Below are 56,563 nucleotides of genomic sequence, written 5' to 3'. Positions count from 1 at the left end.
ATTCCGAACTTCCGCCTGCTGATCGCGTTGATCGAACGCTACGCGCCGCACGCCAGCAAAGCCGATGTCGGGGAAACGTAGCCTATCGCCGATTCTCATCCATCGCGCGCATGTTGAGATTGCGCCTGTGGTCGCGATTTTTCGAAAACGACGACCCTCGACGCAATTTCAACGCCACCCGTTGCTTTGCGCCTGCTCGGCGGGTCTGGTTCAGCGCGGCAGGCCCAGCAGCCGTTCGGCGGCCACAGTGAGCAGGATCTGCTCGGTGCCGCCGGCGATGGTCAGACACCGGGTGTTGAGGAAGTCGTGCACGGTCTTGTTGGAGACCACTCCCCCGCCCTCCGACAGCTCCATCCGGAACTCCGACAGCGCCTGCCGGTAGCGGACCCCGATCAGCTTGCGGGCGCTGGATTCCGCGCCGGGGTCGGCACCGCCGACCGCCAGCTGCGCGATGCGCTGATCCAGCAGCGACCCCACCTGGGCGGACAGGATCAGCGCGCCAAGCCGGTCCTGCAACGCCGGGTCCAAGTCGAGGCGAGCGACCGTGCGCAGCAGCTCCTCCATCGGATTGCCCAGCGCGGTGCCGGCCGCCATCGCGACCCGCTCGTTGGACAGCGTGGTACGCGCCAACCGCCAACCGTCGTTCACCCCGCCGACCACCATCTCGTCGGGCACGAACACGTCGTCCAGGAAAACCTCGTTGAACAGGTCATCGCCGGTGATTTCGCGCAGCGGCCGGATTTCGATCCCGGGGGTGGCCATATCGACCAGGAAATACGTGATGCCCTTGTGTTTGGGGGCCTCCGCGTCGGTGCGGGCCAGGCACACCCCCCACTGCGCCTTATGCGCGGCCGAGGTCCACACCTTCTGCCCGGTCAGCCGCCAGCCGCCGTCGGTCCGCACCGCCTTGGTGCGCAGCGACGCCAGATCCGAACCGGCGCCCGGCTCGGAAAACAGTTGGCACCAAAAGATGTCGCCGCTGAGCGTGGCCGGAATGAACCGCTCGATCTGGGCGGGCGTGCCGTGCTCGAGGATGGTCGGCGCGGCCCACCAGCCGATCACCAGGTCCGGGCGCTCGACGCCGGCGGCGGCCAACTCCTGATCGATGAGCAGTTGCTCGGCCGGTGCGGCACCCCGCCCGTAGGGGCGCGGCCAGTGCGGCGCCTGCAGCCCGGCCTCGGCCAGCGCGCGCTGCCGCTTCTCGACGGGCAGCGCGGCCACCTCGGTGACCGCGGCGCTGATCTCGGGTCGCAGGTGCGCGACCGCATCCAAGTCGATGCGCAGCTCGCGCCGTACCCCCTGCTGGGTCAAAGCCGCCACCCGCCGCAGCCAGCGCGGCCGACCGCCGAGGAACTGCCCGATCCCGTAGGCCCGCCGCAGGTACAGGTGGGCGTCGTGCTCCCAGGTGATGCCGATGCCGCCGAGCACCTGGATGCAGTCCTTGACGTTGGCTTTGGCGGCCTCGATGCCGGTGGCGGCGGCCACCGCCGCGGCCACCGACAGCTGCTGGTCGCTGGCCTCGGCGGCGGCGCGGGCGGCGTCGGCCGCGGCGACCGATGCCTGCTCGGCCCGCAACAGCATCTCGGCGCAGATGTGCTTGATCGCCTGGAAGCTGCCGATCGGCTTGCCGAACTGCTCGCGCACCTTGGCGTAGTCGGTGGCGGTCTGCAGCGCCCACCGGGCCAGGCCGGCGGCCTCGGCGGCGGCGACCGTCGCAGCGAGGTCGTGTACCCGTTGGTCGGTCACCGACAGGACGGTGGCCGGCGCCGCATCCAGGGTGACCCGGGCCAGCGGGCGGGAGAAATCCGTCGCGTCCAACGCCTCGACCCTCACACCGTCGTCGGCGGCGTCGATGACCAGCCAGCTCTCGCCGGCCGGCAGCAGCAGCACCCCGGCGGCATCGGCGCCCAGCACGTACTCGGCGGTGCCCGAGACTCGGTCCTGGTTGCGCTGCACGTCGGCGGCCAGCGCAACGCCGGCGGTGCGCTGCCCCGAGGCCAGCGATTCCAGCAGCTCCGGGTCGGTGACCAGCAGGGTGGCCAGCGCCGTCGTCGCCACCGGCCCGGGAATCAACGCGCGGGCGGCCTCGTCGACCATGGCGCACAAATCCTGCACGCCGCCGCCGGCGCCGCCGTGCTCCTCGGCCACGGCCACCCCGAACAGCCCCAACGACGCCAGGCCGTCGAAAACCGGTCGCCACGCTTCGCTCTTGCCCTGCTCAACGTCGCGAATCGCCGCGGTCGCGCCGGCTCCCGCCGCCCAGTCGCGCACCAGCTCGCGCGCCGCGAACTGCTCGTCCGTGATGGTCGTTGGCACCCTGGACACCTCCGGACTCCTACGTTTGACGGGAGAAGGGCACGCACGCCCCACTAGAACGTGTTCTAATAGTGCCAGTGATCGACCGTCAAGTCGACCGCCATCGCAGCAGGACACGCGGGTTTCTCGGCGCTGCGGAGACGAGAAAGTCGCGCTTGCCATGCGTATCGTTGCCCACGGGTACGTAAAAGTTGAAGGAGTTTCCTGCCGCATGTCGTCGCCAGCGCACAGCAACTCAGGCCGGGCTTCGGGCGCGCAGCCACGGGAGGTCTCCAACGTGGCCGCCCTCGCCGAGTCGGAACTCGGGTCGGAGGCGCAGCGGGAGCGCCGCAAGCGCATCTTGGACGCGACGATGGCCATCGCGTCCAAGGGCGGTTACGAGGCGGTCCAGATGCGGGCGGTGGCCGACCGCGCCGACGTGGCGGTCGGCACCCTGTACCGGTACTTCCCGTCCAAGGTGCATCTGCTGGTGTCGGCATTGGGCCGCGAATTCGAACGCATCGACGCCAAAACCGACCGCTCCACGCTGACCGGGGGCACCCCGTATCAGCGGCTGAACGTGATGGTCAGCAAGCTCAACCGGGCCATGCAGCGCAATCCGCTGCTGACCGAGGCGATGACCCGTGCCTACGTGTTCGCCGACGCCTCGGCGGCCGGCGAAGTCGACCACGTCGAGAAGATCATCGATTCGATGTTTGCGCGCTCGATGAGCGACGGCGAGCCGACCGAGGACCAGTACCACATTGCCCGGGTGATCTCCGATGTGTGGTTGTCCAACCTGCTGGCGTGGCTGACCCGGCGGGCGTCGGCGACCGACGTCAGCAAGCGACTGGACCTGGCGGTGCGGTTGCTGATCGGTAACGGGGAGAACACTCCGGCCTGACCGGTCCGCACGCTTTAAGCTGTCGACCGTGACCCGCGTGGATCTCAACGCCGATCTCGGGGAGGGTTTCGGTGTCTGGCGCCTCGGCGACGACGACGCCATGCTGGGCATCGTCACCAGCGCCAACGTCGCGTGCGGATTCCACGCCGGCGATCCGGCCGGGTTGTTGCGGGTGTGTCAGGCGGCCGCCGACCGGGGGGTGCGGATCGGCGCGCAGGTCAGCTACCGGGATTTGGCCGGGTTCGGTCGCCGCTTCATCGACGCCACCGCCGAGGATCTGCTCGCCGACGTCGTCTACCAGATCGGCGCGCTGCAGGCGCTGGCGCGGGCCGCCGGCGCCACGGTCGGGTACGTCAAACCCCATGGCGCGCTGTACAACACCATCGTGACCCACCGCGAGCAGGCCACCGCCGTCGCCGAGGCGGTGCGCGCGGTGGACGCCGGCCTGCCGGTGCTGGGGCTGGCCGGTTCGGTGTTCTTCGAGGAGGCCGAGAAACGCGGCCTGCGCACGGTGGCCGAGGCGTTCGCCGACCGCGCCTACCGCCCCGACGGCCAGCTGGTGTCGCGCCGCGAACCCGGCGCGGTGCTGCACGACCCTGCGATGATCGCCGACCGGGTGGCGAGCATGGTGGGCAGCGGCCGGGTCACCGCGGTCGACGGATCGCCGGTCCAGGTTCACGCGGAATCGGTGTGTGTGCACGGGGATTCACCGGGCGCGGTGCGGATCGCGGCGGCGGTCGCCGACCGGCTGCGCGCCGACGGTGTCGAACTGCGGGCGTTCTGCTGATGCGACTCAAACCCGGCCGCCCCGATCTGGCCCGCTACGCGGACCGATTCCGGGTGCCGGCCGCCGCCGCCGGTGCGCCGCTGTCGGTGACGTGGCTGGGCGTGACGACGTTGCTGATCGACGACGGGTCGTCGGCGCTGCTGACCGACGGCTACTTCTCCCGGCCCAGCCTGCCCCGGGTGGCGGTGGGCAAGGTGGCGCCGTCGGCCGCGCGCATCGACGGCTGCCTGGCCCGCGCCGGGGTGCAGCGGTTGGCGGCGGTCATCCCGGTGCACACCCACATCGACCACGCGCTGGATTCGGCGGTGGTCGCCGAGCGCACCCACGCACTGCTGGTCGGTGGCGCCTCGGCCGCCAACATCGGTTACGGGCAGGGGCTTTCCGCGGAGCGGGTGGTGGTCGCGGCTCCCGGTGAGCCGATCCCCCTGGGCGCCTACCGGGTGACGCTGATCGAATCGCGGCACTGCCCACCCGACCGGTTCCCCGGCGTGATCACCGCGCCGGTCACCCCGCCGGTGAAGGCGTCGGCCTACAAATGCGGGGAGTCGTGGTCGGCGCTGGTGCACCACCGGCCATCGGGGCGGCGGCTGCTGATCCAGGGCAGTGCCGGGTTCGTGCCGGGCGCGCTGGCCGGCCACCGCGCCGAGGTGGTCTATCTCGGGGTCGGCCAGCTCGGTCTGCAGTCACGGCAATACCTGGTCGACTACTGGACCGAGACGGTGCGGGCGGTCGGCGCCTCCACCGTGGTGTTGACCCACTGGGACGACTTCTTTCGCCCGCTGTCAAAACCGTTGCGGGCGCTGCCGTATGCCGGCGACGACCTGGATGTGACGATGCGGGTGCTCGGCGAGTTGGCCGAGGCCGACGGGGTCGCGGTGCACATGCCGACGGTGTGGCGCCGCGAAGACCCGTGGACGGCCGGCTAATCGCGTTTGTTACCAACCGTTTCCGGCATGGCCAGCAGGTACAGGGCGAACCCGGCGGCGGCGATGGCGCCCAGCGCCAGGAACGCCACCCGGTAACCGGCGGTGACCACCACCCATCCGGCGGCGAAGTTGGACAGCGCCGCACCGACACCCCAGGCCGCGGTGATCGCGGCCAGGCTGACGTTGTAGCGCCCGGTTCCGTGCGTGACGTCCTGCACCACCAGCGGGAACAACACCCCGAAGATGCCGGCGCCGACGCCGTCGAGCAACTGCACCCCGACCAGCCACCACGAGTTGTCCGACAGCGTGAACAGGAACCCGCGGACGGCCAACACGGCGAAGCCCACCAGGAAGATCGGCTTGCGGCCCCAGACGTCGGCCTTGGTGCCGGTCAGGTAGGCCACCGGCACCATGACGCCCTGCGCCGCGATGATGCACACCGACATCAGCGCGGTGCCAACGTCTTTGTTGTGCAGCGCCAACAACTGGCCGACCAGCGGCAGCATGGCCGCGTTGGCGAAATGGAACACAATGACGACCGCGGCGAAGACCATCAGTGTCCGGTTATGCCACAGCACCGCGAATCCCGATGGCCGCCGATGCGGCTCGCCCGGCGCGTGGTCCATCCCGCGTGCCACATCGTGGTCGATCGCCGCACCCGGTATCCGCAGGGTGGCCACCACGCTGAGCACGCCCATCGCCGCTAGCACCCAAAACACCACCACCGGGCCGAACAGGTAGGCGAGGGCGCCGCTGAGGGCGGCGGCCGACGCGGTGCCGGCGTGCCGGTACGACTCGTTGCGCCCGATGCGTCGGGAGAACTGTCGGGTCCCCACCACACCCAGCGTGATCGCCGCTAACGCCGGCGCGAACACCGAGCCCGCGATGCCGGTCACGGCCTGCAGCAGCGAGATCGCGTAGAAGCCCGGGCACAGCGGCATCGCCAGCGCCCCCACCCCGACGCCGACGACCCCGCCGATCAGCAGGGCCCGCTTCGCGGTCGTGCGGTCGACCCACGCACCGACCGGCGTTTGGGTGACGATGGCCGCGACACCGCCGACGGCCATGACGAAACCGATCGACGCCTGATCCCAATGATGGGTCAACAGAAGATAGATCGACAGATAGGGGCCCAGGCCGTCGCGGACATCGGCCAGCGAGAAGCTCAGCAGATCCAGCGCACGCCACACCGGCGGCCGGCGCAGCTCAACCCGGTTGACATTCGGGTCCACCACCGGCACCCCCATGTCATACCGCATGCTGGCTGGATCGCTGTAATATTCGCCGAGATGATTCGCTGTGGCCACGATACCGTCGGCGTCATAACGCTGAATCCGCACTCGTGTCGCTGATTCTGGCGCTGCTGCTGCTGGTCGTCGTCCTCGGCTTCGCCGTCGCCCGGCCGCGGGGCTGGCCGGAGGCGTTCGCCGCGATCCCGGCCGCAGGCGTCCTAGTGGCCACCGGCGCGATCTCGCTGCGCGACGCCACCGCGGAGGCGGCCGGGCTGGTGCGGGTGGTGGCGTTTCTGGGCGCGGTGCTGGTGCTGGCCAAGCTGTGCGACGACGAAGGGCTGTTCGACGCGGCGGGCGCCGCGATGGCCCGCGCCGACGTGGGTCCGCCGCACCACCTGCTGCGGCGGGTGTTCGCCATCGCCGCCGGCATCACCGCGGTGCTGAGCCTGGATGCCACCGTGGTGCTGTTGACCCCGGTGGTGTTGGCCATGGTGCGGCGCCGCAGCGCGCCGGTGCGGCCGCACGCGTATGCCACCGCGCACCTGGCCAACACCGCCTCGCTGCTGTTGCCGGTGTCGAACCTGACCAACCTGCTCGCCTTTCACGCCGCGGATCTCTCGTTTTCCCGTTTCACCCTGCTGATGACGCTGCCGTGGCTGGCCGCCAACGGCGCCGTGTACGTGGTGTTCCGGTGGTTTTTCGCCCGGGATCTGCGTGCGGTGCCCGATCACGCCGCGACCGCCGCGCCGCCGCGGGTGCCGATCTTTGTGCTGGTGGTGCTGGCCCTGACGCTGGCCGGGTTTGCTGTCACCGAGGCGCTGGGCGTCGCGCCGGCGTGGGCGGCGCTGGCCGGGGCGGCGGTGTTGGCCGCACGGAGCCTGAGTCGGCGACGCAGCACGGTGATCGGCATCGTGCGGGCGGCCAACCTGCCGTTCCTGCTGTTCGTGTTGGCGTTGGGGGTGGTGGTGCAGGCCGTCGTGATCAACGGGTTGGGCAGCGGCATGCGGGCGGTGCTGCCCAGCGGTTCGGGGCTGGCGGCGCTGCTGGGTATCGCCGCGGTCGCGGCGGTGCTGGCCAACCTGGTCAACAACCTGCCCGCCACCTTGGTGTTGGTGCCGCTGGCCGCCGCGAGCGGGCCGGCGGCGGTGCTGGCGGTGCTGATCGGGGTGAACATCGGCCCGAATTTGACCTACGTCGGGTCGCTGTCGAATCTGCTGTGGCGTCGGGTGTTGCGGCGCTACGACGTTCCGGCCGGCGTCGGCGAATACACCCGGTTGGGATTATGCACGGTCCCGGCGGCGGTGCTGGCGGCGGTGTTGGCGCTGTGGGTCAGCGTGCGGCTGCTGGGCGTTTAATACGACGGCGGCAGCGGCATCCCGAGTTCGGCCAGCACGCTGCGCAGCCGCGCCGGATAGTCGGTGATGAGGCCGTCGACGCCGGCGGCGATCTGGGCCCGCATGGTGTCGGTGTCGTTGACGGTCCACGGGATGACCTTGAGCCCCAACGCGTGTGCCCGGTTGGTGAATTCTGCATCGACGATCCGGTATTCCGGCGAGACGACGTCGGCACCGGCCGCCAGCGCGGCCAGGACCGGGTCGCCGGCCGCGGTGGTGTCATCCCACAACGCCACCAACGGGATGCTCGGCTCGGTGTTGCGCACCATCGGCAGCGTGCGCCAGTCGAAGCTTTCGATGTCGACGCGGTCCACCTTGCCGGCGGCGCGGACCGCGGCCAGGATCACCTCGACGAACTCTTCGGGCGGTGCGGATTCGTCGGGATGTGCGGCGTCCAGCTTGGTTTCGATGTTGTAGCGGAACTGGGCGTCGCGGGAGTCGCTGAGCGCGAACACTTCCGGCAGGGTCGCCAGGGTGTTGCCGGGCACCGGTTCGGCGTCGGGAAAATCGTCGAGCGGCAGACCGCAGTCCAGGGTGCGCAGCTGCGCCAGGGTGAGGTCGTGCACCCGTTTACCGACATACGGGTATTGCGGGTCGTCGACGAACAGCGGCGCGGTGTCGGCGCACTTGTCGGGTTGGATGGTCGGGTCGTGCCAGACCAGCGGTTGCCGGTCTTTGGTGATGACGATGTCGAATTCCAGTGTGCTGACCCCGACTTGGAGTGCTTTGGCGAAGGCGTGCAGCGACGACTCGGTGGTCTCGCCGCGGCCGCCGCGGTGCGCCTGCAGGTCGAAGTCCGGTGGCTGCGCCGCCGCCGTCGGCGCGGCCAGTAACGCCGAGCAGACGCAAAAGACCCCAAATCGTCGGCGTTTCGGGGGATTTTGTGACTGCTCGCGGCGGGTCACCGGCGCTGGCGGGCGATTTCGGCCAGCACCACCCCGGCGGCCACCGAGGCGTTCAGCGATTCGGTCGCCCCGGCCATCGGGATCGACACCACCGCGTCGCAGTGCTCCCGCACCAGCCGCGACAGCCCCTTGCCTTCGGAGCCGACCACCACCACCGTCGGGACGGTGCCGTCCAGCTCGTCGACCACGGTGTCCCCGTCGGCGTCCAACCCGACCACCTGCAGGCCCCGGTCGGCCCAGTCCTTCAACGTCCTGTTGAGGTTGGTGGCCCGCCCCACCGGAATTCGGGCCGCCGCACCGGCGCTGGTGCGCCAGGCCACCGCGGTCACCGACGCCGACCGCCGCTGCGGGATCAGCACACCGTGCCCGCCGAACGCCGCCACCGACCGCACGATCGCGCCCAGGTTGCGGGGGTCGGAAATGTTGTCCAGCGCCACCAGCAGCGCGGGTTTGACGTCGTCGGACGCGGCGGCCAGCAGATCGTCGGGGTGCGCGTACCGATACGGCGGCACCTGCAAGGCGAGGCCCTGATGCAGCCCGTTGGTGGTCATCCGGTCCAGGTCGGTGCGCGGCACCTCCAGGATGGGGATGCCGGAATCGGCGGCGCGGGTGACGGATTCGGTGAGCCGCTCGTCGGCCTCGGCGCCCAGCGCGACGTACAGCGCGGTGGCCGGGACCCCGGCGCGCAGGCATTCCAGCACCGGGTTGCGGCCCAGCACGGTTTCGGTGTCGTCGGTGCGCTTGGCCGGCCGGCCGGCCTGCTGCTTGGCCGCCTTGGCGGCCCGTTTGGCGGCCGGATGATGCGGACGCTTGTGTGCGGGCGGGGTGGCGCCGCGGCCCTCCAGCCCGCGGCGGCGGACACCGCCGGAGCCGACCGTCGGCCCCTTCTTGGTGCCCGGTTTGCGTACCGCCCCGCGCCGGCGCGAATTTCCGGCCATCTACGTGGTGTCCCTGTCCGTCAGCGACCATTGCGGCCCGTCACCGGTGTCGGTGACCTCGATACCGGCCTGTTTGAGCCGGTCCCGGATCTCGTCGGCCAGCGCCCAGTTGCGTTCGGTGCGGGCGGCTTCGCGGCGCTGCAGCTCGGCGTGCACCAGCACGTCGACGGCCGCCAGCGCCGCCGACGTCTCGTCCCGGGATTCCCAGCGTTCGTCGAGCGGATCGCAGCCGAGGATGCCCATCATGGCGCGGATCGCGCCGGCCTGGGCCAGCGCGGCGTCGTGGTCGCCGGCGTCCAGCGCCCGGTTGCCTTCGGCGCGGGCGTGATGCACCTCGGCCAAGGCGATCGGCACCGACAGGTCGTCGTCGAGCGCGTCGGCGAACCGCGGCGTCCAGCACGTGACGTCGACGGCCCCGACCCGGTTGCGCACCCGGTGCAGGAATTCCTCGATGCCCACGTAGGCCTTGACCGCGTCCTGCAGGGCGGTTTCGGAGAATTCCAGCATCGACCGGTAGTGGGCGCTGCCCAGGTAGTAGCGCAGTTCGGCGGGCCGGACCCGCTGCAGCACCGCCGACATGGACAGCACGTTGCCCAGCGACTTGCTCATCTTCTCGCCGCCCAGGGTGACCCAGCCGTTGTGCAGCCAGTACCGGGCGAAGCCGTCGCCGGCGGCCCGGCTCTGCGCGATCTCGTTCTCGTGGTGCGGAAAGACCAGATCCATGCCGCCGCAGTGGATATCGAACTCGGGCCCCAGGTAGGTGTGGGCCATCGCCGAGCATTCCAGGTGCCAGCCGGGCCGGCCGGGTCCCCACGGGGTGGGCCACGACGGTTCGCCGGGTTTGGCGGCCTTCCACAGGGTGAAGTCGCGTTGGTCGCGTTTACCGGTGGCCACGCCCTCGCCCTGGTGCACGTCGTCGACCCGGTGCCCGGACAGCTGCCCGTAGTCCGGGTAGCTCAGCACGTCGAAGTAGACGTCGCCGCCGCCGGTGTAGGCGTGCCCGGCGTCGATCAGCCGCGCGATCAGCTCGACCATCTGGGTGATGTGCCCGGTGGCGCGCGGTTCGGCCGACGGCGGCAGCACCCCCAGCGCGTCGTAGGCGGCGGTGAACGCGCGCTCGTGGGTGGCGGCCCACTCCCACCAGGGCCGGCCCGCCGCGGCGGCCTTGTTGAGGATCTTGTCGTCGATATCGGTGACGTTGCGGATGAACGCGACGTCGTAGCCGCGCGCGGTCAGCCAGCGGCGCAGCACGTCGAACGCCACCCCGCTGCGGATGTGGCCGATGTGCGGCAGCGCCTGCACGGTGGCGCCGCACAGGTAGATGGAGGCGTGGCCGGGCCGCAACGGGACGAAATCACGCACGGCACCGGTTGCCGTGTCGTGGAGCCGCAGGCGGGCGCTATCGGTCACGACGTGCCAGCTTACCTGGCTGGTGGGGGCGGGCCCGGCACCACCAGCGCGGTGGCGATGGCGGCCAGCCCTTCGCCGCGGCCGGTCAACCCGAGGCCGTCGGTGGTGGTCGCCGACACCGCGACCGGGGCGCCGAGCAACTCGGACAGCAGCTGTTGGGCCTCCGCGCGCCGCGGCCCAACCTTGGGCCGGTTGCCGATCACCTGCACGGCGGCGTTGCCGACGGTAAAACCCTGCGCCGCCAGCAGGTCGCGGACATGGCCAAGCATCGCCGCGCCGGTCACCGCGGCCCAGCGGGGGTCATCGACCCCGAACACCGCCCCCAGGTCGCCGAGCCCGCCGGCCGACAGCAGGGCGTCGCACAGCGCGTGCACGGCGACGTCGCCGTCGGAGTGCCCGGCGCAGCCGTCGGCGTCGGGGAACAGCAGCCCCAGCAGCCAGCAGGGCCGGCCGGTTTCGATCGGATGCACGTCGGTGCCCAGCCCGACCCGCGGCAGCGGGTTCACTCGCCCACCACCGCTTGGGCCAGCAGCAGGTCCAGCCGGTTGGTGATCTTGAAGGCCAGCGGGTCGCCGGCGACCACCTGGACCTGGCCGCCGACGTGCTCAACCATGGACGCGTCGTCGGTGAACTCGCCGTCGCCGCTGCGCTGGTAGGCGCGCAGCAGCAGGTCGGTGGCAAAGCCCTGCGGGGTCTGCACCGCCCGCAGGCCGTCTCGCTCCGGCGTGCCCAGCACCACGCCGTTGGCGTCGACCGCTTTGATGGTGTCGGGCACCGGCAACGCGGGCACCACCGCGGAGTGCCCGGCCCGCAGCGCCTCGACCACCCGGACGATCAAATCGGGCGGTGTCAGCGCACGGGCGGCGTCGTGCACCAGCACAAAATCGGGCTGCTCGGCGGCAGATACCGCGGCCAGCGCCCGGCGGACCGAGTCCACCCGGGTGGCACCGCCGGCCACGACGGTAGCCTCGCCGCCCAGGATCAGCTTGGCTTGGTCGGTGCGTTCGGCGGGTACCGCCACCACCACCCGGTCCACCACCCCGGACTGCAGCAGGCCGGCGACGGCGCGTTCCACCAGGGTGCGCCCCTCGAGATGGAAAAACGCCTTGGGAACACCGACCGCTAACCGTTCACCGGAGCCTGCAGCTGGAACGACGGCGATCGTGCCCGTCACCAAACCCTCCGGAGGTCAGGACGCGGCGGCCAGAACCTCGTCGAGAATGGTCTCCGCCTTGGCGTCGTCGGTGTTCTCCGCCAACGCCAACTCGCCGACCAGGATCTGCCGAGCCTTGGCCAGCATCCGCTTCTCGCCGGCCGACAGGCCACGCTCCTGGTCGCGGCGCCACAAATCGCGCACGACCTCGGCGACCTTGTTGACATCACCGGAGGCGAGCTTCTCCAGGTTGGCCTTGTAGCGGCGCGACCAGTTGGTCGGCTCCTCGGTGTGGGGGGCGCGCAGCACCTGGAAGACCTTGTCCAGGCCCTCCTGCCCAACCACGTCGCGCACGCCGACATACTCGGCATTCTCGGCGGGGACTCGAACGGTGAGGTCGCCCTGCGCCACCTTCAAAACGAGATAGTCTTTTTGTTCGCCTTTGATGGTCCGGGTTTCGATCGCCTCGATTAGTGCGGCACCGTGGTGTGGATAGACGACGGTGTCTCCGACCTTAAAAATCATCTGATTCGAGCCCCTTTCGCCACTCCATGCTAACACGGGCCACCAACACGCGTTGAACAACGGTGCAGGTCAGGGGCACCGCCGGTGAAGAATAGGGGTTGACACGGCGCTAAATCCGTGCAACACACCACACGTCGAGGATTTCGCCGAGCACCGATCCGAGCGCGGCGTGCGGCGCTGGCAGGGGCTGGGCCGCCCTGCGCTACCGCCGGCCGGACCGTCCTACTACAGTGCATAGTCATCAACCGCAGCGTCGGTACCGAGCAGGAGGCATTGAGTGAACCGCATCGACACCCGCCTGCGTACCCGCGTATCCGCGGCCACCGTCGGGCTGGCGCTGTGCGCCACCCTCGGTGCCGGCACCCTCAGCGGCTGCGGCACCGGACAGATCTCGCAGACCGCGAACCAGGCGTCCGCGGTGAACGGCACCGGCGGGGTGCTCAAGCATGTGGCGCTGCGCAATGTGCGCATCCAGTCCGACCAGAGCGGCGACTTCGTCGAACCCGGCAAAACCGTCGACCTGGATTTCGTGGTCAGCAACCAGTCCCCGGACACCCGCGACGAACTGACCGGCATCCACACCGACATCGGCACGGTGACCGTCAACGGCAACAAGACGCTGCCGGCCGGCGGCATGCTGGTGGTCGGCACCCCGGCCGGCCAGGATGCGGCGCCGGCGAAAGCCATGCAGGAACTCCGCAACATCGAGGACGCCAGCGCCGCGGCCGCGACCGTGGCATTGAGCAAGCCGATCAGCAACGGCCTGACCTACAACTTCACCTTCGATTTCAAGGTGGCCGGCAGCATCACCCTGGCGGTGCCCATCTCCGCCGGGACGGCTCCGCAGCAGGTCATGTCCGGAAACGAGTAACGGGCTGTCACACTCGCCCGATACGGTCACCCCGTGACCAAGGCACGTGCGCAGTACCGCTGCTCGGAATGCCAGCACATCACCACCAAATGGGTGGGTCGCTGCCCGGGCTGCGGCACCTGGGGCACCGTCGACGAGGTGGCGTCCCTGGGCGCGGCGTCCGGTGTGGGCCGGCGTGCGGTGATTCCGAGCTCCCCCGCGGTGCCGATCAGCTCCATCCAGCCCGGCCACACCCGGCACTACCCGACCGGCGTCGGTGAGCTGGACCGGGTGCTCGGCGGCGGCGTGGTGCCCGGGTCGGTCACGCTGCTGGCCGGCGATCCCGGGGTGGGCAAGTCGACGCTGCTGCTGGAGGTCGCCCACCGCTGGGCGGAAACCGGTCAGCGGGCGCTGTACGTCTCCGGCGAGGAGTCCAGCGGGCAGATCCGGCTGCGCGCCGAACGCACCGGCTGCAGCCACGACGAGATCTACCTGGCCGCCGAATCGGATCTGCACGCGGTGCTCGGCCACATCGAGGCGGTGCAGCCCACGCTGGTCGTGGTGGACTCGGTGCAGACCATCTCCACCACCGAGGCCGACGGGGTGTCCGGTGGCGTCACCCAGGTGCGCGCGGTGACCACCGCACTGACCACGGTCGCCAAGACCACCGGGGTGGCGCTGGTGCTGGTCGGCCACGTCACCAAGGACGGCGCGATCGCCGGTCCCCGGTCGCTGGAACACCTCGTCGACGTGGTGCTGCATTTCGAAGGTGACCGCAACACCACCTTGCGGATGGTCCGCGGGGTGAAGAACCGGTTCGGCGCCGCCGACGAGGTCGGATGCTTCCTGTTGCACGACAACGGGATTGAAGGGATCGCCGACCCCTCGGGGCTGTTTTTGGAGCAGCGGCCCGCCCCGGTGCCCGGCACCGCGATCACGGTGGCGTTGGACGGCAAACGGCCGCTAGTCGGCGAGGTCCAGGCGTTGCTGGCCACCCCGAACGGCGGGTCACCGCGGCGGGCGGTCAGCGGCATCGACCACGGCCGCGCCGCGATGGTCACCGCGGTGCTGGAAAAACACGCCCGGCTACCCATCGGCGCCTGCGACATCTACCTGTCCACCGTCGGCGGCATGCGGCTCACCGACCCGTCGTGTGACCTGGCCGTGGCGATGGCGCTGGCCTCGGCGACCGCCGAGCTGCCGCTGCCCACCACCGCGGTGGTGATCGGCGAGGTCGGGTTGGCCGGCGACCTGCGGCAGGTCAGCGGGCTGGAACGGCGGCTGAGCGAGGCGGCCCGGCTCGGGTTCACCACCGCGCTGATCCCGCCCGGCGGCGCGGCGGTGCCGGCCGGGATGCGCACCCTGGAGGCGGCGACGATCGGCGCGGCGCTGGGCCACCTGGTCGACATCGCCGACCATCGCACCAGCAAACCGCCGCGGCTGCATAGTCTGGATGGGCCGCCCGACCGGGGCGGCGCAGCGCAGAATGGATGGTCGTGACGACGACGGGCAGAAGGAACACCCACGGCGCGCCGCCGGCGACCCGCCCCACCCTGCGGGAGGCGGTCGGCCGGCTGGCGCCCGGCACACCGCTGCGCGACGGTTTCGAGCGCATCCTGCGCGGCCGGACCGGGGCGCTGGTGGTGCTCGGCCACGACGACAATGTCGAGGCGATCTGCGACGGCGGGTTTTCCCTCGACGTGCGGTACGCGCCGACCCGGCTGCGGGAGCTGGCCAAGATGGACGGCGCGGTGGTGCTCTCCACCGACGCCAGCCGCATCGTGCGGGCCAACGTGCAGCTGGTGCCGGACCCGTCGATCCCCACCGACGAGTCCGGCACCCGGCACCGTTCCGCGGAGCGGGCCGCGATCCAGACCGGGTTCCCGGTGGTCTCGGTCAGCCAGTCGATGAGCATCGTGACCGTCTACGTCGGCGGGGAACGCCACGTGCTGGCCGACTCGGCAACCATCCTGTCCCGGGCCAATCAGGCCATCGCGACGCTGGAACGCTACAAGACCCGGCTCGACGAGGTCAGCCGGGCACTGTCGCGGGCCGAGATCGAGGACTTCGCCACGCTGCGGGACGTGATGACCGTGGTGCAGCGGCTGGAATTGGTCCGCCGCATCGGTTTGGTGATCGACAACGACGTCGTCGAATTGGGCACCGACGGCCGGCAGCTGCGGCTGCAGCTCGATGAGCTGCTGGGCGGCAACGACACCGACCGGGAGCTGATCGTGCGGGACTACCACGCCAACCCGGCGGCGCTGTCCAAGGCGCAGGTGGCCGCCACCCTCGACGAGCTGGACGCGCTGTCGGACAGCGAGCTGCTCGACTTCACCGCGCTGGCCACGGTGTTCGGCTATCCGGCGACCGCGGAGGCGCAGGACTCGGGGGTCAGCGCGCGCGGCTACCGGGCGATGGCCGGGATCCCGCGACTGCAGTTCGCCCACGCCGACCTGCTGGTCCGGGCGTTCGGCACCCTGCAGGGCCTGCTGGCGGCCAGCGCCGGGGATCTGCAGGCGGTGGAGGGCATCGGCGCGATGTGGTCCCGCCACGTGCGGGAGGGGTTGTCGCACCTGGCCGAGTCGACGATCGCCGACCGGCTGGCGTGATCGGTCAGCCCGGCGGAGCCACCGGCGGCGGGCCGGGCATCGGCGGCGGACCCGGCGGCGGCCCTTGTGGGGGCAGCCCGGGCGACACGCCGTCCTGGGGCGGTACCCCGGTGGCCGGGGACGCCTCGGCGAGGATGAACGGCACCGCGGCCGACCGCAGGTTGCCCAGTTGCACGACGAGGTTGTAGGTGCCCGGCCCGATCGGTTGACGCGGCAGCGGACACTGCGGCGCCGATCCCATCCCGGTCCAGGTCACCGCGGTGGTGACCTGCTCGCCCGGCGCGAACGTCTTCACCAGGGTTTCGTTGGACGGTGCGCAGTCCAGGTTGGACCACAACCGCTGGTTGTCCAGCGAGTACACGTAGGCCGCCAGCACGGCCGCCCCGACGTCACGTTTGCAGGACACCAACCCGATGTTGGTGACGACCATGGTGAACTTCGGCTGCTCACCGACGGTGTACCGGGGCTGGTTGGTCAGCCCCTTGACCGCCAGCGTCGAGTCGGGGCAGTCGTCGCCCTCCTTGAGCACCGGCGGCGGCTCCACCGCCGCCGTGGGCGTCGGGGCCGGGGCTTGGTTGGCGGCCGGCGGCACCACCGGCGTCTTGACTTCCGGTTGCGCGGCCGGCGGGGTGTGTCCGCTGGCCGGTTTCTCGGCGGCCGGTTTGGCGCCGGCGCTGCTGCTCACCACGGCGATAATGACCGCGACCACGGCCCCGATCACGACCACCGCGATGCCCAGTGCCAGGGCGCGCCGCCGCCAATAGATCTGCGGTGGCAGCGGGCCATGCGGTTCCAAATCCAGCACGTTCTCACGGTAAGGCCAGGTCACGCCGATCCGTCCGACCCGTGTCGGCGTGTCGTTGCGCGGTTGTGACCTTGCCCGACTATCTGCGGGCTCGTTGCGGTGCCCGGCGCGGCGCGGTGAGCTGGCCCGGCCACCAGAACCAGCGGTCCAGCGTCGCCACCAGCGACGGCAGCACCAGGGTCCGCACGATCAGGGTGTCCAGCAACAAGCCGGCGCAGACCGTCGAGCCGACCTGGGCGATGCTCAGCACGGTGCTGCCCACCAGGGCGAACATGGTGATCCCGAAGATGATGCCGGCGGTGGTCACCACCCCGCCGGTGCCGCCGAAGGCGCGGATCAGCCCGGTGCCGATCCCGGCTTTGGCCTCTTCGCGGATCCGCAGCGCCAACAGCAGGTTGTAGTCGGCGCCGACGGCCACCAACGCGATGAACGCCATCGGCGCGACCGCCCAATGCAGCGGCTGGCCCAGCAGGTGTTGCCAGACCAGCACGCTCAGCCCCAGGGCCGACGCGTAGGACACGATGACGGTGCCAACCACCGCCAGCGCGGCCACCGGGCTGCCGAGCATCACCGCCACGATCGCGAAGATCAGCGCCAGTGTCGCCGCCACCAGCAACACGACGTCCCCGCGGACCAGGGTCTGCAAGTCCCGGGTCGACGGCCCCACCCCGGCCAGCTGCACCGACACCGGGGTCAGGGTGCCCTCCTTGGTTGCCTCGGTGACGGCGACGTCGATCTGGCGGGCGCGCTGCGCGCCGTCGGCGCCCCACTCCTGCCCGGTGCCGTACACCATCAGATAGGTGGCGCGGCCATCCGCTGACATCAGCGCCCGCAGCACCTCCCGGTATCGGGGGTCGGCGAGTGCGCGGGACGGCAGGTAGAAGCCGCCGGCCGCGCTGTCCCGGAAATCGGCGGCGACCCCGCGCAGGTAGTCGGTGAGCTCGTGCAGCTGCGGGGAAAGCGCGTCCACCACGCCGTTCAGCTCACGGGTGGCGCTCTGAGCCTGACTCAGCACCCCCCGCATCGACCGCAGCGTCGCCGGCAGCCCGGCCAGCGCCGCGGTGGCGGTGCCCGAACCCGCGGTGAGTTTGGCGGCGCCACCGGTCAGTGCGGCCGAGCTGGCGACCATGCTGTCGACGGGTTCGACCACCCGCGCGACCACCGCGCAGAGCGGGTTGGCCGGGCAGTCCGGGGTGCTGTCGACGAAGCCGCGCAGCGGGTCCAGGTACCCCGACACCACCCCGACGTTGCTTTGCAGCCCGTCCATGCCGGCGCGCATATCGTCGGCGGCCGAACCGATTTCGCTCATGCCGGTGACGCCGCCGGTCATCGCGCCGTCGAGTTGGTCGATCGTCGCCGACAGCCGGTTGAGCACCGCGTCGAGGTCGCCGACCCCGGTCAGCCGACCGGTGAGCGAGTCGATGCCGCCGCCGAGTTGGGTGCCCAGCAGCCCGGCCTGGTGGCTCAGGGTGGCCTCGTCGGGCACCCTGCCCGCCGGCCGGCTGGCGGACTGCACCATCCGCACCCCCGGGATGGCCATCACCGCCCGGGTGATGCGCTCGACGGCCAGCAGCCCGGCCGGGTTGCGCAGATCGTGATCGGCCTCGACGGTCACCACGTCGGGCAACAGCTGGTTGGCCGGGAAGTGCCGGTCCATCGCCGCGTAGCCGCGGTTGGCCTCGGACCGGGCCGGGGTGGCCGAGGGCTCGTTCCAGCCGGTCCGCAGGCCGGCCAACGGCACGGTCAACACCAGGATCAGCCCGGCGCTGGCCAGGAAAACCGGCCCCGGCCAGCGGGCAACGATCGCGCCGACGCGCCGCCAGCGCCGCGCGGTGACCGCCCGGCGGGGTTCCAGCCAGCCGCGGCGGCCGGCCAGCGCGATCAGCGCCGGTGTCAACGTGAGCGCGGCCAGCATGCCCACCAAAATGCCGATCGCGCAGGGTATTCCGGTGCTGCGGAACATGCTGATGTGGGCCAGGTTCAAACACGCCAACGCCACCGCCATGGTCGACGCCGACCCGACGATGACCGGTGCGACACCGCGGTAGGCGGCGGTCAGGGCGGCGGCGGGGTCGACGCCGTGGCGGCGGCCCTCGTGGTAGCGGCCGATCAGGAAGATGGCGTAGTCGGTGCCCGCGCCGAGGATCATCGCCGCGATCAGCGCGACCGTGAACAGCGACACCTCGATGACGCCGCGCTCGGCGAGCGCGGCCACCAGTGGCCGGGCCACCGCCAGCGCCAGCCCCACCGAGATCAGCGGGATCGCGGTGGCCACCGGCGAGCGGTACACGAGCAGCAGCAGCACCATGATCACCAGCACGGTCGCGGCGGTGATGGCCAGCATCTGGTGATCGATCGCGGCGAACTCGTCGACCAGGGTGGCGCCCGGTCCGGTCAGGTAGACGTGCAGGCCGTCGGGCGGGTGCAGCCGGGTCAGGGTGTGCCGGACCGCGGCGACGGACTCGCTGGCCGCCGAGGCGCCCAACATGCCCGACATCTGCACCATCACATCGACGGCGCGGCGGTCTGGGCTTTGCGCGGCGGCTTCGGTGAGCGGTGCAGTCCACAAATCGGTGACCGAGTAGACGTGGCCGTGGTCGGCGCGCAGCGCGGCCACCAGCGCCTCGTAGTAGCTCCGGTCGGCTGGGCCCAGCGGTTGATCCCGCTCCAGGACAACGTAGTTAAGGTTGTTGCGGGGCGCTTCCTCGGACAGCTCGGCCGATCGCAGTGCCGCTCGCGAGCTGGGCGCGTCGGCGGGCATGAAGGACCGGGAATGCGTCGCCACCACCCGTTCCAGCTGCGGCACCGCCAGATTCGCCAGGCCGGCGGCGACGATCCAACCCAACACGATGACGGCCGCCCAACGTTGGATGAACCGCCCGGCGCGGGCCAGCAGCTCAGGCAATGGTCTGCAGCGAAATCGGCATGCCGTCGAACAGCTCGGCGATCCGCGGCTCGTCATGTTGCAGCGCCCGGACCCGCACCGATCGCTGCATTCCGGCATCCAGTAGGGCGCGCAAGCCGCGCTCCTGGGCGGCCAATTGCGCCCGGGCTTGCGCGGCGGGCACCCCTTCGTGGTGGGCTTGATCGAGCTTGGCGGTCAGCGCGGTCATCCAACGCTGCTGCAGCGCCAGCAGCAGGCCTTCCTCGCTGCCGAACAGCCGCTCGACATCGGGCCGGTTGCCGTTGAAATGCAGTGCCGCCTGGGGATCTTCGGCGGCTTTGGCGATCAGGTCGGCCATGAAGGCCATCCGCTCGTGCAGTTCGGTCCAAGTCATGGCATCGACGCTACGAATCGCCGGCCGGCGCGGCATCGTGCCGCGGTCCGGTTTTGCGTGTCCTACCGGGGTCGGAGTGCTTGTCCGCCCCAAGCACGATGTGCGCGGCGATGATCCCTTCTACGATGAGCCGATGTTGCGTGCGGCAGCCGACTTCGTCGGTGAGCGGTACCGGCGCCGCAGTGCGCTCATCCCGCCCGGCTACTCCTGGTTATTTATCCTGCTGGTCGACGGCGCCATGGTGCTCATCCTGGTCGGTTCGGTGCTGCAACGCCCGCGTGCGGATCTGCCCACGGCGACGGCGGCGGCGCTGCTGGCGCTAGCCCCGTTGGTGCTGTTCTTTGTGGCCGGGGTCAAGTTCATGCCCGGTTTGACGTGGGCGACCTCGTATGCGGCCAGCATGATCCTGCTGTTCGCGACCGCGACCCCGATCGACGGTGATCTCGCCCCGGCGCTGCTGGTGGTGGCGCTGGGGTGCTTCACGGCATTGGCCCCACCGGTTTCCGGGGTACTTGCGCTGGGGGCGGCGCTGGCGCTGCTGGCGGTGGCGTGGGCGACGCACCGGCTCGACGCGCTGCCGCTGTATCTGGGCATAGCCGGGACGGGTTGGTTGATGGGGATTTTGACCCGGATGCAGGCCGGGTTACTGGTCAAACAGCAGGAGTTGCAGGCCGATTTGGCCGAGCACGCGGCGGCCGACGAGCGGCGGCGCATCGCCCGCGAGGTGCACGACGTCATCGCGCATTCGCTGTCCATCACGCTGCTGCATGTCACCGGGGCGCGGCATGCGCTGCAGCAGGACCGCGACGTCGACGACGCGGTCGACGCGCTGACCGACGCCGAGCGGCTGGGCCGCCAGGCGATGGCCGACATCCGGCGCACCGTCGGGCTGCTGGAGGACGGCCCGGCCGGCACCGCGCCGGAACCCGGGATCGCCGACATCGGTGACCTGATCGAGGATTATCTGCAGGCCGGGCTCCAGGTCGTGCTGCACGCCGACGGGTCCGGTGATCAGGTATCGGCGGCCGTGGGGTTGGCGCTGTACCGCATCACCCAAGAGTCGCTGGCCAATATCGCCAAGCATGCGCCGGACTCCAAGGCCACGGTGGAGCTGGTGGTTTCACCACCCAGCGCGCGGCTGGTGATCGTCAACGAGATGCCGGTGGCGGTGGCCGCGGCGTCACGGGGTGGCCGCGGCCTGGCCGGGATGCGCCAGCGGGTCGAGTTGCTCGGCGGCGTCATCGACGCCGGGCCTTGCGCCGAAGGGTGGTCGGTGCGCGCCGAGATCCCGTTGGGCGATCCCAGCCCGTCGCGGCGACGGTGCCCGCTGACATGAGTGGCCCCGAGATCTCCGTGCTGCTGGTCGACGATCAGGACCTGGTCCGCTCCGGGCTGCGCCGGATCCTGCGCCGCAAGGACGGCTTCGTCATCGTCGCCGAATGCGCCGACGGTGACGAGGTGCCCGCGGCGGTCGCCGAGCACCACCCCGATGTGGTGGTGATGGACCTGCGGATGAAGCGGGTCGACGGGATCGAAGCCACCCGCATCCATTGCGCCGCTCCGGATTCGCCGCCGGTGCTGACGCTGACCACGTTCAACGAGGACGAGCTGCTGTCCGGGGCGCTGCGGGCCGGGGCGTCGGGATTCGTGCTCAAGGACTCCTCGGCCGAGGAGCTGATCCGCGCGGTGCGCGCGGTCGCCGCGGGCGACAGCTACCTCGATCCGGCGGTCACCGCACGGGTGCTGTCCACCTACCGGCAGGTCGCCGTGCAGCGCCGCGCCGACACCGTCGCCGAGCTGACCGCCCGTGAACGGGACGTGCTGACGTTGATCGGCCAGGGCCGGTCCAACACCGAAATCGCCGACCAGCTCTGCATTTCGGAGGTGACGGTGAAAAGCCACATCGGGCGCATCTTCGTCAAGCTCGATCTGCGCGACCGGGCGGCCGCCATCGTCTACGCCTACGACCACGGCATCGTCGTACCGCGGCACGGGAATTGAGGTCACGCGACGGGCGCGCCGAGGTCCCGTTGAGCCCGGGAGCTGAGTCAGCTGGCCGGTTCGTCGCCGATGTTGCCGAGGTGGTCGCGCAGCACCGCCCGCCCGTCGGCGAGGTGATAGGTGACCCCGGCGATCGCCAGGGTGCCGTCGGCCACCTTCTCGGCGATCGTCCTGGAGCGGGCCAGCAGCTGCGCACCGGTCTCGGTCACGTGCCGCGCCTCAAACTCATCAACCCGGCTCAGCCCCTCGCGGCGGCCCAGCAAAATCGACGGGGTCACCCGCTCGACCAGGTCGCGCACATAGCCGCCGGGCAGCACCCCGTCGTCGAGCGCGGCCAACGTCGCCTTGACCGCCCCGCAACTGTCGTGGCCGAGCACCACGATCAGCGGCACATTGAGCACCGCCACCGCGAACTCGATCGAGCCCAGCACCGCGGCGTCGATGACGTGGCCGGCGGTGCGGACCACGAACATGTCGCCGAGCCCCTGGTCGAAGATGATCTCGGCGGCCACCCGGGAATCGCCGCAGCCGAACACCACCGCGGTGGGTTTTTGCCCCTCGGCCAGGCTGGCCCGGTGCTCGATGCTCTGGCTGGGATGTTGGGGCGTGCCGGCGACGAAGCGCTCGTTACCCTCCTTGAGTGCCTTCCATGCGGATACCGGGTTCGAATTGGGCATGGCTCACATTCTGCCTTGTGGCCGGCGCGGGCGCCCAATGAGTGTCGGCGCCGAGGAACTGCTGGGCTGGTATGCGGGCGCCCGGCGCGACCTGCCGTGGCGGGATCCCGACGTGACACCGTGGCAGATCCTGGTCAGCGAGTTCATGCTGCAGCAAACACCGGTGGCCCGGGTGCTGCCGGTCTGGTCGGACTGGGTGACGCGCTGGCCGACGCCGTCGGCGACCGCCGCGGCCAGCGCCGCCGACGTGCTGCGCGCCTGGGGCAAGCTGGGTTATCCGCGCCGGGCCAAACGGCTGCACGAGTGCGCGACCGTGATCGCCCGCGACCACGCCGACGTGGTGCCCGACGACGTCGACACGCTGCTGAACCTGCCCGGGGTGGGCGGCTACACCGCGCGGGCGGTGGCCTGTTTTGCCTACCGTCAGCCGGTCCCGGTGGTGGACACCAATGTGCGCCGGGTGGTGGCCCGCGCGGTGCACGGCCGCGCCGAGGCGGGCACACCATCGGCGGTGCGCGACCACGCCGAGGTCGCCGCGCTGCTGCCCGACGACGACACCGCGCCGCAGTTCTCCGCGGCCCTGATGGAGCTGGGCGCCACGGTGTGCACCGCCCGCACGCCGCGCTGCGGGTTGTGCCCGCTGCGGGTGTGCGCCTGGCGGACCGCCGGCTACCCGCCCGCCGCCGGTCCGGCGCGCCCGGCCCAGCGCTACGCCGGCACCGATCGCCAGGTGCGGGGCCGGCTGCTGGACGTGTTGCGGGCCAACGATTCTCCGGTCACCCGCGCCGAACTGGACGTGGCGTGGCTGGTCGACACCGCCCAGCGGGACCGGGCGCTGGATTCGCTGCTGGTCGACGGGCTGGTGGAGCAGACCGCCGACGGCCGGTTCGGGCTGGCCGGCGAGGGCGAGTAATCGTTAGCAGGCCAGGGGAACGTCGAGATTGCGGGTGTGGTCGCGGTTTTCGAAAAACCGCGACCACACCCGCAATCTCAACACGCGAGCCGGTTAGGACAGGAACGCCTCGACCGCGGCGCGGTAGGCGTCCGGCGCCTCGTCGTGAATCAGGTGGCCGGCCTCAGGGACATGCAGATACGTGGTGCGATATCCCGTTTCGTGCATTGCGCGCATCTGGCCCGGCGGGGTGACCGAGTTGCCGGCCTCGATCAGCAGCGCCGGGCAGCGCACCGCCCGCCACTGCGCCCAGTAGTCGCGGGTGCCCCATTCGGCGGCGATCTCGATCCACCGGGCCGGATACCCGTGCAGCCGCCACCCGGTCGCGGTGCGGTCGAAGGCCTCCAGGAAATACTGGCCGGCGATCGGGCCGAACTCGGCCCGCACCTGCTCGGCGGCGCTGAACTCGACCGGCAGCGCATGCACCCACGGCTCCCACGGCCCGGTGGTGCGGCCCCGGAAGTCCGGGGCCATGTCCTCCACCACCAGCGCGGTGACCCACTCGGGGTGCTGCGCCGCCAGGCACCACGAATGCAGGGCGCCCATCGAATGGCCGACCAGCCGCGCCGGTGCGCCCAGCGCGGCCACCGCGTCGGCCAGGTCGGCGACGAAGCGTTCGGTGCTGATCGGGTCGGGGTCGACGGCGTCGCGCCCGCGGTGCCACGGCGCGTCGTAGGTGTACACGCTGCCCAGCCGGGTCAGCCACGGCAGCTGACGCGACCAGGTGCTGCCCCGGCCCATCAGGCCGTGCACCAAAACCAGCGGCTCGCCCCGGCCGCCGCGGTGGGTGAGCAGATCGGTTGGCATAGGTGTTCATCTTGCGTGGCCTGCCGGGTCGACGGGACGGCACGGTAGCCTTAACGCCATGCCAGTGGTGAAGATCAACGCAATCGAGGTGCCCGCGGACGCGGGCCCCGAACTGGAGAAGCGGTTCGCCAATCGCGCCCACACGGTGGAAAAATCTCCCGGCTTCCTCGGCTTTCAACTGTTGCGCCCGGTCAAGGGTGAGGACCGCTACTTCGTGGTGACCCACTGGGAGTCCGACGAGGCCTTCCAGGCGTGGGCCACCGGCCGCGCCGCGCAAGCCCACGCTGGTCAGCAGGCCAATCCGGTGGCAACCGGTGCGTCCCTGCTGGAATTCGAGGTTGTGTTAGACGTTGCCCCAACCGGCGAACAGGCGTAGCCGGATCCGGATGCGACGACGCGCGGTGGCGGTGACGGTCGCCGCCGCGCTGACCGTCGCTCTGGCCGGTGGTTGTAGCCAGTCCCCCGTGCCGTCCGCGAACGCGCGGGACGCCGGGGTGCAGATCGACACCAAAACCCCGCCGGGCCTGCGGGCCAAGCAGACGGTGGACATGCTCAACTCGGACTGGCCGATCGGCCCGGTCGGGGTCCGCACGCTGGCCGCCCCGGACATGGTGGATTCGGTGGTCACCACCATGGAGGGGCTGTGGTGGGACCGCCCGTTTACTTTCGAAAGCGTCGATATCCACGCCGGGGCGGCCACCCTGCACCTGGTGACGTCCTACGGGGCCCGCCAGGACATCGAACTGCACACCGACGACAACGGGCTGGTGGACCGCTTCGATGTCACCACCCAGACCCCGCCGGTCACGTCGTGGCGGGACCTCGACGCCGTGTTGAGCAGGACCGGCGCCCGGTACTCCTATCAGGCCGCCAAGGTCAACGACGGCCATTGTGACCCGGTGGCCGGTACCAACACCAGCGAATCCCTGCCGCTGGCCTCGATTTTCAAGCTGTATGTGTTGTACGCGGTGGCCAACGCGGTCAAGGCCGGGACGGTGTCCTGGGACGATCAGCTGACGATCACCGAACGGGCCAAAGTGGTGGGTTCCTCCGGGTTGGAGAAACTGCCGCCCGGGGCCCACGTTTCGGTGCGCACGGCCGCCGAGAAGATGATCGCCACCAGCGACAACATGGCCACCGACCTGCTGATCGGCAAGGTGGGCACCCACGCCGTCGAGCAGGCCCTGGTGGCGGCCGGCCACCACGACCCGGCCAGCATGACGCCGTTCCCAACCATGTACGAACTGTTTTCGGTCGGTTGGGGCGAACCCGATCTGCGCGAGCGCTGGCAGCACGCCTCCCCGCAGGTGCGCGCCCAGCTGCTGCAACAAGCCAATTCGGTGCCGTACCAGCCAGATCCGACCCGCGCCCACATTCCGGCCTCGATGTACGGCGCGGAATGGTATGGCAGCGCGCAGGACATCTGCCGCATCCACGCCGCGTTGCAAACCGGTGCGGTCGGCAAGGCCGCCCCGGTCAAAGAGATCATGTCCGCCGTCGCCGGCGTCGAGCTGGATCGCACCGAATGGCCCTACATCGGCTCCAAAGCCGGTGGCCTGCCGGGTGATTTGACGTTCAGCTGGTACGCGGTCGACAAATCCGGGCAGCCCTGGGTGGTCAGCTTCCAGCTGAACTGGGCCCGCGACCACGGCCCGCGGGTGGGCAGCTGGATGGTGCAGATCGCCCGGGAGGTGTTCGCGCTGCTCCCCCGGCAACCGTAGCCACCCCGTGCGATGCCGCGGCGCCCACTAACGCTAGCCCGCGGAAAATTGCGCCGACTGTGCGGTTTCATACGCTTTAAGGCGCTTAAGCGTATGAAACCGCACAATCACGAACGCTCTGGTGCTAGCCGTTACTCGGCGGCGTGCGCGCCGCCGGTGCTGTGGGCGCCCGCCTTAGCCAGATCCGCCTCGGCCGGCTCGTCCGGCTTGCGGCGTCCGGTGAAGGTAAACTTCGCGTCCTCACCGGAGGATTCGCCATCCCAGTTGTCCACGTCGACGGTGACGATCTGGCCGGGACCGACCTCCTCGAACAGGATCTTCTCGCTCAGCTGGTCCTCGATCTCGCGCTGGATGGTGCGCCGCAGCGGGCGGGCCCCCAGCACCGGGTCGAAGCCACGCTTGGCCAGCAACGACTTGGCCTTGTCGGTCAGCTCCATCGCCATGTCCTTGGCCTTGAGCTGGGTAGCGACCCGACCGATCATCAGGTCGACCATCCGGATGATCTCGTCGCGGGTCAACTGGTGGAAGACGATGATGTCGTCGATGCGGTTGAGGAACTCCGGCCGGAAGTGCTTCTTGAGCTCGTCGTTGACCTTGAGCTTCATCCGCTCGTAGTTGTTCTCCCCGCCGCCCTGGCTAAACCCGAGGCCGACGGCCTTGGAGATGTCGGAGGTGCCCAGGTTGGAGGTGAAGATCAACACGGTGTTCTTGAAGTCCACCGTGCGGCCCTGACCGTCGGTAAGCCGACCGTCCTCCAGCACCTGCAACAGGCTGTTGTAGATCTCCTGGTGCGCCTTCTCGATCTCGTCGAACAGCACCACCGAGAACGGCTTGCGCCGCACCTTCTCGGTGAGCTGACCGCCCTCCTCGTAGCCGACGTACCCGGGCGGGGCACCGAACAGCCTAGAGGCGGTGAACCGGTCGTGGAACTCGCCCATGTCGATCTGGATCAGCGCGTCGTCGTCGCCGAACAGGAACTCCGCCAGCGCCTTGGACAGCTCGGTCTTCCCGACCCCGGACGGGCCGGCGAAGATGAACGAACCGGACGGGCGCTTGGGGTCCTTCAACCCGGCGCGGGTGCGGCGGATGGCCTTGGAGACCGCCTTGACCGCGTCCTCCTGGCCGATGATCCGCTTGTGCAGCTCATCTTCCATCCGCAGCAGCCGGGTGGTTTCGGCCTCGGTGAGCTTGAACACCGGGATCCCGGTCCAGTTGCCCAGCACTTCGGCGATCTGCTCGTCGTCGACCTCGGCGACCACGTCCAAGTCACCGGAACGCCACTGCTTTTCCCGCTCGGTGCGCTGCGCGACCAGCTGCTTTTCCCGGTCGCGCAGGCTGGCGGCCTTCTCGAAGTCCTGCGCGTCGATCGCGGATTCCTTCTCCCGGCGCGCGTCGGCGATCTTCTCGTCGAACTCACGTAGGTCCGGCGGTGCGGTCATCCGACGGATCCGCATCCGGGCGCCGGCCTCGTCGATCAGGTCGATGGCCTTATCCGGCAGGAACCGGTCGTTGATGTAGCGGTCGGCCAGGGTGGCGGCGGCCGCGATCGCACCGTCGGTGATCGACACCCGGTGGTGGGCCTCGTAGCGGTCCCGCAGGCCCTTGAGGATCTCGATGGTGTGCTCCACCGTGGGCTCGCCGACCTGCACCGGCTGGAAGCGGCGCTCCAGCGCGGCATCCTTCTCGATGTACTTGCGGTACTCGTCGAGTGTGGTGGCGCCGATGGTCTGCAATTCACCACGAGCCAGCTTCGGCTTGAGGATGGACGCGGCGTCGATGGCGCCCTCGGCGGCCCCGGCCCCGACCAGGGTGTGCAGCTCGTCGATGAACAAGATGATGTCGCCGCGGGTGTTGATCTCCTTGAGCACCTTCTTCAGGCGCTCCTCGAAGTCACCGCGGTAACGGCTGCCGGCCACCAGCGAACCCAGGTCCAGGGTGTAGAGCTGCTTGTCCTTCAGCGTCTCGGGGACGTCGCCGTGCACGATGGCCTGCGCCAGGCCCTCGACGACGGCGGTCTTCCCGACACCGGGCTCGCCGATCAACACCGGGTTGTTCTTGGTGCGCCGGGAAAGCACCTGCATGACCCGCTCGATTTCCTTCTCCCGGCCGATGACCGGATCGAGCTTGCCTTCCATCGCGGCGGCGGTGAGGTTGCGGCCGAACTGGTCGAGCACCAGCGACGTCGACGGGTTGCCCGACTCGCCGCCGCGGCCGCCGGTGCCGGCCTCGGCGGTCTCCTTGCCCTGGTAACCGCTCAGCAGCTGGATCACCTGCTGGCGCACCCGGGTCAGCTCCGCGCCCAGTTTCACCAAGACCTGGGCCGCGACGCCCTCGCCCTCACGAATCAGTCCGAGCAGAATGTGCTCGGTGCCGATGTAGTTGTGGCCGAGTTGCAGCGCCTCGCGCAGCGACAGCTCCAGCACCTTCTTGGCGCGCGGGGTGAACGGGATGTGCCCGGACGGCGCCTGCTGGCCCTGGCCGATGATCTCCTCGACCTGGCTGCGGACCCCCTCTAAGGAGATGCCCAACGACTCCAGGGACTTGGCGGCGACCCCCTCACCCTCGTGGATCAGCCCCAAGAGGATGTGCTCGGTCCCGATGTAGTTGTGGTTGAGCATCCGGGCTTCTTCTTGCGCCAGGACGACGACCCGACGTGCTCGGTCGGTAAATCTTTCGAACATCGGTGGTTACCTGCTCTCCCTCACCATCGGTACCTCGGCGTCGCGTACCTGCCATCCACTGTAGTGGGCGGCCTGCCGCGGTGCGCCCTGGCTGGCTAGTACAACCTGCCGCGGACGCTCGCGGACCTGGCACAGACGTAAGAGAGCAACGCGGGAAAATCGGAAAACGTTTCCCGCACCGGGAGATGATCGGTTCGCCCGCAGCGAAACGCGCTCAGGTGGCCGCGTGGAATGCGTCGATGATGTCGGCCGGGATCCGACCCCGGGTGGACACATTGTGCCCGTTACGACGGGCCCATTCCCGGATCGCTGCACTTTGCTCGCGGTCGATCGCCCCCCGGCGGCCGGTGGCCGACCGGCCCCGCCGACGCCCGCTGACCCGACGGCCGGCCTCGACCCATTTCTTCAGGTCGTTGCGAAGTTTCGTGGCATTCTTGCCGGAAAGGTCAATCTCATAGGTCACCCCGTCGAGCCCGAATTCGACCGTCTCATCGGCGGCACCCTGGCCGTCGAAATCATCGATCAAGGTGACGGTCACTTTTCTCGCCATCGGCTCACCCTCGCGTTTCTTGCTATGTACTCACTGTGCACAAGGTGGCATATGAGTCCCCGGATTGCTGCTGCTCAATCTGCCATAGAAACGCGGCGCATTCAACACAAGCGCGGCGGGGCTGTTCAGTTGCCGTGCCGCCGAACAATCGGGAACAAAACCGTGTCCCTAATTGACAGACCGGTCAAGGTCATCAACAAGCGGTCGATACCCATTCCGGTTCCGGTGCATGGCGGCATCGCATGTTCCATGGCGGCCAAGAAATCCTCGTCGAGGGCCATCGCCTCGTCGTCACCGGCGGCCGCTGCTCGGGCTTGTGCGGCGAACCGCTCCCGCTGCACCACCGGATCGACAAGTTCGGAATATCCGGTGGCGAGTTCAACGCCACGCAAATAGAGATCCCACTTTTCGGTGACCCCCGGCACACTGCGGTGCTGCCGGGTCAACGGGGTTGTCTCGACCGGGAAATCCCGGACGAAGGTGGGCGCCGACAGCTGATGGCCGACGGTGTGTTCCCAGAGTTCTTCCACCAGTTTTCCGTGCCCGTAACCACGATCGGTCGGTATCTGCACGTCCAGCCGTTCGGCGATCCCGCGCAAGCGCTCAACCGAGGTGTCCGGGGTGATCTCTTCGCCGAGCGCGGCCGACAGTGATGGATACATTTGTATCGACGCCCATTCTCCGTCGATGTCATAGATGCTGCCGTCGGGCATCGGTAGCTGCCGGGTGCCGATCGCCTCGTCGGCGACCTGGAGAATAAGCTCGCGGGTCACTACCGCGGAATCGTCATAGGTTCCATAGGCCTGGTAGGTCTCCAACATCGAAAATTCCGGAGAATGGGTGGAATCGGCGCCCTCGTTTCGGAACACCCGATTGAGTTCGAAAACCTTGTCGAAACCGCCGACAACGCAGCGTTTCAGGAACAGTTCCGGTGCGATTCGCAGGTACAGATCGGCATCCAGCGCATTGGAGTGGGTGACGAACGGGCGGGCCGCGGCGCCGCCGGCCAAAGTCTGCAGCATCGGGGTCTCCACCTCGAGAAACCCGCGTCGCTCCAGGGCGTTGCGCACAGCTCGAATGACAGCGATCCGCTGGCGGGCCACCGCCCGCGCCTCCGGGCGCACAATCAAGTCGACGTAGCGTTGCCGCACCCGAGATTCTTCGCTCAGGTCCTTGTGCGCGACCGGCAGCGGCCGCAGCGACTTCGACGCCATCTGCCAGGTGTCGGCCAGCACCGACAGTTCCCCGCGCCGGGAGCTGATCACCTCGCCGTGAATAAAGACGATGTCGCCGAGATCCACGTCGCTCTTCCAGGCGTCCAGCGCCTCCGCGCCGACACTGGCCAGGCTGAGCATGGCCTGCAACTGGGTGCCGTCGCCGTCCTGCAGGGTGGCAAAGCACAGCTTGCCCGAGTTGCGGGCGAACACCACCCGGCCGGCGACGCCGACACGCTCGCCCGTGGTGGTGTCGGCGGCCAGATCGGGGTACGCGGCGCGGACCTCTGCCAGGGTGTGGGTGCGGGCCACCGCGACCGGGTAGGGGTCGTGCCCCTCGGCCAGCAGCCGCTCACGCTTGGCCCGGCGGATCCGGTACTGCTCGGGAAGGTCTGCATCGGCGGAGCTCACGACGTGCCAGCTTAGAGGACCCCGCTCGTCACGCGAGAGTGCGCTCACGCAGGGGCTCACTCGCTGTTTTGCTGCGTGAGCGCATTTTCACGGCCGGGGGCTCAGCGGGTACTCACCGCGCCGTTTTGAGCTTGCCGCGCTGGCTGTCGCGGTTACGTTCGAACACCAGCCGCAGGCCGTGCAGGGTCAGGTGCTGGTCGTAGTGGTCGACGGTGTGCAGCTCGGGCAGCAGCAGCGGCGCGGTGTGCCCGGTGGCCACCACCGCCACGTCGGTGCCGGTGAACCCCTCGAGTTCGCGGATGCGGCCGACCAACCCGTCGACCAGCCCGGCGAACCCGAACACCGCGCCGGCCTGCATGCATTCGACGGTGTTTTTGCCGAGCACCGAACGCGGCCGGGTCAGCTCCACCCGGCGCAGCGCCGCCGAGCGCGCCGCCGCGGCGTCCGAGGACACCTGCACCCCGGGCGCGATGGCGCCACCGAGGAATTCGCCCTTGGCCGAGACCACGTCCACGCAGATCGAGGAGCCGAAGTCGATCACGATGGCGGCGGTGCCGAATTTGTGAAACGCGGCCAGGCAGTTGACGATTCGGTCGGCGCCGACCTCTTTGGGGTTGTCGACCAGCAGCGGGATCCCGGTGCGCACACCGGGTTCGATCAGCACGTGCGGCACCGTGGGCCAGTACTGGTCGAGCATCAGCCGCACTTCGTGCTGGACCGACGGGACGGTGGACAGCGCCGCCGCGCCGGTGAGCTGTTCACTGTCCTCGCCGATCAAGCCGTCGATGGTCAGCGCCAATTCGTCGGCGGTGATCTCGGCCTCGGTGCGGATTCGCCAGTGCTGCACCACCGTGGCGTGCTCCCCGGATCCGGAGAGCAGCCCGACGACGGTGTGGGTGTTGCGGACGTCGATTGCCAGCAGCACGGTTACCGCGCGCTCATCCGCGGCGACATGAGGTCCGCAACGTCGTCGGGCACGAAGGCCGGGTCGTGCCCCAAGTCGATCTGCTTGTTGTCGGCGTCGACGAACACGATGCGGGGCTGGTAGCTGCGCGCCTCGGCGTCGTCCATGGTCGCGTACGCGATCAGGATCACCAGATCGCCGGGATGCACCAGATGTGCTGCGGCGCCGTTGATGCCGATCACGCCGCTGCCCCGCTCGCCGGTGATCGCGTAGGTGACCAGCCGGGCGCCGTTGTCGATGTCGACGATGGTCACCTGCTCACCCTCCAGCAGGTCGGCGGCGTCCATCAGGTCGGCGTCGATGGTCACCGAACCGACGTAGTGCAGGTCGGCCTGGGTGACGGTGGCGCGGTGGATCTTCGACTTCAACATGGTCCGTAACATCAGTTAGCTCCGATCTCAATGGCGATGTTGTCGAGCAGCCTGGTGGTGCCGAGCCGGGCCGCGACGAGCAGCCGGGCGGGTCCGTGGGTGGGTGCGGGCCCCAGTGCGTTATCCCGCAACTGCAGATAGTCGACGTCGATAGCGGGTACCGCGGCCAGCACCGCGCGGGCGGCGTCCACGGCGTCGGCCCCGGCCGCCGCGGCGTGCGCGCCGGCCAACAACGCCGCCGACAAGGTGGCGGCCAGGTCGCGCTGCTCCGGGTCCAGGTACCGGTTGCGGGAACTCATTGCCAGCCCGTCGGCTTCCCGCACGATCGGCACCCCGATCACCGTCACGTCGATGTTGAGGTCGGCGACCATCTGCCGGATCAACACCAGTTGCTGATAGTCCTTCTCGCCGAAGAACACCCGGTCGGGTCGCACGATCTGCAGCAGTTTGCACACCACGGTCAGCACCCCGGCGAAGTGGGTGGGTCGGGCGGCGCCCTCGAGGTCGGCGCCCAGCGGCCCCGGCTGCACCGAGGTGCGCGGGCCGTCGGGATACATCGCCGCCGCGCTCGGGGTGAACACCACCTCGACGCCTTCGGCGCGCAGCAACGCCAGGTCCTCGTCGAGGATGCGCGGATAGGCGTCCAGGTCTTCGTCGGCGCCGAACTGCAGCGGGTTGACGAAGATGGACACCGCCACCACCGCGCCCGGGACCCGTTTGGCGGCGCGCACCAGCGCCAGGTGCCCGTCGTGCAGGGCGCCCATGGTGGGCACCAGCATCACCCGGCGCCCGGTGTGCCGCAGCGCGCGGCTGACGTCGGTGACCTGGCTCGGGTTGGCGTACACGTTGAGCTGACCCGCGCTGAACACGGGCGCCTTGCTGGTCACGGTCACCGCCCCAACACCTCGAAGACGTCGGCGGCGGCGTGGGCGCGCTGCGCGGTGCGCAGCGCGTTGCCGCGGTAGGCCTGGGCCAGGCCCGGGTCGACCTCCGCCAGCGCGGCCAGGTGACCGGCCAGCGCGGTCGCGTCGCCGCGGGCGATCGGGCCGGTGAGCGCGGCCTGCCCGCGCTGCAGCGTGTTGTCCAGCGACGCCCGGGCCAGCGGGCCGATCACCCGCTCGGCGAGGCCGCCGGGCTCGTCCCGGACCAGCTCCTGGCCGAGCAGTTCCTGCCCGGACAGCGCGGCCCGTAACCCGTCGAGCGCGTCGGCGAGCACCGTGACGAGGTGGTTGCTGGCGTGGGCCAGGGCGGCGTGATACAGCGGGCGGGCGTCCTCGCGGACCCGGAACGGCTCCCCGCCGATCTCCAGCACCAGGGCCTGGGCGATCGCGTAGCCGACCTCGTCTGCCGCGGTGATCCCGAAGCAAGTGTCGGCCAGCCGCGCGATGTCCTCGTCGGCGCCGGTGAAGGTCATCGCCGGGTGGATGGCCAACGGAGTACATCCTTGGCCGGTCAACGGGGCCAGCACACCGATCCCGTTGGCGCCCGAGGTGTGCGCCACGATGGTGCCGGGCCGCACCGCCGAGCTGGTGGCCAGCCCGGACACCAGGGCCGCCAGTTCGGCGTCCGGGACCGCCAGCAGCAGCAGTTCGGCGTCGCCGGCGACGTCGACGACCGGCGCGATCGGGGTGTCGGGCAGTCGGTGCTGCGCGCGGCGCCGCGACGCGTCGGAGATGGCGCTGCAGGCCACCACAACGTGGTCGGCGCGTTCCAGCGCCACCCCCAGGGCGGTTCCGACCCGGCCAGCCGAGATGACCCCTACTTTGAGCCGGGCTGGGCGCAATCCGTCGACCTGCACCATCGCAGACGGACCCTCGCAAGTTCTCTTGGTTCGTTCCAGTCCCGCGCTGCGGGTACCGGACGGTCCCCGGGATTCTAACGTGGCGGCACGCTGGGTCCCAGGGCTGAACCCTCAGATGTGCGGCAGCTCACTCGTCGCGGCGGCGGCGCCGGCCACCGCTGCTCTGGCCGGCTTGCAGCCGCGCCAACAGGTCGGCGACCGACTGTCCCCCGGTGGGCGGGCCCTCGGGGTCGGCCACCGGATCGATGCTGCGGTGCCGCGCCGCGGAGGTCGGCGGCGGGGGCGGGGGCAGCGTGGGCGCGGCCGGTTCCGCGGCGGCGCTGGGCGTCTCGGACTCCGCGGAATGACGGGCCCGGGCCCGGCGGCCTTCCCCGCCGTACTGCCACGGGCTGGTCGCGGAGGTCTGGCCGCCGGTCGGGTACGTCGTGCCCGGCTCCCGCACCGGGAGCCCGGTCCACTCGCGCGACGCCGCCGGCTGCTCGGGCTCGGCCGGCTGCTCGGGCTCGGGCGTGGGCGCGGCCGCGGCCGGCGTCGGCGGCGTGGCCGCCGACGCTTCGGAGGGCCCGGCGTGGCGGCCGCGGCGCTCGGGCGCCGGCGGCGGTGGCGGCGCGGCCCGGAACGTCGCCGCACCGTTGACGGCCTTGGCCGCCTCGTCGCCGGTGTTGCGGGCGGGTTCTTCGGCGGGCGGTGACACCCAGTTGCTGCCCGGGGATCCCGGCGGCAACCATTGCCCCTCGGCGCTGACCGGCCGCCAGTCGCTGGCCGGTTCAGCGGCCACCGGCTGCGGTTCGGGTGGTGCCGGTTCGGGTTCGGGTGTGGCCACCGGCGGCTCCGGTTTCGGTGGTGCCGGCTCGGGTTTGGGGGCCGCCGGCTCGGGCTGCGGCGGCGGCCACGGTTGGTAGCGCGGCGGCTCGGGCCGCGGCGGCCGGGCCGGCTCGGGCCGGGGGCGCTGCGGCGGCGGATAGGGTTCACGCCGCTCCCGCCGGGACCAGCCGGTGTTCTCCGGGGCCCGGGCCGGCTCTTCGGGCCGCTGCCAGTGCGACCCGCGCGGCGGCCGGGCGTACTCCTCGGCGGGCGCATAGGTCTCGGCGGCCGGGTATCCGGTGTCGTAGCCGTCGCCGGCGTCGGGGACCTCGGGCACATCGATGATCGGGTTCTGGTCGGTGCGTCCGGAGGCGGTTTCGGCGCGCATGGCCGCGACGCGGCTGCTGGTGACCCGGCTGGTCGGGCCGCGCTCGGCGTCGCGGTCCCAGTCGCTGTAGGCGCGCACCGTCGAGCGATCGGTCTCCAACGCCGGGCGCTGCTCGAGGTCGGTGTCGAACAGGATCTCCAGGTTGGTGCGCAGCGCCGCCAGCTCGGCCCGCAGCGCCGCGACCTCATCGGCGGCCTGGGACCGCAGCTCGGAAGCCAGCTCGCGGCGCAGCTGCGACTCCACCGTGAGCTCATATTCCCGCCGGGCCGAGATTTCGCGGTCCAACTGCAGGTCGTAGACCAGTTTGAGGTCACGCGCCCGGGCTTGATCCACATCGCTTTGCCGGCGGTAGATCACCGAGACGAAGGCGGCGACCACCGCAGCCCACAGCGCCAGGATGACGGCGAGCTTCAGTAGCTCGACGCGATTGGTGAAAACCAGTGCGGAACTCGCCGCGATGGCGAGCACCAGCAACGCTGTCAAGAGCACCCAGCCCGGCCTGCGGCCGCCGCGCCGGACCCGGGCGCCGCGGGACAGAACGGAAGTCATCTGCGCCGCTCCTCCTCCTCGCTACGCTCTGCGTCGTCGTCGGCGCGCATTGGCCTGACTGTACCTGCACGAGGTCAGTCCGCGTGTCGCCGCGCTCCGGCGATTCTCGCCCGATCCGCTCAGCTATTGTGTGGCGCCCTCGGCGGGCTCGGACGGTTCGTGCGGGGATTTGCAGCAATGCTGTAGCCACAACGCGGCGATCACCAACGCCAACGCGCTGACGGCGGCCACCACCGCGCCGGGAGTGTCCTGGCCGGGGACGCGCAGCGCGCGTCGCGGCAGCAGGTAGGCCAGCACCGCGATCCACCAGCCCAGCACCGGTGCCCCCACCCACGCCGAGGCCTTGGCGACCACCAGCGCGCGGGCCACCGCCAGCGGATGCAGCCAGCCGGGCCCGTCGCCGACCTGCCCCTCGTCGATCTTCTTGCGGACGTAGCGAGCCCACCCGGCCTCGACGACCGCGACCACCAGCAACGACAGCCCGGTCCACACCGTGATCGGCGGGAACCACCGGTAGGACAGCACCACCAGCGGATAACCCAACACCGCGGCGGCCACCGCCGCGGCCGTCAGGTCACGTTTGCGGGTGGGACCCATCAGCCGTCCGCGCTCGGATCGGCGTGGGTCGCCAACGCCAGCGCGGTCGGCCGCACCCCGTCCCGGTCGGCCGGGTCCAGCTCGGCCAGCAGCGCCGCCACGGACCGCCGCTGTCCGGCCACGGTCAGCTCGGCGTCCGGGTCGACCGCCAACCAGGGCACCAGCACGAACGCCCGCAGGTGGGCCAACGGGTGCGGCAAGGTCAGCCCGTCGTCGCGAGAAAACACCTCGGTGTCGCGGCCGTTGCCGGTGTCGTAGCAACTGACCAGGTCCACGTCCAGGGTGCGCGGACCCCAGCGCTGGCCCCGCACCCGCTCGGCGGCCTGTTCGAGCTCGTGGGCGCGGTGCAGCCAGGCGTGCCCGTCGCGCGCCGGGTCGTCGACGATCAGCACCGCGTTGAGGAATGGCCCCTGATCCACCCCGCCCCACGGATCGGTTTCGTAGACCCCCGACACCGCCTGCACGGCGTCGCCGAGGCCGTCGACCACCGACTGCAGCCGGGCCATCCGGTCGCCCAGGTTGGATCCGATGGACAGCACGGCTCTCATCGGCCACCCCCGGCGGGGACCACCACACCGCGGCCACTGCGGCGGGACCGGCGGGCGACTACCGCCACGTCGGTGAAGGTTTGCGGAATCGGGGCCTGCGGTTTGTGCACGGTGACCTCGACGGCGTGCACGCGGTCGTCGTTCATCACATCCTCGGCGATCTCGGTGGCGACGGTTTCGATCAGGTTGCGGGCCGGCCCGGACACGATCGCGGCGGCGCGCTCGGCCAGCAACCCATAGTCGTAGGTGTCGGCGAGCTGGTCGCTGGCGGCCGCGGCGGCGAAGTCCAGCCACACGGTGATATCGACGACGAAGTCCTGCCCGTTGACGCGTTCGTGGTCGAAGACCCCGTGTCGTCCGCGAACTGTCAAGCCGCGCAACTCGATTCGATCAGACATCGGGTTCAGCCGTCCCTCCCGCGGTCCAGGCTCCGACCACCTTCAACGCGTCGACCGAGGCTTGCACGTCATGCACCCGCACGCCCCAGGCTCCGTGCAGCGCGGCCAGCGCCGAGACCACCGCGGTCGCCGTTTCGCGGCCGTCCGGCGGGCGCACCGCGCCGTCGGGGCCGGCCAGCAGCTTCCCCAGGAACCGTTTACGGGAGGCGCCGACCAGCACCGGCACCCCGGTGGCGACCAGCTTCGGCAGCGCGTGCAGCAAGGCCCAATTGTGTTGGCCGGTCTTGGCGAAGCCCAGCCCGGGATCGATCACCAGCTTGGCCGGGTCAACGCCGGCGGCGACCGCCCGGTCGACGCTGGCCAGCAGCTCCGCGCAAACCTCGGCCACCACGTCACCGTAATACGGAACCCGGTGCGGATCCTCGGTGGACACCGGCCGCCAATGCATCAGCACCCACGGCACCCCGGCCGCCGCGACCAGCGGCGCCATGGCCGGGTCGGCGCGGCCACCGGATACGTCGTTGACGATCTGGGCACCGCTGCGCAGCGCCGCCTCGGCGACACCGGCGTGCATGGTGTCGATGCTGACGGTAACGCCTTGGGAGGCAAGCGCTTTCACCACGGGCAGGACCCGTGCCGTCTCCACCGCCGGGTCGATGCGGACCGCGCCGGGCCGGGTGGATTCGCCGCCTACGTCGACGATCGACGCGCCCTCGGCGGCCAATGCCAGGCCATGGTCGACGGCGCGCTGGACATCCAGATAGCGTCCACCGTCCGAGAACGAGTCATCGGTGACGTTCACCACCCCCATGACCTGCACTCGCGTCGGCTTCACTTCCGCAGAATGAGATCCAGCGCTTCGGACCGCGACCTGGCGTCGGTCTTGAACTGTCCCCGGACCGCTGAGGTGGTGGTGATCGCCCCCGGCTTGCGGACCCCGCGCATCGACATGCACAGGTGTTCGGCCTCGATGACGACGATCACGCCACGCGGGTCGAGTTTGCGCGTCATCGCATCCGCGATCTGACCGGTCAGCCGTTCCTGCACCTGGGGGCGCTTGGCATACAGGTCGACCACCCGAGCGATCTTCGACAGCCCGGTGACCCGACCGTCGTCGCCGGGGATGTAGCCGACGTGCGCCACGCCGTGGAACGCCACCAGATGGTGTTCGCACACCGAGTACAGCGGGATCTCCTTGACCAGCACCAGTTCGTCGTGCTGCTCGTCGAAGGTGGTTTCCAGCACGGCGTCGGGATCGGTGTACAGCCCGCCGAACATCTCGCGGTAGGCCCGGGCCACCCGGGCGGGGGTCTCGGCCAGGCCTTGCCGGTCCGGGTCCTCGCCGACCGCACACAGCAACTCGCGGATCGCCGCCTCGGCGCGGTCCTGGTCGAACGTCGGGCCAGCGGGCGCGACGGGGCGGGAATTCGGCTGAGCCATCCAAGCCTCCGTTTTCTCAGCCGTGGTTCGGCGGGTTGGGCCGACTCGCGTCTTTGTCTTGCTCGTCGGGCGACTCGCCGGCCACCGGCGGGGCCTGCCCCGCCGTGGGCTGCGGCTGGTAGGGCGGATACGGCTGGGCCGGGTAGTGCTGCGCCGGCCGCGGCCAGTGCGCCGGCGGATACCAGTAGCCCGGCGGCTGCTGCGGTGGCCAGCCCGGCGCATGCCAGCCGGCCGGGGCGCCGTAATCGGGCTGGGTGCCGCCCTGCGGCGCGGGTCGATGCCCGGCGGGCACCCCGTAGGAACCGTTGGCGCCGTTGGCGGGCTGCGCGGCCTGAGCCTCCCGGGTGGCTTGCGCGATCGCCGCCTTGAACGCCGGCTCCGGCACCGGCTGCGGCCACGGCTCGCCGCGTTCGATGGCCAGTTCGCCGGGGGTTTTGATCGGCGGCTTGTCCGACGGGATGCGGCCACCGAAGTCGTCGAACATGGTCAGCCGCGGCCGCTTGGTCACATCGGCGAAGATCGCCTCCAACTCGGCGCGGTGCAGGGTCTCCTTCTCCAGCAGCTCACCGGCCAACGTGTCGAGCACGTCGCGGTATTCGGTGAGGATCTCCCACGCCTCGGTGTGGGCGGCCTCGATCAGCTTGCGGACCTCGTCGTCGATGCCGCGGGCGACCTCGTGGCTGTAGTCCGGCTGGGTGCCCATGGTGCGGCCCAGGAACGGGTCGCCGTGCTCGGTGCCGTATTTGACCGCACCGAGTTTGGCGCTCATGCCGTATTCGGTGACCATCGACCGGGCGATCTTGGTGGCCTTCTCGATATCGGACACCGCACCGGTGGTCGGCTCCCGGAACACCAGTTCCTCGGCGGCGCGGCCACCCATCGCGAACACCAGCCGCGCGATCATCTCCGACCGGGTCATCAGGCCCTTGTCGTCCTCGGGCACCGACACCGCGTGCCCGCCGGTGCGGCCCCGAGCCAAGATGGTGACCTTGTAGATCGGCTCGATGTCGGGCATCGCCCAGGCCGCCAGGGTGTGGCCGCCCTCGTGGTAGGCGGTGATCTTCTTCTCCAGCTCACTGATCACCCGGCCCTTGCGGCGCGGGCCGCCGATCACCCGGTCCACCGCCTCTTCCAGCGCCGGACCGGTGATCACGGTGCCGTTCTCCCGCGCGGTCAGCAGCGCCGCCTCGTTGATCACATTGGCCAAATCGGCGCCGGACATGCCCACGGTCCGCTTGGCCAGCCCGTCCAGGTCTGCGTCGGGCGCCATCGGCTTGCCCTTGGAGTGCACCCGCAGCACCGCCTTGCGCCCGGCCAGATCCGGGTTGGACACCGGGATTTGCCGGTCGAAGCGGCCCGGGCGCAGCAGCGCCGGGTCCAAGATGTCGGGCCGGTTGGTGGCCGCGATCAAAATGACCCCGGCGCGCTCCCCGAAGCCGTCCATCTCGACCAGCAGCTGGTTCAGCGTCTGCTCACGTTCGTCGTGGCCGCCGCCCAGCCCGGCGCCGCGCTGCCGGCCGACGGCGTCGATCTCGTCGACGAAGATGATGCACGGGCTGTTCTGCTTGGCCTGTTCGAACAGGTCGCGCACCCGGGAGGCGCCCACCCCGACGAACATCTCGACGAAGTCGGAGCCGGAGATGGTGAAGAACGGGACGCCGGCCTCCCCGGCCACCGCGCGGGCCAGCAGCGTCTTGCCGGTTCCGGGCGGGCCGTAGAGCAGCACCCCCTTGGGGATCTTGGCGCCCAGCGCCTGATACCGCGCCGGGTTGGACAGGAAGTCCTTGATCTCGTACAGCTCCTCGACCGCCTCATCGACCCCGGCCACGTCGGCGAAGGTGGTTTTGGGCATGTCCTTGGAGAGCTGCTTGGCCCGCGATTTACCGAACCCGAAGCCCATCCGGGCGCCGCCCTGCATCCGGGAAAACATCACGAACAACCCGACCAGCAGCAACAGCGGCAGCAGGTAGACCACCAGCGAGCCCAGGATGCTGCCCTGGTTGACGACGGTTTTGATCTGGGCGTGTTTGCCGCTCAACGCGTCGTAAAGCGGCACCGCGTAGCCGGTCGGGTATTTGGTGATGACCTTGTCGGAACCGTCGGTGTCCTTGTTGGAGCTCTTCAACTTCAACCGCAGCTGCTGTTCGCGGTCGTCGATTTGGGCGCTTTCGACATTGCCGGCGTCGATCTGTGCGAGCGCCACCGAGGTGTCCACGGGTTTGTACCCGCGGGTGTCGTCGCTCATATAGAAGAACAGCCAGCCGAGCAGCAGCACGACACCGATCGCGGTGACGGTGCGGATCACGTTTTTCCGGTTCATCGAGCATCGGCCGTAATCGGCCAAGTCCTTCCCATATGCGCAGCTGGACGTATTTCAGGCTACCGCCCGTTAAACGTCCGGCAGTTCCCGGCAGGTCTTTCCGGACCGCCGGCGGCTGTGCTTTGGTGTGATGGTGCTTACATCGACCGAGCGGTTAGTCGACACCAACGGCGTGCAATTGCGGGTGGTCGAGGCCGGTGAGCGTGGCGCGCCGGTGGTGATCCTCGCGCACGGCTTCCCTGAACTGGCGTTTTCTTGGCGACATCAGATCCCGGCGCTCGCCGAGGCCGGCTACCACGTGCTGGCCCCCGACCAGCGCGGCTACGGCGGCTCGTCCCGCCCGGAGCCGATCGAGGCTTACGACATCCACGCGCTGACCGCCGACCTGGTCGGCCTGCTCGACGACGTCGGCGCGGACCGCGCGGTGTGGGTCGGGCACGACTGGGGCGCCCCGGTGGTGTGGAACGCCGCCCTGCTGCACCCCGATCGGGTGGCCGCCGTGGCGGGGCTCAGCGTCCCGCCGACGCCGCGACCCCAGCAGCGACCGACCGAGGCGTGGCGGCAGCTGATCGGGGACAAGTTTTTCTACATCCTGTATTTCCAGCAGCCCGGGATCGCCGACGCCGAACTCGACAGCGACCCGGCCCGCACCATGCGCCGGATGATCGGTGGCCTGCGCTCCCCGGACGACGCGGGCGCGGGGCTGCGGATGATCGCCCCCGGCCCGGAGGGCTTCATCGACCGGCTGCCCGAACCCGACGGGCTGCCGGACTGGATCCGCGCCGACGAACTCGACCACTACATCGCCGAATTCACCCGGACCGGGTTCACCGGCGGGCTGAACTGGTACCGCAACTTCGACCGCAACTGGGAAACCACCCCCGATCTCGCCGGCGCCACCACCGACGTGCCGGCGTTGTTTATCGCCGGCACCGCCGACCCGGTGCTGGGCTTCACCCGCCGCGACCGGGCCGGCGAGGTGGTCACCGGCCCGTATCGCGAGGTGCTGATCGAGGGTGCCGGGCACTGGCTGCAGCAGGAACGCCCCGACGAGGTCAACGCGGCGTTGCTGGACTTCCTGGCCGGCGTGGAGTCGTGATGAGCGCGCGACTGAAATTCGGGGTGTTCATCACCCCGTTTCACCCGATCGGCCAATCCCCCACGGTGGCGCTGGAATACGACCTGGAGCGGGTGGTCGCCCTGGACCGGCTCGGCTTCGACGAGGCCTGGTTCGGCGAACACCATTCCGGCGGCTACGAATTGATCGCCTGCCCGGAGGTGTTCATCGCGGCGGCCGCCGAACGCACCAAACATATCCGGCTGGGCACCGGGGTGGTGTCGCTGCCGTATCACCACCCGCTGATGGTGGCCGACCGCTGGGTGCTGCTGGATCATCTCACCCGGGGTCGGGTGATGTTCGGCACCGGGCCCGGGGCGCTGCCGTCCGACGCCTACATGATGGGCATCGACCCGGTCGAACAACGCCGGATGATGCAGGAATCCCTGGAGGCGATCCTGGCGCTGTTCAGGGCGGCGCCCGAAGAACGCATCGACCGGCACTCGGACTGGTTCACGCTGCGCGACGCCGCCCTGCACATCCGGCCCTACACCCACCCGTATCCGGAAATCTCGACCGCGGCAATGATTTCCCCGTCCGGGCCGCGGCTGGCCGGGGCGCTGGGCACCTCGCTGCTGTCGTTATCGATGTCGGTGCCCGGCGGGTTCGCGGCGTTGGAGACGGCGTGGGAGGTGGTGCGCGAGCAGGCGGCCAAGGCCGGCCGGGACGAACCGGACCGGGCCGACTGGCGAGTGCTGGGCATCATGCACCTGGCCGACACCCGGGAGCAGGCGATCGAGGACTGCACCTACGGGCTGCAGGATTTCGCCGACTATTTCGGCGCGGCGGGGTTCGTCCCGCTGGCCAGCGAGGTGGAAGGCTCCCCGCAGAGCCCACGGGAGTTCGTCGAGGCCTACGCGGCGACCGGCAACTGCTGCATCGGCACCCCCGACGACGCGATCACCTACATCACCGACATGCTGGACCGCTCCGGCGGATTCGGAACCCTGCTGCTGCTCGGCCACGACTGGGCGGCGCCGTCGGCCACCTACCACTCCTATGAGCTGTTCGCCCGCACAGTGATCCCGCATTTCACCGGGCAGCTGACCGCGGCGCGGGCCTCCCATGACTGGGCCAAGGGCATGCGCGACCAGTTGTTCGGCCGGGCCGGGGAGGCGATCATGAAAGCCGTCGGCGAACACACCACCGAACTGGCCAAGGAGCAGCGCTGATGCGGGCCGCGGTGCTGCGCGACGGGCGCATGGTGTGTCGCGACGATGTAGAAGAACCGGTGCCCGGCCCCGGCCAGGTGCTGGTCGGGGTGCGGGCCTGCGGGATCTGCGGCTCGGACCTGCATTTCGCCGCGCACGGCGCGGAGGTGCTGACACTGACCCAGCAGATGGCCGGCATGCCGGCGGATCCCGGTGCCGGTGTCGATCTGGCCGGTGACGTGTTCATGGGCCACGAGTTTGCCGCCGAGGTCCTCGAGGCTGGGCCGGACACCGCCACCCATCCTCCGGGCACCCTGGTGACCTCGCTACCGATCCTGGTGTCGGCGACCGGGATGGAGCCGATCGTCTACTCCAACACCACCATCGGCGGCTACGCCGAGCGGATGCTGCTGTCGGCGCCGCTGCTGTTGGCCATCCCCAACGGTTTGGATCCGCGGCACGCCGCGCTGACCGAGCCGATGGCGGTCGGGCTGCACGCGGTCAACAAGTCGGGCGTCGGCCGCGGCGACACCGCGCTGGTGCTGGGCTGCGGACCGATCGGCATCGCCATCATCGCGGCGCTGCGCAATGCCGGCGTGGAAAACATTGTCGCCGCCGATTTTTCCCCGAAGCGACGGGACCTGGCGGCGACCATGGGGGCGCATCAGGTGCTCGATCCGGCCGCCGGCTCACCGTTCGACACGGTGCGCCCCGCGGTGGTCTTCGAGGCGGTCGGGGTGCCCGGCATCATCGACGACGTGCTGCGCCGCGCCCCGGTGGGCTGCCAGGTGGTGGTCGCCGGCGTGTGCATGCAGCCCGATACCGTGCACCCGTTTTTCGCTATCGCCAAGCAGATCAACCTGCAGTTCGTGCTCGGCTATGACCCAGCCGAATTCGGCGACTCGCTGCGGGCGCTGGCCGACGGCGACATCGACGTCACGCCGCTGATCACCGGGGAGGTGGGCCTGGATCAGGTGGGCGCGGCGTTCGACGACCTGGCCGACCCGGAACGGCACTGCAAGATCCTGGTCACCCCGTAGGGCGCTGCCAGTGGTCGGCCGCGGCCGCCAGGTCGTGCGGGCCCGACGCGGGATAGCCGCCGGCGGCTTGCAGCCGGCGTGACCACCCGCCGATCAGGTCGATCAACTCGCCCAGGTCGTCGCCGAGCGCGTCGACGATCGGTGCGCAGGCGTTGTCGGTGGCCACCTCGATCGCCTCGCGCACGGCCCGCCCGGCATCGGTGAACGCCCCGTCGCGGATCAGCCCGCGGGAGGCCAGCCGGTCCTCGGCCGCGGCCAGGTCGTCGTCGCTCCAGGCCCGGGTGCGGATGTAGCTGCGCAGCGGCATCCCCCAGTACAGTTCGGTGATCAAACCGATCTCGGTGCCGTCGAAACCGGCTGTGCTCCAGACATTTACGTGCACGTCGCCGCGGAACTCGCGCAGCCGGTCGGCCAGCCGCCAGGCGTCGGCCAACGGCTCACCGGGCAGACCCAACGCGACCAGTCCGGCGAACAGCGGCTTGCCCGCCAACGGCAGCCGATCGGTGGCGCGCCGCAGCAGCTGCACCACCCGGTCGACCCCCTCGGGGCTGGCGCCCAACACCCGGTGCAGCTGGGCCACCGCGCCGTCGGTGCGCACCCGGCACACCGCTTTGGCGTCGGTCAGCGCCCAGCCGTGGGTGACCGCCGGGATCACGACGGCCGGGTTGAACACCGCGAAGGCCGCGGCGATCACCTCGCCGGGCACCTGCCCCAACAGCGAACCGCGACTGCAGAAGTAGGCCGTGCCGTCGGGCATTTCCACCTCGCCGGTCTTGCCGGGGCTGGGATTGAACCCGAGCGCGTGATAACCGCGGTGGCATTCCGGGGCGAAGTACACCTGCCCGGCGAACGGTTCAAGCGCCAGGGCCAGCGCCCGGGGCGGAGTGACGGCCATGCGCCCAGTGTGCCGCACCCGTCGCGGTCGCGGTCGCAAACGCGTTAGGGTGCCATCCATGCCGATCGCACGGAGCGCCAACACCTTTGTCCGCCGGTGGATCGCGGTGGCCGCACTCGGCCTGGCCGCGGCCACGGTCTCGGCGTGCGACTCCGCCAGCCCCGGGCCGGTCGGGGACCACCCACGGCAGGTGACCGTGGAGGGCTCCGGTCAGGTGCAGGGCGCCCCGGACACGCTGACCGCCGACGTCGGAATCGAGTTCACCGCACCCGATGTCACCACCGCGATGAACCAGACCAGCGAACGGCAGCAGGCGGTCATCGACGCGCTGACCGATGCCGGCGTGGACCGCAAGGACATCGCCACCACCCAGGTCAGCTTGCAGCCGCAGTACGCCAATCCCGAGGGTGCGGCGTCCACCATCGCCGGGTACCGGGCCAGCAACGCAATCAAGGTGACCATCCGGCAGCTGGACTTGGCGTCCCGGGTGCTGGCCATCATCGTCAACACCGGCGGCGACGCCACCCGGATCAATTCGGTGCGCTATTCCATCGAAGACGACTCCAAACTGGTGCGCGACGCCCGCAGCCGCGCCTTCAACGACGCCAAGGCCCGTGCCGAGCAGTACGCGCAGCTGTCCGGGCTCAAACTAGGCCGGGTGATCTCGATTTCGGAGGAACCGGACGGATCCCGGCCTCCTGGTCCGACGCCGATGCCGCGCGCGATGGCCGCCGACGTGCCGGTGGAACCCGGCCAGCAGACGGTGAGCTTCTCGGTGACCGCGGTGTGGGAGCTGAGCTAGGGGTTCAACACTGGTAGACCCGCGGATCCAGGGTCCCGATGTAGGGCAGGTCGCGGTAGCGCTCGATGTAGTCCAGGCCGTAGCCGACCACGAACTCGTTGGGGATGTCGAAACCCACGTAGGCGATGTCGACGCTGGCGCGGGCCGCGTCGGGTTTGCGCAGCAGCGTGCACACCCGCACCGAGCGGGGCGCCCGGGTGGCCAGGTTGCGCAGCAGCCAGGACAGCGTCAGCCCGGAGTCGACGACGTCCTCGACGATCAGCACATCGCGGTCGCTGATGTCGCGGTCGAGGTCTTTGAGGATGCGCACCACCCCCGACGACGACGTCGAGGACCCGTAGGAGCTGACCGCCATGAACTCGAATTGGGTGGGCAGCGGGATGGCCCGGGCCAGGTCGGTGACGAACATGACCGCACCCTTGAGCACGGTGATCAGCAGCAGATCCTGGCCGTCGGCGGCTGCGCGGTAATCCTCGCCGATCTGGGCGCCGAGTTCGGCGATGCGGTCCTGGATCTGCTGCTCGGTCAGCAGCACCGATTTGATGTCACCGGGATAGAGCTCGGCCGTCACGCTCACAGCGTGCCATGCCGCGGCGTCAACAACCAACGGCCCACCAGCGTTCACGCCCGGTCGACGGGCTCATAACGCAGCGTCAACACCCCGTCGCGCCGACCGGCGAAGAGCCGCTGACCGCGCAGCGCGGAGCCCACCGCCACCCCGCCCTGCCCGCGCCACCCGGTGACCAGCCGATCCACCCCGCGGATCTGCTTGTCGGTCAGGCCGGTCGCCCCGCCGGCCAGCAACCAGCTGCGGATCGCGCCGCGGCGGATCGGTCCGGGCAGCCCGGCCAGCGCCGCGACGTCCAGTCCGTCGCCGGTGGCCGCCGCCGCCACCGCCTGGGCCACCAGCGTGTCGATCAGGCCGGTGTCCTCCCGCAGCGCGGTGGCGGTGCGGGCCAGCGCCTCCGCGACGCCGCCGCCCAGCACGTCCTCCAGCAGCGGCAGCACCTCGGTGCGAAGCCGGGTGCGGGTGAACCGGCGGTCGGTGTTGTGCGGGTCGTGCCAGGGGGTCAGGCCCAGTTCGGCGCAGGCGGTGTGGGTGGTGGCGCGGCGCACCCCCAGCAGCGGGCGACCCCACGGCGGGTCGTGCGGACGCATCCCGGCCAGCGAGCGGGCCCCCGACCCGCGGCCCAAGCCCAGCAGCACCGTCTCGGCCTGGTCGTCCAGGGTGTGCCCGAGCAGCACCGGGTCCTCGCCGCGGGCCGCGTCCAGCGCGCGGTAGCGAGCCGCCCGGGCCGCCGCCTCCGGGCCGCCGTCGGCGCCAACCTGGACGCGCAGCACCCGGGCGTCGGCGCACCCCAACGCGACCGCCTGGTCGGCCGCGGCGGCGGCGACGTCGGCGGAGTCGGGCTGCAGGCCGTGGTCGACGACCAGCGCGGTGGTGGGCAGCATCCCGGCCGCCACGGCGGTCAGCGCCAACGAGTCCGGGCCCCCGGACAGGCCCACGCACCACCGTGGTGCGGTTGGCAGGTAGGTCTGGGTGAACGCCGCGACCGCCGCCCGCAGCTGGTCTACAGCACCCGGTCGATCCACCGGTGCGGGTCTTCGATCTCGGCGGGCAGCGGCAGCGTGTCGGGACCCGACCAGATCGTGTTGAACCGGTCCATCCCCACTTCGCCGACCACCTGGTCGACGAAGGCTTTGCCGCGGGTGTACTGGCTGATCTTGGCGTCGATGCCCAGCAGCGCGCGCAGCAGCCGCTGCAGCGGGGGCTGGTCGCGTTGGCGCCGCTCGTCGAACCGGCGGCGGATGGTCGCCACCGACGGCACCGCCGCCGGCCCGACCGCATCCATCACGTGGTCGGCGTGGCCTTCCAGCAGCGTGCCCAGCACCAGCAGCTGGTCCAGCGCGTCACGCTGCGGCGCGGACTGCACTGCCCGCACCAGGCCCAGGATGCCGGCGGTGTGCGCGTCGGGCTGTCCCGGGTCGGCGTCGCGGCGGCCCCGCACGAAGTCGGCGAGCCGGCCCAGCACCTGCATGGCGTCGTCGCCGCTTTCGGTGGTCAGCACCGCCAACGCATCCGACATGTACCGCGACAGCCACGGGTTGGCGGTGAACTGCACCCGGTGGGTCACCTCGTGCAGGCACACCCACAACCGGAAGTCGGCCGGCGGCACCCGCAGTTGCCGCTCCACGGCAATGACATTCGGATACACCAGCAGCAAACAGCCCCCGTCGGCGAACGGGTCGTACTGGCCGAGGATGCCGGAGGCGACGAACGCCAGCACCGCGCCGGTCTGGGCCCCGGTGAGGCGGGCGGTGACCACCCCCCGCGGTTTGTCGGTGCCGCCGGTCATCACCCGCATCGACTCGGCGGCCGCGGCGATCCACTGGCCGCGGTCCACGATGCGCGCGTCCGGCACCGCACCGCGGGCGCCCAGCCCGGTCACCTCCCGCACCAGCGGTTCGGCGGCCTTGGCGGCGCTGGCCAGCTCGTCGATCACCTGGCGGCGGGTGTAGTCGGTGGTCGGCGGGGCCGGCCGGGCCAGCCATCCCCCGACCGTGGCGGCGAAGCGCCAGTCCACCGCGCGCCCGACGGTCAGCTCGGGGGAGGTCATCGCCGCCTCCTCCTCATCGCTGGGCTCTGCATCGTCACCGGCGGGGAGGTCATCGGCAGCCGCAGGTTCGCAGGGTGGCGGCCACCGCGTCGATCGCGGTGCGCCCGGTTGGGCCGGCGTCGTTGGAGATCAGGGCGAAGGTCAGCACCCGCCCGTCGTGGTCGGTGACCACGCCGGCCAACGCGTTGGTGCGGGTCAGCGACCCGGTTTTGGCCCGCAGCCAGCCGGCCGGGCCTTGATCGGTGCCGGGGTCCAGGAACCGGTCGGACAGGGTGCCGCTGCCGCCGGCGACCGGCAGCAGATCCAGCAGGGGGCGCAGCGACGGCTGGTCCGGGCCGGCCGCGGCCTGCACCACCCCGTCCAGGGTTTTGGCGGTCAACCGGTCATCGACCGACAACCCGCTGGAATCCATCAGGGCCGCGCCGCCGGTGTCGATGTGGGCGGTGCGCAGCTGCTCGGTCACCGCGCCGACGGCCCCGGTGAACGACTGCGGCCGGTGCAGCGCGGCGGCCACCTCGCGGCCAATGCATTCGGCCATCACATTGTCGGAGGCGTTCATCATGTCGTTGAGTCGCTGAATCAGCGGGGCCGACTGCACCGACGCCAGCTCCCGGGCACCGGCCGGCGCGCCGGTCAGGGTGACCGCGCGGGGGTCCACCCCCAAAGCGCTGGCCAGCGCCCGCCCGGCGTCCAGCGCCGGGGTCAGCGACCGGCGGGATTCCACCGTGGTGGGCTGGATCCGCCCGGCGTCGAGCATCACCGATTCGATCGGGGCGATGTCGCCGCCGTCGATGTCGGACGGGTCCCAGCCCGGCGCCATCGTCGGACCGCTGAACAACGAGGTGTCCACCTGCACGGCGGTCACCGGGGCGCCGCTGCGACGCACCTGGTCGGCCAGGTCGCTGATCCGGGCCGAGCCCCGATACCAGGTGTCTTGCCCGGCCGGTGCCGCCGACAGGGTCGGGTCGCCGCCGCCGACCAGCACCACCACCCCGGACTGGTCGGCGGCCACCACCTTGGTGGTGACCCGGGCGTTGCGGTCCAGGGTCAGCAGCGCCGCCGCCGAGGTCAGCACCTTGTTGGTCGACGCCGGCTGCATGGGCAGGCCGTCGGTTTGCGACCACAGCTGGTCACCGGACGCCGCGTCGGTGATGCGCCCGCCCAGCCGGCCCAGATCCGGGTTGGCCACCGCCGGCGCCAGCGCGACCCGCAGCCTGTCGACGGTGGGTTCCGGCGCGGTGTCGGCAACCGGCACCACCCCGGGGTCGGCGACCGCCGCCGGCGGTGTCGGCGCGGTTTGGGCGTCGGTGCTGTGGCCGGTGTTGAACAGGGCGGCCGCCGCCAGCACCGCGCCGACCAACGCCAGCACGATCACCCCGACCAGCAGGTGCGTGGATCTCGCCCACCGCGTCGGACGCATGACCCTCCTGATTTCCCTGGCCCGGTTGTGGTGGGCCAGCCCCCAAACCGACCCGGTGCGGTCGGCATCTGTTTAGTTGCAGCGTATCGCTCGGTTAAGGTGGGCCTCCGGCGCGGAGCCAACGATCAGACTGACCCACACCTGGGAGAAGGAGCCGACACGGTGCAATTCGACGTGACCATCGAGATCCCGAAGGGTCAGCGCAACAAATACGAGGTCGATCACGAGACCGGCCGGGTTCGGTTGGACCGCTACCTGTACACGCCGATGGCCTACCCCACCGACTACGGCTTCATCGAAGATACCCTCGGCGAGGACGGCGACCCGCTCGACGCGTTGGTGCTGCTGCCGCAGTCGGTGTTTCCCGGTGTGCTGGTGGAGGCACGGCCGGTGGGAATGTTCAAGATGGTCGACGAGGCCGGCGGCGACGACAAGGTGCTGTGTGTGCCGGCCGGTGATCACCGCTGGGACCACATCAACGACATCGGCGATGTGCCCGAGTTCGAGCTCGACGCGATTAAGCACTTCTTTGTGCACTACAAGGACCTGGAGCCGGGCAAATTCGTCAAGGCCGCCGACTGGGTGGGCCGCGCCGAGGCCGAGGCCGAGGTGCAGCGCTCGGTGGAGCGGTTCAAAACCGCCGGCCACTAAGCCTAATCGGCGTCGAGGACGCGGGTCTTGTACAGGCTGGCGACGGTGCTGATGACCAGCACCGCCACGATGACGACCAGGCTGACCGAGGTGGAGATCTTCGGCACGTCGAATGGCTTACCGCCGTTGAGGAACGACACGTCGTTTTGGCGCAGCGCCTGCAGGATCATCTTCACCCCGATGAACATCAAGATGACCGCGAGGCCGCGCGGCAGATACTCCAGCCGCTTGAGCATGCCGCCCAGCAGAAAATACAACTGCCGCAGGCCCATCAGCGCCAACACGTTGGCGGTGAACACCAGATACGGCTCGCGGGTCAGGCCAAAGATCGCCGGGATGGAGTCCAGCGCGAACATCAAATCGGTGGTGGCCACCGCCAGCACGACCAAAAACATCGGCGTCATGACCCGTTTGGTGCCGTCTTTGAGGTAGAGCTTGAGGCCGTCCCACCGGTCGGTGGTGTTCAGGTAGGTGCGGGCGAACCGCACCACCGCATTGTCTTGCCCGCTGTCCGGACCGCCGGCCAGCACCAGCCGAAGCGCCACGAAAATAATGAACGCGCCGAACACGTAGAAGGTCCACGACACCTTCTGGATCGCCACCGCGCCGAGCGCGATGAAAGCGCCCCGGAACACCAACGCCAGCACGATGCCTAAGAACAGCACTTCCTGCTCGTAGCGCTTGGGCACATTGAAACTGGCGATGACCAGCGCGAAGACGAACAGGTTGTCCACCGACAGGCTGTATTCGGTGAGCCAACCGGCGAAAAATTGCATGCCGAACCGGCTGTCGTGGCCGAACCAGATCCACAGCCCGAACAGCACGGCCAGCAGGATGTAGCCCGACAGCGCCAACGCGCATTCCCGCAGCGTCGGCTCGTGGGGTCGGCGGGCGATCACCAGCACATCGAAGAGCAGCACCGACAGCGTCACCGCCAGGGTGATGCTCCACTCCAGCAGCGATAAGTGCAACGGCGGGCCCCTTTCGCGGACAGTCTCTCAGGTCACCGGCCGCGGCACGATTCACCCGATGGGCGCGGCGCGGTTTTCCACCGCCATTCGCCTCGCGGTAACGACGTCGTCACCGCCTCGCTGCGCGCTGCCAGCAGGGTGAGGGCTATGCAGGCGACAGCTGGCTTGGACGATCTACTAGTTTCAGTGACCGCGCGGCTGTTGACGGTGCCGTTGCAGGAGGTGTACGCGCTGCTGTGGCGGGCCGGTGTTCTGGAGCTTCATCAGGCCGACGGTCGGTCGGCACCGGCTGATCTGAGCCGCGACGACCATCCAGCAGATGCGTTGTCACGGCCACCGCGCCCGTCGCGACCGCGGCCGACCCTAGCGCCTGCGCCCAGCCCAGCGGTCCGACCGGGGTACAGCCGAGCAGTTGGCTGACGCCCGGGGTGCTGACCATGAGCGCGAAGGCGGCAAACGAGCCCGCCGCGGTGAGCAGCACCAGCGGGGCGTGCGAGTCCACCAGGGTCTGGCCCAGCTCCACCGACACCAACGAGATCAGCGCCACCGTGGCGGCGCGTTGCGGGCGCCCGGTGACCGACGCCATCGCCCACGCCGTGGTGCCGGCGGCCGCGGTGAACGCCCCCCGGAACGCCACCGCCCGCCACAGGCCGCGTTCATCGAGGCCCTGCCCGACCCGTTGCACCGGCCCGCGCGGGGTGCTGACCGCCACCGCGGTGGCCGGCAGCGCGTCGGTCAGTGTGTTCATCAGCAGCAGCTGCCGGGTGTTCAGCGGCGAGGTCCCGGTCAGCGCGGTGCCGATGACGGCGAAAATCACCTCGCCGGCGTTGCCGCCGAGCAGCCCGGACACCGCCGCCTGCACCCCCCGCCACAGTCGGCGGCCCTCGTCGATGGCGTCGGTCAGCGCGCGGATCCGGCCGTCGGTCAGCACCACGTCGGCGACGGTGTGCGCCGAGTCGCTGCCCCGGGCCACCACCCCGATCCCGACGGTGGCGACCCGGATCGCGGCCGCGTCGTTGGCGCCGTCGCCCACCATCGCGCACACCCGCCCGGCGCGTTCCAGGGTCTGCACGATCTGCACCTTGTTCTCCGGCGACATCCGGGCGAAGATCACCCGCTCGCACACCACCCGTTCCTGGTCCTTGCGGGACAACGCATCCCACTCCGATCCGGTGATGATCTGATCGGCGGGGACCGACACGCCCAGCTCCGCGGCGATCGCCGTGGCGGTAATCGGGTGATCACCGGTGATCAGCCGGATGTCCACCCCCCGGTCGGCCAGGTCGGCCAGCAGCTGCGGGGCGTCCGCGCGCGGGGTGTCTGCGATCCCGAGGAACCCGGTCAACGACAAACCGGCACCGCACACGTCGCCGATGCTGTCGGGGTCGTCCCGGACGGATTGCGCCTGTGCCGCGGTGAGCCGGCGCTGGGCCACCGCGATCACCCGCAGACCCTGGGCCGCCAACTCGTCCACGACGTCGCCGCCACTGGCGTCTTCGCAGGCGGCCAGCACCACTTCCGGCGCACCCTTGACGGTCAGCTGCGCACCCGAGACCGCGGCGGAGAACCCCCGCCCGGACCGGAACGGCAGCAACGCGTGCGGGGTGGGCTGCTGTGCGCCGTCGGCCTCGCCGAGTTTGGCCGCGGCTTCGATGATGGCCTGATCGGTGGCGTGCGCATGCGCGGCGCCCTGCGGGGCCGGTGCGGCGTGCGCGGCACCGCGCAGCACGTCGTCGTCCGAGTGCCCCGACACCGGGTGCACCCGGGTCACCCGAAGGCGGTTCTCGCTGAGCGTGCCGGTCTTGTCGAAGCAGACCACCTCCAGCCGGCCGAGCGCCTCCACCGCCCGCGGCACCCGGACCAGTGCCCCGGTCCCGGTCAGCCGCCGTGCCGACGCGTACTGCGCCAGCGTCGCCATCAGCGGCATGCCCTCCGGGACCGCCGCCACCGCGATCGCGATGGCATCGCCCAACGCCTGCCGCAGCCCGCCGCCGCGCAGCAAGCCGAGCGCGCCGACCAGCACACCGCCACCCCCGCTGACCGGGAAAGCCCGGTACATCAAGCGACCGAGTTGGTGCTGCAGGCCGACGACGGGCAGGTCGCCGGAGGCCAGTTCGGCCGCCCGTCGCGTCTGAGTGTCGGCCCCGACGGCGGTGACCAACGCGACCGCGGTCCCGGCCACCACCGTGCTGCCCGCGTAGAGCATGCAGCGCCGCTCGGCCAGTTCGGCGCCCGGCGTCGCGTCGACCTGTTTGTCCACCGACAGCGATTCACCGGTCAGCGACGATTCGTCGACCTCCAGGTCGGTGGCCTCGACCACCCGGGCGTCCGCCGGAACCACCTCGTTGCTGCGTACTTCGATCACGTCGCCGGGCTGCAACCGCTCCGAGGGGACCTCCCGGTAGGAGCTAGGACCGGTCACTGTGCGCGCCAACGGGGTCTGCTGGGCCAGCAGCAGGTTCAGCCGGCTCTCGGCCCGCATCTGTTGGGCGGCGGCGAGCATGGCGTTGCCGACCAACACGATCCCGACCATCACCGCGTCGATCGGCGAGCCCAACAGCGCGGTCGCCGCCGAACCCACCGCCATGATCGGGGTCAGCGGATCCGACAGTTCCGCGCGGACGGCCTTGGCGAACTGCCAGACCGCGTTGGGCGGCGCCGCATCGACCGTCGCCGCCGCCTCCGCGTCCGGCGCCGGCAGCACCTCCCGGACCTGCTGCACCGACATCGCATGCCATTCGTAACTGGGTGCCGGCCGCGGGGCGGGTGTCCGAATCACCCGGCGGGCCAGCAGATAGCCCGACACCACCCCGGCGGCCGCACCGAGGGTCACCGGCCCGGGCCCGCGGCCTTGCCGCACCCGCGTACCGGGCACCATCAGCACCGCGCCCAGCGCCGACGCGCTGGCCGACAGCGTGATGCCGTGCTGGCTGGCGTCCCGCGCCGCCGGCATTGCACGCAGCACCTGCCAGGCGCCGGCCAGGTCGGCCAGCAGCAGATCCGCATCCCACGGCGGCGCCGTGCCGTTGCTCGGTGCGAGGCCCAGCGCGACGTCCGCGCAGGACAGCGCCGGCCCCCCGGTTGCCGACAGCACGGCGACGGTGTGCCCGTCGCGTTGCAGGTCGGCCAGCGCGGTGCCCAGCGCGTCCTCGGTGCCGGCGTCGACCGGCGCGACGGTGTCGAACGCGGTCCGCAGCTCGCCCAGGGCGTCGTCGTCGACCGTGACGAGGGTCGCCCCGGAGGCGCGTGCCTGGACCAGCACCGCCGACGCCAGCGGGTGATGGGCGGGCGCGATCAGCGCCTCCGCCGCCCCGTTCCGCGCGCCGACCCGCGGCAGCCGGTGCCAGCCCGGTTTCAGACCGGGCTGGCCCAGCAGCGCCTGCGCCTTTTCCCAGGCCGTCGGCAGCTGGTGGTCGCCGACACCGCGGACGGTGACGACCCGCAACTTCTCACCGCACAGCACCCGCGGGTCGACGAGCAGCGCGTCGACCTTGTCCAGCCGACGCAACGCCTCCGGCCGCAACGGCAGCACGCGGTGCTGGTCGGCCAGCCCCTGCCCGAGCGTCGCCGCGAAGGACTCCCGGGTGGTGCGCAGCGCTTTGGGTGCCGCCACCACCGCCGCCGTCGAAGCCATCGCGACGTTGCGGGTGACGACCCCCACCAGACCGGCGCCGATGGCCTGCACGAACGCCACCCGGGTGCCGTGCCGCTCGGCCGGCCCGGCCGGGGGCGGCACCGGGCGCGACCGGTGGTGCACCTCGGCGTGGTCGGCGAAGGCGGCCAAGGCCGGTTCGTGGCGGTTCCATGCCTGCGCGGCGGCGCGGCACTCCAGGGCCTTGAGCGCCTGCACCGCCAGGTCGACCGACAATGTCGCGGGCGACAGCGTGACGACGTGCGCGGTGACGGAGATCAGCGACAACACGGTGTCGGTCGCGCCGACCCCGATCCGGTCCTCCAGCCGCCGCCGCACCCACGGTTGGTAGTTCGCGAGCGCCGCGACCGCGTCGACGGCGACGGGCGCGGCCGGCAACCGCAGCATCCGGCCCGCGACCGCGAAGGCCAGCCCGGCGGCGTTGACCCCGACCATCGCCCCCTTGGTGGCCAGCAGCAGGCCGTCGCCGGGCAGGCTGGCGGCCCGGGTTGGTGCCGGGGGCGCGCCGGTTTCCGTCCGGGTGCGCTGTTCGGCGTCGTTGACCACCGAACACAGCTCGGGAAGCGACGTCTGGTCGGCGTCGAACTCGATCACGGCCCGTGCCAGCGGGCGGTTCAGGCTGACCGACGTGACACCGGGGTGGGCCGCCAGCGCGTCGAGCACGGCGCGGCCGCGTTCGGCCCCGTCCGACCCGTGGACACCGCGGACCTCGATCCACGCGCGGCCATCACCGACCCAGCTGCGCCGGGTCAGCGACGTCACCGAGGCCTCACCGGACAAGATCTTGGCGCCGTGGCGAATCGGCAGGGTCGCGAGGTCGACACTGGCCACGGCCGCCGCACCGACGGCGTCGGCCGCACCGGTCGCGGTGTGCACCGCGGCGTCCAGGCACGCCGAGGTCGCTCGGATTCCGAATTCGACCGCCCGCAGCGGCGAGAACGTCTGCATGTACTAAAAACCTCCGGCGGTCGCGACAACGCCGGAGGTCTCTTCCGCCGAAAACGGCCCGCGGTACCGGTCGTCCCCTGATGGTCGACG

General features: G+C 70.5%; 51 protein-coding genes and 2 pseudogenes (1 of these 53 running past the window's edge). 19 read left to right on the top strand and 34 right to left on the bottom strand.

Translation table 11 applies throughout. The features are described from left to right. Positions 1-81 carry the final stretch of a DUF6585 family protein gene (locus tag ACAG26_RS04525; RefSeq protein WP_370479893.1) on the top strand. 777 nt of this gene lie to the left of the window's left edge, so 81 of the gene's 858 nt are visible here — the last part of the coding sequence; its start codon lies beyond the left edge, outside the window; it ends in the stop codon at positions 79-81. A gap of 129 nt (positions 82-210) precedes the next feature. Here ACAG26_RS04525 and ACAG26_RS04520 read toward each other — a convergent pair whose 3' ends face one another. Then, positions 211-2,316 carry an acyl-CoA dehydrogenase family protein gene (locus tag ACAG26_RS04520; RefSeq protein WP_370479890.1) on the bottom strand — a complete coding sequence of 702 codons (2,106 nt, stop codon included), beginning with the start codon at positions 2,314-2,316 and terminating at the stop codon, positions 211-213. Positions 2,317-2,593: 277 nt separating this feature from the next. Between ACAG26_RS04520 and kstR the strand changes: the two genes are divergently transcribed. The 3 genes from kstR to ACAG26_RS04505 are packed head-to-tail and all read left to right on the top strand — an operon-like array spanning position 2,594 to position 4,912. After that, positions 2,594-3,199 carry a cholesterol catabolism transcriptional regulator KstR gene (kstR, locus tag ACAG26_RS04515; RefSeq protein WP_370480385.1) on the top strand — a complete coding sequence of 202 codons (606 nt, stop codon included), beginning with the start codon at positions 2,594-2,596 and terminating at the stop codon, positions 3,197-3,199. A gap of 28 nt (positions 3,200-3,227) precedes the next feature. Beyond that, entirely contained in the window at positions 3,228-3,986 is a 759-nt protein-coding gene (locus tag ACAG26_RS04510; RefSeq protein ID WP_370479888.1) for a LamB/YcsF family protein, read from the top strand. Continuing rightward, a complete protein-coding gene (locus ACAG26_RS04505; RefSeq protein WP_370479885.1) occupies positions 3,986-4,912 on the top strand; it encodes an MBL fold metallo-hydrolase in 927 nt (308 codons plus the stop codon). The genes ACAG26_RS04510 and ACAG26_RS04505 overlap by 1 nt, the downstream gene beginning before the upstream one ends. On the opposite strand, the gene ACAG26_RS04500 is transcribed toward ACAG26_RS04505, so the two are convergent. Then, a complete protein-coding gene (locus ACAG26_RS04500) occupies positions 4,909-6,159 on the bottom strand; it encodes an MFS transporter (RefSeq protein ID WP_370480384.1) in 1,251 nt (416 codons plus the stop codon). The genes ACAG26_RS04505 and ACAG26_RS04500 overlap by 4 nt on opposite strands. 95 nt (positions 6,160-6,254) lie before the next feature. Between ACAG26_RS04500 and ACAG26_RS04495 the strand changes: the two genes are divergently transcribed. Further along, positions 6,255-7,499, top strand: a complete 1,245-nt coding sequence (locus ACAG26_RS04495; protein WP_370479883.1) for an SLC13 family permease — start codon at positions 6,255-6,257, stop codon at positions 7,497-7,499. On the opposite strand, the gene ACAG26_RS04490 is transcribed toward ACAG26_RS04495, so the two are convergent. From ACAG26_RS04490 to carD, 6 genes are read right to left on the bottom strand one after another with little or no spacing between them, the layout of a single operon-like run. Then, positions 7,496-8,443, bottom strand: a complete 948-nt coding sequence (locus ACAG26_RS04490; RefSeq protein WP_370479881.1) for a glycerophosphodiester phosphodiesterase — start codon at positions 8,441-8,443, stop codon at positions 7,496-7,498. The genes ACAG26_RS04495 and ACAG26_RS04490 overlap by 4 nt on opposite strands. Beyond that, the gene (gene rlmB / locus ACAG26_RS04485) at positions 8,440-9,381 is read right to left on the bottom strand and encodes a 23S rRNA (guanosine(2251)-2'-O)-methyltransferase RlmB (RefSeq protein ID WP_370479879.1); all 942 of its coding nucleotides are present in this window, start codon (positions 9,379-9,381) and stop codon (positions 8,440-8,442) included. Before rlmB ends, ACAG26_RS04490 begins: the two co-directional genes overlap by 4 nt. Continuing rightward, positions 9,382-10,791: a cysteine--tRNA ligase gene (cysS, locus tag ACAG26_RS04480; protein ID WP_370479876.1), complete on the bottom strand. Its 1,410-nt coding sequence runs from the start codon at positions 10,789-10,791 to the stop codon at positions 9,382-9,384. A gap of 11 nt (positions 10,792-10,802) precedes the next feature. Continuing rightward, positions 10,803-11,297 carry a 2-C-methyl-D-erythritol 2,4-cyclodiphosphate synthase gene (ispF, locus tag ACAG26_RS04475; RefSeq protein ID WP_370479874.1) on the bottom strand — a complete coding sequence of 165 codons (495 nt, stop codon included), beginning with the start codon at positions 11,295-11,297 and terminating at the stop codon, positions 10,803-10,805. After that, positions 11,294-11,965 (bottom strand): 2-C-methyl-D-erythritol 4-phosphate cytidylyltransferase, encoded by a 672-nt coding sequence (ispD, locus tag ACAG26_RS04470; protein ID WP_370479871.1) that lies wholly within the window; start codon positions 11,963-11,965, stop codon positions 11,294-11,296. The genes ispF and ispD overlap by 4 nt, the downstream gene beginning before the upstream one ends. Positions 11,966-11,980: 15 nt before the next feature. After that, positions 11,981-12,469 (bottom strand): RNA polymerase-binding transcription factor CarD, encoded by a 489-nt coding sequence (gene carD / locus ACAG26_RS04465; protein ID WP_071024923.1) that lies wholly within the window; start codon positions 12,467-12,469, stop codon positions 11,981-11,983. Positions 12,470-12,746: 277 nt separating this feature from the next. On the opposite strand from carD, the gene ACAG26_RS04460 reads away from it, so the two are divergent. Genes ACAG26_RS04460 through disA form a run of 3 tightly spaced genes read left to right on the top strand, consistent with a single transcriptional unit; the run spans position 12,747 to position 15,931 of the window. After that, the gene (locus ACAG26_RS04460) at positions 12,747-13,340 is read left to right on the top strand and encodes a hypothetical protein (RefSeq protein WP_370479868.1); all 594 of its coding nucleotides are present in this window, start codon (positions 12,747-12,749) and stop codon (positions 13,338-13,340) included. 33 nt (positions 13,341-13,373) lie between these two features. Beyond that, positions 13,374-14,819, top strand: a complete 1,446-nt coding sequence (gene radA, locus ACAG26_RS04455) for a DNA repair protein RadA (protein WP_370479865.1) — start codon at positions 13,374-13,376, stop codon at positions 14,817-14,819. Continuing rightward, a complete protein-coding gene (gene disA, locus ACAG26_RS04450) occupies positions 14,816-15,931 on the top strand; it encodes a DNA integrity scanning diadenylate cyclase DisA (RefSeq protein ID WP_370479863.1) in 1,116 nt (371 codons plus the stop codon). Before radA ends, disA begins: the two co-directional genes overlap by 4 nt. A 4-nt stretch (positions 15,932-15,935) precedes the next feature. On the opposite strand, the gene ACAG26_RS04445 is transcribed toward disA, so the two are convergent. The 3 genes from ACAG26_RS04445 to ACAG26_RS04435 form a co-directional block, all read right to left on the bottom strand. Beyond that, positions 15,936-16,736 (bottom strand): hypothetical protein, encoded by an 801-nt coding sequence (locus ACAG26_RS04445; RefSeq protein WP_370479861.1) that lies wholly within the window; start codon positions 16,734-16,736, stop codon positions 15,936-15,938. A 79-nt stretch (positions 16,737-16,815) separates the two neighbouring features. Continuing rightward, entirely contained in the window at positions 16,816-19,641 is a 2,826-nt protein-coding gene (locus tag ACAG26_RS04440; protein ID WP_370479859.1) for an RND family transporter, read from the bottom strand. After that, on the bottom strand, positions 19,634-20,014 hold the full coding sequence (locus tag ACAG26_RS04435; protein WP_370479856.1) for a hypothetical protein: 381 nt from the start codon (positions 20,012-20,014) through the stop codon (positions 19,634-19,636). The genes ACAG26_RS04440 and ACAG26_RS04435 overlap by 8 nt, the downstream gene beginning before the upstream one ends. A gap of 133 nt (positions 20,015-20,147) precedes the next feature. Between ACAG26_RS04435 and ACAG26_RS04430 the strand changes: the two genes are divergently transcribed. Further along, positions 20,148-21,350, top strand: a complete 1,203-nt coding sequence (locus ACAG26_RS04430) for a sensor histidine kinase (protein ID WP_370479854.1) — start codon at positions 20,148-20,150, stop codon at positions 21,348-21,350. Further along, positions 21,347-22,015 carry a response regulator gene (locus ACAG26_RS04425; RefSeq protein ID WP_370479851.1) on the top strand — a complete coding sequence of 223 codons (669 nt, stop codon included), beginning with the start codon at positions 21,347-21,349 and terminating at the stop codon, positions 22,013-22,015. Before ACAG26_RS04430 ends, ACAG26_RS04425 begins: the two co-directional genes overlap by 4 nt. Positions 22,016-22,062: 47 nt before the next feature. Here ACAG26_RS04425 and ACAG26_RS04420 read toward each other — a convergent pair whose 3' ends face one another. Beyond that, the gene (locus tag ACAG26_RS04420) at positions 22,063-22,692 is read right to left on the bottom strand and encodes a carbonic anhydrase (RefSeq protein ID WP_370479849.1); all 630 of its coding nucleotides are present in this window, start codon (positions 22,690-22,692) and stop codon (positions 22,063-22,065) included. On the opposite strand from ACAG26_RS04420, the gene ACAG26_RS04415 reads away from it, so the two are divergent. Further along, positions 22,691-23,605, top strand: coding sequence for an A/G-specific adenine glycosylase (locus tag ACAG26_RS04415; RefSeq protein WP_370479846.1), 915 nt, complete (start codon positions 22,691-22,693; stop codon positions 23,603-23,605). The two genes, ACAG26_RS04420 and ACAG26_RS04415, sit on opposite strands and share 2 nt — an antisense overlap. Before the next feature lie 93 nt (positions 23,606-23,698). Here ACAG26_RS04415 and ACAG26_RS04410 read toward each other — a convergent pair whose 3' ends face one another. Beyond that, a complete protein-coding gene (locus tag ACAG26_RS04410; protein WP_370479843.1) occupies positions 23,699-24,451 on the bottom strand; it encodes an alpha/beta fold hydrolase in 753 nt (250 codons plus the stop codon). 58 nt (positions 24,452-24,509) lie between these two features. Here ACAG26_RS04410 and mhuD point away from each other — a divergent pair, with 58 nt between their 5' ends. Further along, entirely contained in the window at positions 24,510-24,827 is a 318-nt protein-coding gene (mhuD, locus tag ACAG26_RS04405) for a mycobilin-forming heme oxygenase MhuD (RefSeq protein WP_071024898.1), read from the top strand. 10 nt (positions 24,828-24,837) lie between these two features. Beyond that, complete coding sequence (locus ACAG26_RS04400; RefSeq protein WP_370479840.1) at positions 24,838-26,172, top strand: serine hydrolase; 1,335 nt, start codon at positions 24,838-24,840, stop codon at positions 26,170-26,172. A 131-nt stretch (positions 26,173-26,303) separates the two neighbouring features. Here the strand turns inward: ACAG26_RS04400 and clpC1 are convergent, their stop codons facing one another. The 14 genes and pseudogenes from clpC1 to ftsH all read right to left on the bottom strand — a co-directional run bounded on the left by clpC1 (position 26,304) and on the right by ftsH (position 41,208). Then, a complete protein-coding gene (clpC1, locus tag ACAG26_RS04395) occupies positions 26,304-28,853 on the bottom strand; it encodes an ATP-dependent protease ATP-binding subunit ClpC (protein ID WP_370479838.1) in 2,550 nt (849 codons plus the stop codon). A gap of 214 nt (positions 28,854-29,067) precedes the next feature. Continuing rightward, entirely contained in the window at positions 29,068-29,403 is a 336-nt protein-coding gene (gene lsr2, locus ACAG26_RS04390; RefSeq protein ID WP_370479835.1) for a histone-like nucleoid-structuring protein Lsr2, read from the bottom strand. A 125-nt stretch (positions 29,404-29,528) separates the two neighbouring features. Then, the gene (gene lysS, locus ACAG26_RS04385) at positions 29,529-31,028 is read right to left on the bottom strand and encodes a lysine--tRNA ligase (RefSeq protein WP_370479833.1); all 1,500 of its coding nucleotides are present in this window, start codon (positions 31,026-31,028) and stop codon (positions 29,529-29,531) included. Positions 31,029-31,140: 112 nt separating this feature from the next. Beyond that, positions 31,141-31,953, bottom strand: a complete 813-nt coding sequence (locus ACAG26_RS04380) for a type III pantothenate kinase (protein ID WP_370479830.1) — start codon at positions 31,951-31,953, stop codon at positions 31,141-31,143. Positions 31,954-31,955: 2 nt separating this feature from the next. Next, positions 31,956-32,375 carry an aspartate 1-decarboxylase gene (gene panD, locus ACAG26_RS04375; protein ID WP_370479828.1) on the bottom strand — a complete coding sequence of 140 codons (420 nt, stop codon included), beginning with the start codon at positions 32,373-32,375 and terminating at the stop codon, positions 31,956-31,958. An 8-nt stretch (positions 32,376-32,383) separates the two neighbouring features. Then, a pseudogene (gene panC / locus ACAG26_RS04370) lies at positions 32,384-33,250 on the bottom strand (pantoate--beta-alanine ligase); the annotation flags it as partial. Positions 33,251-33,252: 2 nt separating this feature from the next. Then, on the bottom strand, positions 33,253-34,164 hold the full coding sequence (locus ACAG26_RS04365; RefSeq protein ID WP_370479825.1) for a Rossmann-like and DUF2520 domain-containing protein: 912 nt from the start codon (positions 34,162-34,164) through the stop codon (positions 33,253-33,255). A gap of 127 nt (positions 34,165-34,291) precedes the next feature. After that, on the bottom strand, positions 34,292-35,905 hold the full coding sequence (locus tag ACAG26_RS04360; protein WP_370479823.1) for a DUF6779 domain-containing protein: 1,614 nt from the start codon (positions 35,903-35,905) through the stop codon (positions 34,292-34,294). 123 nt (positions 35,906-36,028) lie between these two features. Continuing rightward, entirely contained in the window at positions 36,029-36,502 is a 474-nt protein-coding gene (locus tag ACAG26_RS04355) for a DUF3180 domain-containing protein (RefSeq protein WP_370479821.1), read from the bottom strand. Further along, the gene (folK, locus tag ACAG26_RS04350) at positions 36,502-37,050 is read right to left on the bottom strand and encodes a 2-amino-4-hydroxy-6-hydroxymethyldihydropteridine diphosphokinase (protein ID WP_370479819.1); all 549 of its coding nucleotides are present in this window, start codon (positions 37,048-37,050) and stop codon (positions 36,502-36,504) included. Before folK ends, ACAG26_RS04355 begins: the two co-directional genes overlap by 1 nt. Beyond that, the gene (folB, locus tag ACAG26_RS04345) at positions 37,047-37,448 is read right to left on the bottom strand and encodes a dihydroneopterin aldolase (protein WP_370479817.1); all 402 of its coding nucleotides are present in this window, start codon (positions 37,446-37,448) and stop codon (positions 37,047-37,049) included. The genes folK and folB overlap by 4 nt, the downstream gene beginning before the upstream one ends. Next, entirely contained in the window at positions 37,441-38,283 is an 843-nt protein-coding gene (gene folP, locus ACAG26_RS04340; protein ID WP_370479815.1) for a dihydropteroate synthase, read from the bottom strand. Before folP ends, folB begins: the two co-directional genes overlap by 8 nt. Beyond that, complete coding sequence (folE, locus tag ACAG26_RS04335) at positions 38,280-38,888, bottom strand: GTP cyclohydrolase I FolE (protein ID WP_370479813.1); 609 nt, start codon at positions 38,886-38,888, stop codon at positions 38,280-38,282. The genes folP and folE overlap by 4 nt, the downstream gene beginning before the upstream one ends. A gap of 16 nt (positions 38,889-38,904) precedes the next feature. Continuing rightward, positions 38,905-41,208: an ATP-dependent zinc metalloprotease FtsH gene (ftsH, locus tag ACAG26_RS04330; RefSeq protein WP_370479810.1), complete on the bottom strand. Its 2,304-nt coding sequence runs from the start codon at positions 41,206-41,208 to the stop codon at positions 38,905-38,907. Between the two features lie 130 nt (positions 41,209-41,338). Between ftsH and ACAG26_RS04325 the strand changes: the two genes are divergently transcribed. The 3 genes from ACAG26_RS04325 to ACAG26_RS04315 are packed head-to-tail and all read left to right on the top strand — an operon-like array spanning position 41,339 to position 44,516. Further along, positions 41,339-42,307, top strand: coding sequence for an alpha/beta fold hydrolase (locus ACAG26_RS04325; RefSeq protein WP_370479807.1), 969 nt, complete (start codon positions 41,339-41,341; stop codon positions 42,305-42,307). Continuing rightward, positions 42,307-43,497: an LLM class flavin-dependent oxidoreductase gene (locus tag ACAG26_RS04320; protein ID WP_370479804.1), complete on the top strand. Its 1,191-nt coding sequence runs from the start codon at positions 42,307-42,309 to the stop codon at positions 43,495-43,497. Before ACAG26_RS04325 ends, ACAG26_RS04320 begins: the two co-directional genes overlap by 1 nt. Next, entirely contained in the window at positions 43,497-44,516 is a 1,020-nt protein-coding gene (locus ACAG26_RS04315; protein WP_370479802.1) for a zinc-binding dehydrogenase, read from the top strand. The genes ACAG26_RS04320 and ACAG26_RS04315 overlap by 1 nt, the downstream gene beginning before the upstream one ends. Here the strand turns inward: ACAG26_RS04315 and ACAG26_RS04310 are convergent. Next, positions 44,506-45,411 carry a hypothetical protein gene (locus ACAG26_RS04310; protein WP_370479799.1) on the bottom strand — a complete coding sequence of 302 codons (906 nt, stop codon included), beginning with the start codon at positions 45,409-45,411 and terminating at the stop codon, positions 44,506-44,508. The genes ACAG26_RS04315 and ACAG26_RS04310 overlap by 11 nt on opposite strands. 58 nt (positions 45,412-45,469) lie before the next feature. On the opposite strand from ACAG26_RS04310, the gene ACAG26_RS04305 reads away from it, so the two are divergent. Next, positions 45,470-46,213: an SIMPL domain-containing protein gene (locus ACAG26_RS04305; RefSeq protein WP_370479797.1), complete on the top strand. Its 744-nt coding sequence runs from the start codon at positions 45,470-45,472 to the stop codon at positions 46,211-46,213. Between the two features lie 4 nt (positions 46,214-46,217). Here ACAG26_RS04305 and hpt read toward each other — a convergent pair whose 3' ends face one another. From hpt to dacB, 4 genes are read right to left on the bottom strand one after another with little or no spacing between them, the layout of a single operon-like run. Continuing rightward, positions 46,218-46,820 (bottom strand): hypoxanthine phosphoribosyltransferase, encoded by a 603-nt coding sequence (hpt, locus tag ACAG26_RS04300; RefSeq protein WP_370479794.1) that lies wholly within the window; start codon positions 46,818-46,820, stop codon positions 46,218-46,220. Positions 46,821-46,834: 14 nt separating this feature from the next. Next, entirely contained in the window at positions 46,835-47,806 is a 972-nt protein-coding gene (gene tilS / locus ACAG26_RS04295; protein WP_370479791.1) for a tRNA lysidine(34) synthetase TilS, read from the bottom strand. After that, positions 47,785-48,831: a zinc-dependent metalloprotease gene (locus ACAG26_RS04290; RefSeq protein WP_370479786.1), complete on the bottom strand. Its 1,047-nt coding sequence runs from the start codon at positions 48,829-48,831 to the stop codon at positions 47,785-47,787. Before ACAG26_RS04290 ends, tilS begins: the two co-directional genes overlap by 22 nt. A 49-nt stretch (positions 48,832-48,880) precedes the next feature. Beyond that, a complete protein-coding gene (gene dacB, locus ACAG26_RS04285; protein WP_370479784.1) occupies positions 48,881-50,251 on the bottom strand; it encodes a D-alanyl-D-alanine carboxypeptidase/D-alanyl-D-alanine-endopeptidase in 1,371 nt (456 codons plus the stop codon). A 162-nt stretch (positions 50,252-50,413) separates the two neighbouring features. Here dacB and ACAG26_RS04280 point away from each other — a divergent pair, with 162 nt between their 5' ends. Then, positions 50,414-50,902: an inorganic diphosphatase gene (locus tag ACAG26_RS04280; RefSeq protein ID WP_370479781.1), complete on the top strand. Its 489-nt coding sequence runs from the start codon at positions 50,414-50,416 to the stop codon at positions 50,900-50,902. Between the two features lie 2 nt (positions 50,903-50,904). Here ACAG26_RS04280 and ACAG26_RS04275 read toward each other — a convergent pair whose 3' ends face one another. Beyond that, entirely contained in the window at positions 50,905-51,873 is a 969-nt protein-coding gene (locus tag ACAG26_RS04275; RefSeq protein WP_370479779.1) for a TerC/Alx family metal homeostasis membrane protein, read from the bottom strand. Between the two features lie 147 nt (positions 51,874-52,020). Here ACAG26_RS04275 and ACAG26_RS04270 point away from each other — a divergent pair, with 147 nt between their 5' ends. Further along, positions 52,021-52,293: an Rv1535 domain-containing protein gene (locus tag ACAG26_RS04270; RefSeq protein ID WP_370480383.1), complete on the top strand. Its 273-nt coding sequence runs from the start codon at positions 52,021-52,023 to the stop codon at positions 52,291-52,293. On the opposite strand, the pseudogene ACAG26_RS04265 reads toward ACAG26_RS04270, so the two are convergent. Then, positions 52,265-54,355: pseudogene (locus ACAG26_RS04265) on the bottom strand (cation-translocating P-type ATPase); the annotation flags it as partial. The gene ACAG26_RS04270 and the pseudogene ACAG26_RS04265 sit on opposite strands and share 29 nt — an antisense overlap. Between the last annotated feature and the right edge of the window lie 2,208 nt (positions 54,356-56,563).

The sequence above is a fragment of the Mycobacterium sp. pUA109 genome (assembly GCF_041287095.1).
Lineage (GTDB): Bacteria > Actinomycetota > Actinomycetes > Mycobacteriales > Mycobacteriaceae > Mycobacterium.
This window is presented reverse-complemented; position numbering and strand designations above follow the sequence as displayed.

What these genes read in the sequence shown, in the direction of transcription:
- clpC1 (WP_370479838.1), bottom strand. Translation starts at nt 28,853, where the DNA reads ATGTTCGAAAGATTTACCGACCGAGCACGTCGGGTCGTCGTCCTGGCG.
- ACAG26_RS04355 (WP_370479821.1), bottom strand. Translation starts at nt 36,502, where the DNA reads ATGGGTCCCACCCGCAAACGTGACCTGACGGCCGCGGCGGTGGCCGCC.
- mhuD (WP_071024898.1), top strand. Translation starts at nt 24,510, where the DNA reads ATGCCAGTGGTGAAGATCAACGCAATCGAGGTGCCCGCGGACGCGGGC.
- rlmB (WP_370479879.1), bottom strand. Translation starts at nt 9,381, where the DNA reads ATGGCCGGAAATTCGCGCCGGCGCGGGGCGGTACGCAAACCGGGCACC.
- ACAG26_RS04320 (WP_370479804.1), top strand. Translation starts at nt 42,307, where the DNA reads ATGAGCGCGCGACTGAAATTCGGGGTGTTCATCACCCCGTTTCACCCG.
- folK (WP_370479819.1), bottom strand. Translation starts at nt 37,050, where the DNA reads ATGAGAGCCGTGCTGTCCATCGGATCCAACCTGGGCGACCGGATGGCC.
- ACAG26_RS04325 (WP_370479807.1), top strand. Translation starts at nt 41,339, where the DNA reads ATGGTGCTTACATCGACCGAGCGGTTAGTCGACACCAACGGCGTGCAA.
- carD (WP_071024923.1), bottom strand. Translation starts at nt 12,469, where the DNA reads ATGATTTTTAAGGTCGGAGACACCGTCGTCTATCCACACCACGGTGCC.
- ACAG26_RS04365 (WP_370479825.1), bottom strand. Translation starts at nt 34,164, where the DNA reads ATGGTGCAGGTCGACGGATTGCGCCCAGCCCGGCTCAAAGTAGGGGTC.
- ACAG26_RS04400 (WP_370479840.1), top strand. Translation starts at nt 24,838, where the DNA reads ATGCGACGACGCGCGGTGGCGGTGACGGTCGCCGCCGCGCTGACCGTC.
- dacB (WP_370479784.1), bottom strand. Translation starts at nt 50,251, where the DNA reads ATGCGTCCGACGCGGTGGGCGAGATCCACGCACCTGCTGGTCGGGGTG.
- ACAG26_RS04315 (WP_370479802.1), top strand. Translation starts at nt 43,497, where the DNA reads ATGCGGGCCGCGGTGCTGCGCGACGGGCGCATGGTGTGTCGCGACGAT.
- ACAG26_RS04500 (WP_370480384.1), bottom strand. Translation starts at nt 6,159, where the DNA reads ATGGGGGTGCCGGTGGTGGACCCGAATGTCAACCGGGTTGAGCTGCGC.
- ACAG26_RS04430 (WP_370479854.1), top strand. Translation starts at nt 20,148, where the DNA reads ATGTTGCGTGCGGCAGCCGACTTCGTCGGTGAGCGGTACCGGCGCCGC.
- lsr2 (WP_370479835.1), bottom strand. Translation starts at nt 29,403, where the DNA reads ATGGCGAGAAAAGTGACCGTCACCTTGATCGATGATTTCGACGGCCAG.
- ACAG26_RS04435 (WP_370479856.1), bottom strand. Translation starts at nt 20,014, where the DNA reads ATGACTTGGACCGAACTGCACGAGCGGATGGCCTTCATGGCCGACCTG.
- folB (WP_370479817.1), bottom strand. Translation starts at nt 37,448, where the DNA reads ATGTCTGATCGAATCGAGTTGCGCGGCTTGACAGTTCGCGGACGACAC.
- ACAG26_RS04310 (WP_370479799.1), bottom strand. Translation starts at nt 45,411, where the DNA reads ATGGCCGTCACTCCGCCCCGGGCGCTGGCCCTGGCGCTTGAACCGTTC.
- ACAG26_RS04305 (WP_370479797.1), top strand. Translation starts at nt 45,470, where the DNA reads ATGCCGATCGCACGGAGCGCCAACACCTTTGTCCGCCGGTGGATCGCG.
- ACAG26_RS04425 (WP_370479851.1), top strand. Translation starts at nt 21,347, where the DNA reads ATGAGTGGCCCCGAGATCTCCGTGCTGCTGGTCGACGATCAGGACCTG.
- ACAG26_RS04290 (WP_370479786.1), bottom strand. Translation starts at nt 48,831, where the DNA reads ATGACCTCCCCCGAGCTGACCGTCGGGCGCGCGGTGGACTGGCGCTTC.
- panD (WP_370479828.1), bottom strand. Translation starts at nt 32,375, where the DNA reads ATGTTACGGACCATGTTGAAGTCGAAGATCCACCGCGCCACCGTCACC.
- folE (WP_370479813.1), bottom strand. Translation starts at nt 38,888, where the DNA reads ATGGCTCAGCCGAATTCCCGCCCCGTCGCGCCCGCTGGCCCGACGTTC.
- ftsH (WP_370479810.1), bottom strand. Translation starts at nt 41,208, where the DNA reads ATGAACCGGAAAAACGTGATCCGCACCGTCACCGCGATCGGTGTCGTG.
- ACAG26_RS04420 (WP_370479849.1), bottom strand. Translation starts at nt 22,692, where the DNA reads ATGCCCAATTCGAACCCGGTATCCGCATGGAAGGCACTCAAGGAGGGT.
- ACAG26_RS04410 (WP_370479843.1), bottom strand. Translation starts at nt 24,451, where the DNA reads ATGCCAACCGATCTGCTCACCCACCGCGGCGGCCGGGGCGAGCCGCTG.
- ACAG26_RS04415 (WP_370479846.1), top strand. Translation starts at nt 22,691, where the DNA reads ATGGCTCACATTCTGCCTTGTGGCCGGCGCGGGCGCCCAATGAGTGTC.
- ACAG26_RS04270 (WP_370480383.1), top strand. Translation starts at nt 52,021, where the DNA reads ATGCAGGCGACAGCTGGCTTGGACGATCTACTAGTTTCAGTGACCGCG.
- ACAG26_RS04360 (WP_370479823.1), bottom strand. Translation starts at nt 35,905, where the DNA reads ATGACTTCCGTTCTGTCCCGCGGCGCCCGGGTCCGGCGCGGCGGCCGC.
- ACAG26_RS04505 (WP_370479885.1), top strand. Translation starts at nt 3,986, where the DNA reads ATGCGACTCAAACCCGGCCGCCCCGATCTGGCCCGCTACGCGGACCGA.